The sequence below is a fragment of the Maribacter sp. MAR_2009_72 genome (genome assembly GCF_007827235.1).
Taxonomy (GTDB): Bacteria; Bacteroidota; Bacteroidia; order Flavobacteriales; family Flavobacteriaceae; genus Maribacter; species Maribacter sedimenticola.
Genome location: NZ_VISB01000001.1, coordinates 1,845,488 through 1,903,158, shown reverse-complemented (window position 1 = coordinate 1,903,158; position 57,671 = coordinate 1,845,488). Strand labels below are relative to the sequence as shown.

At 38.1% G+C, this 57,671-nt stretch carries 49 protein-coding genes and 1 riboswitch (2 of these 50 running past the window's edge); of the genes, 32 read left to right on the top strand and 17 right to left on the bottom strand.

Annotation, left to right across the window (positions count from 1 at the left end):
- The 9 genes from porV to JM81_RS07845 all read left to right on the top strand — a co-directional run.
- On the top strand, positions 1-15 hold the end of the coding sequence (gene porV / locus JM81_RS07885; RefSeq protein WP_089263294.1) for a type IX secretion system outer membrane channel protein PorV. The gene continues 1,134 nt to the left of window position 1, outside the view; the window shows 15 of its 1,149 coding nt (coding positions 1,135-1,149); its start codon lies beyond the left edge, outside the window; it ends in the stop codon at positions 13-15.
- A gap of 117 nt (positions 16-132) precedes the next feature.
- A complete protein-coding gene (cdd, locus tag JM81_RS07880; protein WP_144802047.1) occupies positions 133-618 on the top strand; it encodes a cytidine deaminase in 486 nt (161 codons plus the stop codon).
- 192 nt (positions 619-810) lie between these two features.
- The gene (gene pdhA, locus JM81_RS07875; RefSeq protein ID WP_089263298.1) at positions 811-1,809 is read left to right on the top strand and encodes a pyruvate dehydrogenase (acetyl-transferring) E1 component subunit alpha; all 999 of its coding nucleotides are present in this window, start codon (positions 811-813) and stop codon (positions 1,807-1,809) included.
- 4 nt (positions 1,810-1,813) lie between these two features.
- Positions 1,814-3,466, top strand: coding sequence for a pyruvate dehydrogenase complex dihydrolipoamide acetyltransferase (locus JM81_RS07870; protein WP_144802044.1), 1,653 nt, complete (start codon positions 1,814-1,816; stop codon positions 3,464-3,466).
- A gap of 81 nt (positions 3,467-3,547) precedes the next feature.
- Positions 3,548-4,591 carry a M28 family metallopeptidase gene (locus JM81_RS07865; protein WP_144802041.1) on the top strand — a complete coding sequence of 348 codons (1,044 nt, stop codon included), beginning with the start codon at positions 3,548-3,550 and terminating at the stop codon, positions 4,589-4,591.
- Positions 4,591-5,271: an SDR family NAD(P)-dependent oxidoreductase gene (locus JM81_RS07860; protein ID WP_144802038.1), complete on the top strand. Its 681-nt coding sequence runs from the start codon at positions 4,591-4,593 to the stop codon at positions 5,269-5,271. Before JM81_RS07865 ends, JM81_RS07860 begins: the two co-directional genes overlap by 1 nt.
- Positions 5,272-5,273: 2 nt before the next feature.
- The gene (locus JM81_RS07855) at positions 5,274-5,876 is read left to right on the top strand and encodes a SprT-like domain-containing protein (RefSeq protein ID WP_144802035.1); all 603 of its coding nucleotides are present in this window, start codon (positions 5,274-5,276) and stop codon (positions 5,874-5,876) included.
- A 1-nt stretch (position 5,877) separates the two neighbouring features.
- Complete coding sequence (locus JM81_RS07850; RefSeq protein ID WP_144802033.1) at positions 5,878-6,957, top strand: mannose-1-phosphate guanylyltransferase; 1,080 nt, start codon at positions 5,878-5,880, stop codon at positions 6,955-6,957.
- 2 nt (positions 6,958-6,959) lie between these two features.
- On the top strand, positions 6,960-8,429 hold the full coding sequence (locus tag JM81_RS07845; RefSeq protein ID WP_089263310.1) for a DUF389 domain-containing protein: 1,470 nt from the start codon (positions 6,960-6,962) through the stop codon (positions 8,427-8,429).
- On the opposite strand, the gene JM81_RS07840 is transcribed toward JM81_RS07845, so the two are convergent.
- Both JM81_RS07840 and JM81_RS07835 read right to left on the bottom strand, forming a co-directional pair.
- Positions 8,426-9,193 (bottom strand): ABC transporter ATP-binding protein, encoded by a 768-nt coding sequence (locus JM81_RS07840; protein ID WP_089263312.1) that lies wholly within the window; start codon positions 9,191-9,193, stop codon positions 8,426-8,428. The two genes, JM81_RS07845 and JM81_RS07840, sit on opposite strands and share 4 nt — an antisense overlap.
- Positions 9,193-9,930: an MlaE family ABC transporter permease gene (locus JM81_RS07835; RefSeq protein WP_089263314.1), complete on the bottom strand. Its 738-nt coding sequence runs from the start codon at positions 9,928-9,930 to the stop codon at positions 9,193-9,195. The genes JM81_RS07840 and JM81_RS07835 overlap by 1 nt, the downstream gene beginning before the upstream one ends.
- A gap of 111 nt (positions 9,931-10,041) precedes the next feature.
- Between JM81_RS07835 and pafA the strand changes: the two genes are divergently transcribed.
- Positions 10,042-11,715, top strand: a complete 1,674-nt coding sequence (pafA, locus tag JM81_RS07830) for an alkaline phosphatase PafA (RefSeq protein WP_144802030.1) — start codon at positions 10,042-10,044, stop codon at positions 11,713-11,715.
- Between the two features lies 1 nt (position 11,716).
- A complete protein-coding gene (gene murI, locus JM81_RS07825; protein ID WP_144802027.1) occupies positions 11,717-12,505 on the top strand; it encodes a glutamate racemase in 789 nt (262 codons plus the stop codon).
- Here murI and JM81_RS07820 read toward each other — a convergent pair.
- Both JM81_RS07820 and JM81_RS07815 read right to left on the bottom strand, forming a co-directional pair.
- On the bottom strand, positions 12,502-13,014 hold the full coding sequence (locus tag JM81_RS07820; RefSeq protein ID WP_089263320.1) for a dihydrofolate reductase: 513 nt from the start codon (positions 13,012-13,014) through the stop codon (positions 12,502-12,504). The genes murI and JM81_RS07820 overlap by 4 nt on opposite strands.
- A complete protein-coding gene (locus JM81_RS07815) occupies positions 13,011-13,397 on the bottom strand; it encodes a 2TM domain-containing protein (protein ID WP_144802024.1) in 387 nt (128 codons plus the stop codon). The genes JM81_RS07820 and JM81_RS07815 overlap by 4 nt, the downstream gene beginning before the upstream one ends.
- A gap of 55 nt (positions 13,398-13,452) precedes the next feature.
- Between JM81_RS07815 and JM81_RS07810 the strand changes: the two genes are divergently transcribed.
- Together JM81_RS07810 and JM81_RS07805 are read left to right on the top strand one after the other, a co-directional pair.
- On the top strand, positions 13,453-14,538 hold the full coding sequence (locus JM81_RS07810) for an aminotransferase class V-fold PLP-dependent enzyme (protein WP_144802021.1): 1,086 nt from the start codon (positions 13,453-13,455) through the stop codon (positions 14,536-14,538).
- Between the two features lie 149 nt (positions 14,539-14,687).
- The gene (locus JM81_RS07805) at positions 14,688-14,984 is read left to right on the top strand and encodes an isoamylase early set domain-containing protein (RefSeq protein ID WP_089263326.1); all 297 of its coding nucleotides are present in this window, start codon (positions 14,688-14,690) and stop codon (positions 14,982-14,984) included.
- A gap of 315 nt (positions 14,985-15,299) precedes the next feature.
- On the opposite strand, the gene JM81_RS07800 is transcribed toward JM81_RS07805, so the two are convergent.
- The 8 genes from JM81_RS07800 to JM81_RS07765 form a co-directional block, all read right to left on the bottom strand.
- Entirely contained in the window at positions 15,300-16,274 is a 975-nt protein-coding gene (locus JM81_RS07800; RefSeq protein WP_144802018.1) for an L-histidine N(alpha)-methyltransferase, read from the bottom strand.
- Positions 16,275-16,290: 16 nt separating this feature from the next.
- Positions 16,291-17,451 (bottom strand): ergothioneine biosynthesis protein EgtB, encoded by a 1,161-nt coding sequence (gene egtB / locus JM81_RS07795; protein ID WP_144802015.1) that lies wholly within the window; start codon positions 17,449-17,451, stop codon positions 16,291-16,293.
- 71 nt (positions 17,452-17,522) lie between these two features.
- Entirely contained in the window at positions 17,523-18,347 is an 825-nt protein-coding gene (locus tag JM81_RS07790) for a thymidylate synthase (RefSeq protein WP_144802012.1), read from the bottom strand.
- 119 nt (positions 18,348-18,466) lie between these two features.
- Positions 18,467-22,444, bottom strand: coding sequence for an alkaline phosphatase PhoX (locus JM81_RS07785; protein WP_144802009.1), 3,978 nt, complete (start codon positions 22,442-22,444; stop codon positions 18,467-18,469).
- Positions 22,445-22,629: 185 nt separating this feature from the next.
- The gene (locus JM81_RS07780) at positions 22,630-24,075 is read right to left on the bottom strand and encodes a nucleoside transporter C-terminal domain-containing protein (protein WP_144802006.1); all 1,446 of its coding nucleotides are present in this window, start codon (positions 24,073-24,075) and stop codon (positions 22,630-22,632) included.
- Between the two features lie 17 nt (positions 24,076-24,092).
- Positions 24,093-24,722 carry a bifunctional nuclease family protein gene (locus JM81_RS07775; RefSeq protein ID WP_089262471.1) on the bottom strand — a complete coding sequence of 210 codons (630 nt, stop codon included), beginning with the start codon at positions 24,720-24,722 and terminating at the stop codon, positions 24,093-24,095.
- 86 nt (positions 24,723-24,808) lie between these two features.
- Complete coding sequence (locus JM81_RS07770) at positions 24,809-25,777, bottom strand: electron transfer flavoprotein subunit alpha/FixB family protein (RefSeq protein WP_144802003.1); 969 nt, start codon at positions 25,775-25,777, stop codon at positions 24,809-24,811.
- A gap of 34 nt (positions 25,778-25,811) precedes the next feature.
- The gene (locus JM81_RS07765; protein WP_089262467.1) at positions 25,812-26,552 is read right to left on the bottom strand and encodes an electron transfer flavoprotein subunit beta/FixA family protein; all 741 of its coding nucleotides are present in this window, start codon (positions 26,550-26,552) and stop codon (positions 25,812-25,814) included.
- A 172-nt stretch (positions 26,553-26,724) separates the two neighbouring features.
- On the opposite strand from JM81_RS07765, the gene JM81_RS07760 reads away from it, so the two are divergent.
- From JM81_RS07760 to JM81_RS07745, 4 genes are all read left to right on the top strand, one after another.
- Positions 26,725-27,702 (top strand): pyruvate dehydrogenase complex E1 component subunit beta, encoded by a 978-nt coding sequence (locus JM81_RS07760; protein WP_089262465.1) that lies wholly within the window; start codon positions 26,725-26,727, stop codon positions 27,700-27,702.
- A 105-nt stretch (positions 27,703-27,807) separates the two neighbouring features.
- Positions 27,808-30,309 (top strand): DUF5686 family protein, encoded by a 2,502-nt coding sequence (locus JM81_RS07755; protein WP_144802000.1) that lies wholly within the window; start codon positions 27,808-27,810, stop codon positions 30,307-30,309.
- A gap of 71 nt (positions 30,310-30,380) precedes the next feature.
- A complete protein-coding gene (locus JM81_RS07750; protein ID WP_089262461.1) occupies positions 30,381-30,908 on the top strand; it encodes an inorganic diphosphatase in 528 nt (175 codons plus the stop codon).
- A 114-nt stretch (positions 30,909-31,022) separates the two neighbouring features.
- Entirely contained in the window at positions 31,023-33,446 is a 2,424-nt protein-coding gene (locus tag JM81_RS07745) for a sodium-translocating pyrophosphatase (RefSeq protein ID WP_144801997.1), read from the top strand.
- A 66-nt stretch (positions 33,447-33,512) separates the two neighbouring features.
- Here JM81_RS07745 and JM81_RS07740 read toward each other — a convergent pair whose 3' ends face one another.
- On the bottom strand, positions 33,513-34,223 hold the full coding sequence (locus JM81_RS07740) for an energy transducer TonB (RefSeq protein WP_144801994.1): 711 nt from the start codon (positions 34,221-34,223) through the stop codon (positions 33,513-33,515).
- A gap of 221 nt (positions 34,224-34,444) precedes the next feature.
- Between JM81_RS07740 and JM81_RS07735 the strand changes: the two genes are divergently transcribed.
- Entirely contained in the window at positions 34,445-35,446 is a 1,002-nt protein-coding gene (locus tag JM81_RS07735) for an App1 family protein (RefSeq protein WP_089262455.1), read from the top strand.
- Here the strand turns inward: JM81_RS07735 and JM81_RS07730 are convergent.
- From JM81_RS07730 to JM81_RS07720, 3 genes are read right to left on the bottom strand one after another with little or no spacing between them, the layout of a single operon-like run.
- The gene (locus JM81_RS07730; protein WP_144801991.1) at positions 35,439-36,044 is read right to left on the bottom strand and encodes an aminotransferase class IV; all 606 of its coding nucleotides are present in this window, start codon (positions 36,042-36,044) and stop codon (positions 35,439-35,441) included. The genes JM81_RS07735 and JM81_RS07730 overlap by 8 nt on opposite strands.
- Positions 36,028-37,002 carry an aminodeoxychorismate synthase component I gene (locus tag JM81_RS07725; RefSeq protein ID WP_144801988.1) on the bottom strand — a complete coding sequence of 325 codons (975 nt, stop codon included), beginning with the start codon at positions 37,000-37,002 and terminating at the stop codon, positions 36,028-36,030. The genes JM81_RS07730 and JM81_RS07725 overlap by 17 nt, the downstream gene beginning before the upstream one ends.
- A 24-nt stretch (positions 37,003-37,026) precedes the next feature.
- Complete coding sequence (locus JM81_RS07720; protein ID WP_089262448.1) at positions 37,027-37,641, bottom strand: deoxynucleoside kinase; 615 nt, start codon at positions 37,639-37,641, stop codon at positions 37,027-37,029.
- Positions 37,642-37,830: 189 nt separating this feature from the next.
- Between JM81_RS07720 and JM81_RS07715 the strand changes: the two genes are divergently transcribed.
- The 12 genes from JM81_RS07715 to JM81_RS07655 all read left to right on the top strand — a co-directional run bounded on the left by JM81_RS07715 (position 37,831) and on the right by JM81_RS07655 (position 56,341).
- Complete coding sequence (locus tag JM81_RS07715; RefSeq protein WP_144801986.1) at positions 37,831-38,688, top strand: GLPGLI family protein; 858 nt, start codon at positions 37,831-37,833, stop codon at positions 38,686-38,688.
- 37 nt (positions 38,689-38,725) lie between these two features.
- On the top strand, positions 38,726-41,404 hold the full coding sequence (locus tag JM81_RS07710; RefSeq protein ID WP_144801983.1) for a TonB-dependent receptor: 2,679 nt from the start codon (positions 38,726-38,728) through the stop codon (positions 41,402-41,404).
- Between the two features lie 239 nt (positions 41,405-41,643).
- Complete coding sequence (gene metK / locus JM81_RS07705) at positions 41,644-42,900, top strand: methionine adenosyltransferase (protein WP_144801981.1); 1,257 nt, start codon at positions 41,644-41,646, stop codon at positions 42,898-42,900.
- Positions 42,901-43,120: 220 nt separating this feature from the next.
- Positions 43,121-43,408: a hypothetical protein gene (locus tag JM81_RS07700; protein WP_144801978.1), complete on the top strand. Its 288-nt coding sequence runs from the start codon at positions 43,121-43,123 to the stop codon at positions 43,406-43,408.
- A 397-nt stretch (positions 43,409-43,805) separates the two neighbouring features.
- Positions 43,806-45,746 (top strand): CocE/NonD family hydrolase, encoded by a 1,941-nt coding sequence (locus tag JM81_RS07695; RefSeq protein WP_186435546.1) that lies wholly within the window; start codon positions 43,806-43,808, stop codon positions 45,744-45,746.
- Between the two features lie 10 nt (positions 45,747-45,756).
- On the top strand, positions 45,757-46,140 hold the full coding sequence (locus tag JM81_RS07690) for a DoxX-like family protein (RefSeq protein WP_261374996.1): 384 nt from the start codon (positions 45,757-45,759) through the stop codon (positions 46,138-46,140).
- A gap of 14 nt (positions 46,141-46,154) precedes the next feature.
- A complete protein-coding gene (locus tag JM81_RS07685; protein WP_144801975.1) occupies positions 46,155-46,889 on the top strand; it encodes a DUF2071 domain-containing protein in 735 nt (244 codons plus the stop codon).
- Positions 46,880-47,635, top strand: a complete 756-nt coding sequence (locus JM81_RS07680; RefSeq protein WP_144801972.1) for a class I SAM-dependent methyltransferase — start codon at positions 46,880-46,882, stop codon at positions 47,633-47,635. Before JM81_RS07685 ends, JM81_RS07680 begins: the two co-directional genes overlap by 10 nt.
- 461 nt (positions 47,636-48,096) lie before the next feature.
- Positions 48,097-49,719: a sulfatase gene (locus tag JM81_RS07670; protein WP_144801967.1), complete on the top strand. Its 1,623-nt coding sequence runs from the start codon at positions 48,097-48,099 to the stop codon at positions 49,717-49,719.
- Between the two features lie 314 nt (positions 49,720-50,033).
- Positions 50,034-50,137: riboswitch (SAM riboswitch) on the top strand.
- A 116-nt stretch (positions 50,138-50,253) separates the two neighbouring features.
- Positions 50,254-51,528, top strand: a complete 1,275-nt coding sequence (locus JM81_RS07665) for an O-acetylhomoserine aminocarboxypropyltransferase/cysteine synthase family protein (protein WP_144801964.1) — start codon at positions 50,254-50,256, stop codon at positions 51,526-51,528.
- A 185-nt stretch (positions 51,529-51,713) separates the two neighbouring features.
- On the top strand, positions 51,714-55,100 hold the full coding sequence (gene thrA, locus JM81_RS07660) for a bifunctional aspartate kinase/homoserine dehydrogenase I (protein ID WP_144801961.1): 3,387 nt from the start codon (positions 51,714-51,716) through the stop codon (positions 55,098-55,100).
- Between the two features lie 68 nt (positions 55,101-55,168).
- Positions 55,169-56,341 carry a trans-sulfuration enzyme family protein gene (locus JM81_RS07655; RefSeq protein WP_144801958.1) on the top strand — a complete coding sequence of 391 codons (1,173 nt, stop codon included), beginning with the start codon at positions 55,169-55,171 and terminating at the stop codon, positions 56,339-56,341.
- Positions 56,342-56,407: 66 nt separating this feature from the next.
- Here JM81_RS07655 and JM81_RS07650 read toward each other — a convergent pair whose 3' ends face one another.
- Positions 56,408-56,935 (bottom strand): hypothetical protein, encoded by a 528-nt coding sequence (locus JM81_RS07650; protein ID WP_144801954.1) that lies wholly within the window; start codon positions 56,933-56,935, stop codon positions 56,408-56,410.
- An 88-nt stretch (positions 56,936-57,023) separates the two neighbouring features.
- On the opposite strand from JM81_RS07650, the gene JM81_RS07645 reads away from it, so the two are divergent.
- Both JM81_RS07645 and JM81_RS07640 read left to right on the top strand, forming a co-directional pair.
- Complete coding sequence (locus JM81_RS07645; protein ID WP_089262428.1) at positions 57,024-57,434, top strand: RrF2 family transcriptional regulator; 411 nt, start codon at positions 57,024-57,026, stop codon at positions 57,432-57,434.
- Between the two features lie 195 nt (positions 57,435-57,629).
- Positions 57,630-57,671: the start of a DUF2061 domain-containing protein gene (locus tag JM81_RS07640; RefSeq protein WP_144801951.1), read on the top strand. It continues 222 nt past the right edge of the window; 42 of the gene's 264 nt are visible here — the first part of the coding sequence; it begins with the start codon at positions 57,630-57,632; its stop codon lies beyond the right edge, outside the window.

Sequence of the window (57,671 nt, the reverse complement as noted above, 5' to 3'; positions counted from 1 at the left end):
TTTTACAATGATTAAAATTTCAATTTTATAAAGTAAAAAAACCTGCCTTGTGCAGGTTTTTTTATTTGAGCCATTCGGGTTCAAAATATGTAAATTAGCCTATTGGTTACTAAATGACCCTAACAATTTAAGATGGCGGAACGTAAAAAAATAAATATCGAGGTAACGGTTCATGAAAATGTCGAGGAATTGAATGAATCGTTTAAGACCTTAATGTCCTCGGCTATAAATGCAAGAAAAAAGGCCTATGCACCTTATTCCAAATTTTCGGTAGGTGCTGCGGTATTAATGGAGAACAATGAAATTATTGAAGGGAACAATCAAGAAAATGCCTGCTATCCGGCCGGTTTATGTGCTGAGCGTGTAGCAATATTCTATGCTGGGGCCAAATATCCTGAAATGCGTATTAGGGCCATAGCAATATCTGCCGCGGCATTGGACCATGGTGTCAACGAGCCAGTTGCGCCTTGTGGTAGCTGCAGGCAGGCCATATCGGAATATGAGTTTAAACAATCGGAACCTATTAAACTGTTGTTTATGGGTGAGAAGGGCAAGGTCATTATGTGCAATTCCGTAGCGGACCTTTTGCCACTGGGGTTCAATAGTAGCTATCTATAATACGTGCTGTAAAACACCTTCCATAAAATAACCACGTTCTTTATTGTTTTTGTTAAGCATATAATTTCGTAATTCATTTGCTTCTATTATTTTTATCGATTCATTTATATGTGTATTTTTGCCCCTCTGCGAGACATTGGTCAAGCTTACCATATGAATCTCAGGGAATTTTAAAACCTTTAGTTAAAATTGATGAAAAAAATCACCAAGGAAACGTATTTGAAATGGTATGAGGACATGCTATTTTGGAGGAAATTTGAGGATAAATTGGCCGCTGTTTACATTCAGCAGAAGGTAAGAGGATTTCTTCATTTGTATAATGGTCAAGAAGCTGTTTTGGCTGGCGCCCTACATGCAATGGACCTTACCAAGGATCGTATGATCACTGCATATAGAAACCATGTGCAGCCAATTGGTATGGGTGTAGATCCCAAACGTGTAATGGCGGAATTATATGGTAAAGTAACAGGGACATCCAAAGGTATGGGTGGTTCTATGCACATATTTTCAAAAGAACATCGTTTTCACGGAGGGCATGGTATCGTAGGAGGTCAGATTCCTTTAGGTGCCGGTATGGCCTTTGGCGACAAGTATGCCGGTAGGGATAATGTTACCTTGTGTTATATGGGAGACGGCGCCGTAAGGCAAGGTTCTTTGCATGAAACGTTCAATTTAGCTATGTTATGGCAATTGCCAGTGGTATTCGTTTGTGAGAACAATGGTTATGCCATGGGTACATCAGTTGAACGTACATCGTTCTCTACGGAAATTTGGAAACTTGGTTTGGGCTATGAAATGCCTTGTGGCCCTGTGGATGGTATGAATCCTGTAACGGTTGCCCAAGAAATGAGCAAGGCAATAGAAAGAGCAAGAAGTGGTGGCGGTCCAACATTTTTGGAAATGAAGACTTACCGTTATAGAGGTCATTCCATGTCAGATGCCCAACATTATAGAACCAAGGATGAGGTTGCGGAATACAAGAAAATAGACCCAATAACCCAGGTATTGGATATTATAAAGGAAAACGAATACGCAACAGATAAGGAAATCAAGGAAATTGACAAAAGGGTCAAGGATTTGGTTAAGGAATGCGAAAAGTTTGCAGAAGAGTCAGATTATCCACCAGTAAACCAATTGTATGATATGGTTTACGAACAAGAGGATTTTCCATTTGTTCAACATAAAATATAATTAAATGGCTATAGTAGTAAATATGCCCCGTTTAAGCGATACCATGGAAGAGGGTACCGTAGCTAAATGGTTAAAGAGCGTAGGAGATAAAGTTGAAGAAGGCGATATATTGGCAGAAATCGAAACCGATAAGGCTACGATGGAGTTTGAATCCTTCAATGAAGGTACTTTGTTGCATATTGGGATTCCGGAAGGCGACACTGCACCTGTGGACAGTCTATTGGCCATCATAGGTGATGAAGGTGAGGATATTTCTTCTTTATTGAACGGTAGTGGCACATCTGCGCCGGCCTCTGAAACTACTGGTGATACTGCATCTGAAGATGAAGATCAAATGGAGGTTTCCGAAGATACGGAACAAGGCGGTGGTGAAATTCCGGAAGGAGTGGAAGTTGTAAAGATGCCCCGTTTAAGTGATACCATGGAGGAAGGTACCGTAGCAAGTTGGTTAAAGCAGGTAGGTGATGATGTAGAAGAAGGTGATATTCTTGCAGAGATAGAAACGGATAAAGCTACTATGGAGTTTGAGTCATTTTATAGTGGTAAGTTGTTATATATTGGTATTCAAGAAGGTGAATCTTCCCCTGTAGATGCTGTTTTGGCCATTATAGGTCCTGAAGGTACGGATGTTGATGCCGTTTTGAACAATAAGTCCGGTGTAGGGAAGAAAAGTGCCGCGACGAGTTCGGTTAAAGAAGAAAGTAAGCCGGCCCAAGCGGATACCAAAAAAGAGGATACAAAATCGGTTGCTGATGGGGAACGAATTTTTGCATCTCCCTTGGCAAAAAAGATTGCTGCCGATAAAGGTATAGATTTGGCCAAAGTTACCGGATCCGGTGATAATGGAAGGATTATTAAAAAAGATATAGAGAATTATACTCCAAGTACTGCTGCAGCACCTGAAGCGGCATCTGCTGGAAAAGCGGAAACCGCTGTTGCATCTCAACCAGTCTCCATGGCATTGCCGTCTGGGGAAGAAGGTACGGAAGAGGTCAAGAATTCTAATATGCGTAAGGCGATTGCCAAGGCCTTGGGTAATTCAAAGTTCAGTGCCCCACACTTTTACCTTACAATTGAGGTTGATATGGACAATGCCAAAGCGTCCAGGGCGCAGATCAATAGTCTGCCAGATACCAAGGTGTCTTTCAATGATATGGTTTTAAAGGCCTGTGCTATGGCGCTGAAGAAACATCCTCAAGTAAACACTACTTGGAACGGTGACACTACAACGTATAATAAGCATATTCATATGGGTGTAGCGGTTGCAGTGGATGAAGGCTTGGTAGTACCCGTGGTAAAACACTGTGATCTTTTGGGACTTACCCAAATTGGTGCGGCCGTTAAGGATTTGGCAGGAAAAGCACGTAGTAAGAAAATAGCTCCCGCAGAAATGCAGGGAAGTACGTTTACAGTATCTAACTTGGGAATGTTCGGTATCCTAGAATTTACAAGTATCATTAATCAACCTAACTCGGCAATATTGTCGGTAGGGGCAATTGTTGAAAAACCAGTAGTAAAAAATGGTGAGATTGTAGTGGGCAGTACCATGAAATTGACCCTTGCTTGTGATCATAGAACTGTTGATGGTGCTGTAGGGGCACAATTCCTTCAGACATTAAAGTCATATGTTGAGAATCCGGTGACAATGCTAGCCTAGGAATCTTCAATAAATAGAATTATGAAAGCATCCTTTTAACGGGATGCTTTTTTTTATCTTTAGAATCTAAATGATAGTAATATGAAATATATAATTATAGTACTTATTGGTTTAATGGTCTTAAGTTGTGGAAACGCCAAAATAGACCAGTCCACTGTACTAAATCCCACCAATCCTAAAGGGGTACAGGGATCCGTGTCTAAAGGTGCGGAGAATGTTCCTACTGCGGTAAATACTATACAATCCAAGGCCGGTGTCGCTACAAGTTCTCATGATATAGAAAAAACAATGGTTTTTTTAACTTCTGATGAATTACAGGGTAGGGATACCGGTAGCGAAGGTATAGGGAAAGCGGCCAGTTTTATTGAGGATATTTTTGAGGAGAACGATGTTGCACCATATTTTTCTACCTATAAGGATACTTTAAGCAATTATAGTGACGGTATAGCTTATAATATAGTTGGGGTTCTGCCAGGCATTGATCCTGCGCTCAAGAACGAATATGTAATTATAGGTGCACACTATGATCATATAGGTTTGATCAATGCCGTTGCTGACGACAATATCGCCAATGGGGCCAATGACAACGCATCAGGTACAACTGCAGTCATTGAGTTTGCTAAATATTTTGGTGGAATAAATAATAATAAAAGGAGTATACTATTTGCACTATTTTCTGCGGAAGAGAAAGGGTTGTTGGGTTCCAAGCATTTGGCACAAAAATTAAAGCAGGAAAATTTAAATGTATATGTAATGTTGAATTTTGAAATGATTGGGGTACCTATGCTCAATAAAGATCACGATTTATATCTTACGGGTTATGAGCAGTCCAATTTAGCGGAAATCAGCAATGTTCATGCCGGAAAGAATTTTGTAGGTTTTCTACCAAAGGCCAAAGAGTTTAATTTGTTTAGAAGGTCGGATAATGCACCGTTCCATGATGAGTTCAATGTGCCTTCACAAACGTATAGTTCATTTGACTTTACTAATTTTGGGGAATATCATAAAGTTGGGGATGAAGCACATTTAATGGATTTTGAACATATGTCATCGATAATCAATGATGCAAAACCTATGTTAGAGGGCATTATTAATGCACCTATAAAAGAAGTAAAATACGAGTAATGGACTACATTATTGTAACAGGTACCAGCAGGGGCATTGGCTATGAGTTATGCAAGTTATTGGCCGCTAAAGGTAATATGGTATTGGCCCTTTCAAGAAATGAAGGGCCAATTAAGGAACTTGGGAATAAGAATATAGAAACATTCCCTTTTGATGTATCCTCTGCAACGGACAGGGAGCATTTATGTTCCTTCTTAAAAGAAAGGAATGCCAATGTCATTGCCCTTGTCAATAATGCGGGAAAATTGGTCAATAAACCTTTTTTGGAAACTACGGAAGCAGAATTTAAATCGGTCTATGAGGTCAATGTCTTTGGAGTGGCGGAAATGATAAAGTTGGTCTTGCCCTTCATGGATAATAGAGGCCATGTGGTTACCATTAGTTCAATGGGCGGTATTCAAGGTAGTGCCAAGTTTGCAGGGTTGGCGGCATATAGTTCAAGTAAAGGTGCGGTTTTGACTTTGACGGAATTACTTGCGGAAGAATTTAAGGAAACGGGGCCTTCTTTCAATGCGCTGGCATTGGGAGCGGTGCAGACCGAGATGTTGGAAGAAGCTTTTCCAGGATATAAAGCACCGGTAACAGCGATAGAAATGGCCGAGTATGTTATGAATTTTACTTTGACTGGTCATAAACTTTATAATGGAAAAATTTTACAGGTAAGTAGTAGTACACCTTAAATATGCATCAAACTTTAGCCAAATATCTGCCGGAATCTGCAGTAATTCCATGTTTTGAACTTATAAAGGTAACGCACGTACATTTAAAGATCGTAAATGAACGGGTAACGCGGCATGGGGATTATAGAAGAAGGAAAGATGGGCATCATCAAATAACAGTAAACGCATCATTAAATAAATATAGGTTCTTAATAACGCTCATTCATGAAATTGCGCACTTGGTCGCATTTGAAAAATATGGTCGATCAATAAAGCCACATGGTGTGGAATGGAAAAAAACTTTTCAACATTTAATGTTGCCGTTTATAAGGCCCGAAGTGTTTCCTGCACAGGTGTTACCGTTGATTGCAAGACATTTTAAGAACCCAAAAGCAAGTAGTAGTACAGACGCCCGCTTGTCTATTGCATTAAAGCAATATGACGAGCAACAATCAGATAAAAATTACGTTTACGAATTACCAATAGGTAGCGTTTTTAGAATTTATAATGGAAAAATTTTTAAAAAGGGAAACAAACGTACCAAGCGCTATGAATGTATAGAAATGGCTTCTGGCAGAATGTTTTTATTTCAGCCCAATGCCGAAGTGGAATTAATAAAAAGTTAATATGAACAAAGATTATTATGCCGTATTGATGGCAGGTGGAGTGGGGTCAAGGTTTTGGCCAATAAGTACGAGTGATAACCCAAAACAATTTCATGATATGCTGGGTACGGGCAGTACCTTGATCCAGAAAACATTTCAACGTTTAAACAAGTTTGTACCTACGGAGAATATTTTAATTCTGACTAACGAGCGTTATAATGATTTGGTATTGGAGCAGTTGCCAATGGTAAAGCAAGACCAGGTAGTATTGGAGCCTGCAATGAGAAATACGGCCCCCTGTATTTTGTACGCGGCAATGAAAATCCAAAAAATGAATGAAAATGCGGTAATGATCGTAGCGCCAAGTGATCACTGGATAGAAGATGAAGAAGCATTTGCAAAAGATGTTACAGCATGTTTTGAAAAATGTAAGACAGAGAATGTATTATGTACATTAGGAATAAAACCATCTTTTCCTAATACAGGGTTTGGATATATTGAGTTTGATAAATCTGATCAGTCCCAAATTAAAAAAGTAAATCAGTTTAGGGAAAAACCGGACTATGAAACTGCAAAGGAATTTTTGGCCCAAGGAAACTTTTTATGGAATGCCGGGATATTTATGTGGAGTGTAAAGACTATAGTAGATGCTTTTCAGCACTACCAGCCCAAACAGCACCAATTGTTTCTCGATGGTTTTTCGGCATATAATACAAGTGGTGAGCGTGAATTTATTGCCAATACTTATCCAAGTGCCGAAAATATTTCCATTGACTACGCTATTTTGGAAAATTCAGATGCCATCTTCGTTTTGGAAGCCACATTTGATTGGAACGATTTAGGAACATGGGGTTCGTTATATGATAAGCTTGATAAGAACCAAGACAATAATGCTGTTGTCAACGCTAAAGTGTTGACGCAAAACGCCAATGGCAATATGATTAGGTCTAAAGCAGGAAAAGTGGTTGTGGTAGATGGACTAGATGATTATATTATAGTGGATAAGGATGAAGTTTTATTAATTTATCCAAAAGCCAAGGAACAGGATATTAAACAAGTGCTCAATAAGGTCAAGGAAACCTTTGGAGATGAATATGCTTAATTATGGAAAACAATCTTAATCAAGATAACATTACCCCAACAAGTAATGAAGGTAGTGGGGGTGAAGAGGTAAAAAAGGATTTTCAAGGGCTTTTAGGTAGCATCAAGAAATTTTTGTCCGAGTTGTTGGATATACGTACCAACACGGATCAGCAAGCGACCAAGGAAGCCATAATAGCGGATATTCCTTTTAAGGGCCATACCTCATGGATTTTGATTTGTTCCATTTTTATAGCCTCAATTGGTCTTAATGCCAATTCTACTGCAGTGGTCATAGGTGCAATGTTAATTTCGCCGCTAATGGGTCCAATTTTAGGAATTGGCATGTCCGTGGCGATCAATGATATAGACACGTTAAAAAGATCATTGAAAAATTTTGCCGTTATGGTGGTCTTGAGTGTCATTACGGCCTATTTGTTTTTCAGGTTCTTTCCGCTTAGGGATGAGTCTTCTGAGTTATTGGCAAGAACGGCACCGGATATTAGAGATGTATTAATTGCATTTTTTGGTGGTTTGGCTCTGGTAATTGCCCGTGCAAAAAAGGGAACCATAGCTAGTGTTATTTTTGGGGTTGCGATCGCAACTGCGTTGATGCCACCATTATGTACGGTTGGTTTTGGTTTGGCAATAGGAAATTGGTCCTACGCCACCGGTGCACTTTATCTTTTCACCATTAACACCATTTTTATAGCATTGGCAACGTTTTTGGTGATCAAGCTTTTGCGTTTTCCCATGGTACGCTATGTAAATTCGCAACGAAGAAGGTTGATCAGTAGGTTGGCTTCATTGCTAGCTATTCTTGTAATGATTCCGGCAGGAATTACCTTTTATAGCGTATTTCAAAAATCTCTGTTTATGCGAGACGCCGGAAGTTTTATCGATGAAAAAATAGTGCCTTATCAGTTTACGGGAGAAGGAAAATTCTTGAAGGATTTTAGCGAGATCGTATATAGTGATAAGGACAACTCCAAGATAGAGTTGGTTTTTATGGGCAATGAAACAATACCCGATAATGTAATTGCCACATGGGAAAATCAAATGCAAGAGTACCAACAGCTCAAGGGAATAGATTTGGTGGTCGTGCAGGGTTCAAAGAGTGATGAGGCCAATGAGCTCAAATATGTAAATGAGCTATATGAATCTCAAAAAAGTATTCTTTCCAATAAGGATGAGCGCATTAAGTTTCTTGAAACGGAATTGCTGAGGTTAAATCAAATCTCCTCCAATCAGATTCCATTTAATGAAATTAGCTTGGAGGCTAAAACCAATTATGAAAATCTGGAGCGCATGGGATATGCATATTTGATTTCGACGGATTTTAATAAGACTGATAGTATTCCATTATTTGAGGTTACCTGGAAGAAAGATGCCAACAGGTCTGAAACCGTTAAGGATATGACCAAGTTGCAAGAGTGGTTGCGCCTTAGATTGAATAACAAGAATATTCAGATTAAGGAAATGCCTAAAGATTAATTACGTTCTTCAATGTACATTTGACGTACTTTTTTAAATAAATCAGAGGAATAGACGAAGTTGGTAACGGCCTCATTATCTGTTTTAAAGATTTCATTCTTAGTGCCTTCCCATTCCTTGTACCCATCTTTAAGGAAAATGATTTTTTCCCCAATTTGCATTACCGAGTTCATGTCATGGGTATTGATTACGGTGGTGATATTATATTCTTCTGTAATTTCCTTGATCAAATTATCAATTAAGATAGCGGTTTTGGGGTCAAGTCCAGAATTTGGTTCATCGCAGAACAAATATTTGGGATTCATGACTATGGCCCTGGCTATGGCAACTCTTTTTTGCATACCCCCGGAAATTTCGGATGGAAACTTATGATGGGCATCAATAAGGTTTACCCTTTTCAGTACCGCATTGACACGGTCTTGCATTTCTGTTTTGGACTGTTTGGTAAACATTTCCAACGGAAACATTACATTGCCTTCTACGGTCATACTGTCAAAAAGAGCGCTTCCTTGAAAAACCATGCCCATTTCCTGTCGCAATTCTCGCTTTTCATTATCGGATAGGTCAGCGTATTTTTTACCATCGTAAACAATATTACCTTCTTCAGGGGAAAAAAGACCTAATAGACATTTAAGAAATACAGTTTTTCCAGATCCACTTTGTCCAATGATCAAGTTGGTTTTACCTTTTTCCAATTTGGTAGAAATACCTTTAAGGATATGGGCGTCGCCAAAAGATTTGTGTATGTCTTGTACGTCTATCATTATCCTAGTAAAAGCTGCGTTAAAATATAGTTCAAAATAATAATGACAACACTGGTCCAAACAAAAGCGGTCGTACTTGCCTTGCCAACTTCCAAAGCACCACCCTTCATATAAAAACCATGAAATGATGGAATAGTAGCTATAATGAAAGCGAATAGTAATGTTTTGATAAATGCATAGGCAATATGAAATGGCACAAAATCTGTCTGTAGTCCGGTTACGAAGTCGGTACTGGTTAAAAATCCACCAAGAACACCTGCCATCCATCCGCCAAAAATACCTACGTACATAGAAATGGCTATTGCAAACGGATAAAACAGCATAGCAATAATTTTAGGGAATACCAGGTAATTCAATGAATTTACGCCCATGACCTCTAAAGCATCTATTTGCTCTGTAACGCGCATTGTTCCAATGCTGGATGTAATATAGGATCCAACTTTTCCTGCCATAATAATGGAAACGAACGTTGGGGCAAATTCCAAGATAACAGATTGTCTAGTGGCAAATCCTATAAGATTTCTTGGTATGAGTGGGTTGGTAAGGTTCAATGCGGTTTGTATGGCAACCACAGCACCAATAAAGAAGGAAATAAAAATTATGATACCTAATGAACTAAAGATTAATTCGTCTATTTCCTTTAAAATCAGCGTTTTCATTATTCTCCATTTGGTAGGTTTTTTAAATACCTCACGGATCATAATTGCATAGCTTCCTACAGATGCCAAATAGTTCATTGAATAAAAATAGAATTCTTATTGTAAAAATAACAATAATGGACTTCATTTAACCTCGGTTTAATCTTTAAAGGTGTAATTTATTTACTTTTGTGCTACAATTGGATCAGTATGAAAATCAGAAGTTATTTTGTAGTCGCGTTTGTTTTGGGACTATTTTCCTTAAGCGCAAATGTCGCTGCACAAAACCGGGGTAAATCTACCACCGGGGAGGATATTATAAGAACCAAGCCAAAGTTAGTGGTAGGTATTGTGGTGGATCAAATGCGTTATGATTATTTAACACGCTTTTACGACCATTATGGTAAGGATGGTTTTAAGAGATTGGTGGAGCAAGGGTTTAACTGTAAGAACAATCATTACAATTATGCACCTACCAGCACAGGTCCTGGGCATACTTCTGTTTATACGGGAACTACTCCTTCCGTTCATGGGGTGATAGGTAATAATTGGTATGATAAGGAAATAGAACAAGATGTATATTGTGCGGGTGATGAAACATATTCATCAATAGGCACTGCATCCAATGCTGGTAAAATGTCTCCGCATAGAATGACCGTTACCACAGTTACCGATGAATTACGGCTTCATAACCAATTACGAAGTAAGACCATTGCCATAGCATTAAAGGATAGGGGCGCTGTATTGCCGGGCGGCCATACGGCCAATGCTGCATATTGGTTTCATGGAGAGGATGAAGGGAAATGGATAACAAGTTCATATTATATGGATGTGTTGCCAAAATGGGTGCAGGATTTTAATGCATCTGGAAAAGCACAATCGTACAAGAAAGCATGGAATACATTAAAGGATATTAAGGAGTATAAAGAAAGTGGTACTGACAATAACGCCTATGAAGGGCTTTTTAATGGTGAAAAAGCACCAACCTTTCCTCATAGTACTACATCTTTATTGAATAAGGACAAGGATTTTGACATTATCAAGGCAACACCTTTTGGTAATTCCCTGACAACGGACTTTGCTATAGAAGCTTTAAAACAGGAAGCATTGGGGCAAGATGACATAACGGATTTTTTAGCGGTAAGCTATAGCAGTACGGATTATGTTGGTCATAAGTACGGTGTAAATTCCAAGGAAGTTCAAGATACCTATTTGCGTTTAGATGAGGATTTGGCAAGATTGTTCAAAGCATTGGACAAAACCGTGGGCGAAGGTGAGTATACCTTGTTTCTTTCTGCGGACCATGCAGCAATTGAAGTGCCTGCATATTTAAGAGATCAAAAAATTCCATCAGGTTATGTTGATAATGCTACTAATTCCAAAAAATTAGCCGAGTTTTTAAGGTATACCTATGGTACAGAGGATATTGTGAAAAACTATTCTAATTATCAGCTGTTCCTGGACCATAAAATCATAAAAAATCTTGATTTGACCCTTGCTGAAGTCCAAGCGGAAATTGCACAGGAGTTTTTAAGTTATGATGCTGTTGATAGGGTGTACACTGCGGATCAAATGTGGAATAATGAGTATACCCATGGTATTCCTTACATTTTACAGAATGGATATAATCAAAAGCGCTCTGGTGATATTTTGGTGGTGCTAAAACCCGGTTTCATTTCTTATTCGGAAACGGGTTCAACCCATGGGTCTCCCCAAATTTACGATACCCATACACCATTACTTTTTTATGGTAAGGGAATTAAACCGGGAGCGACTTTTGAACGAACGGAAATTCCTGATATAGCGCCTACCATTTCCGCCCTTTTGGGTATTTCATTTCCTAATGGTACAACAGGTAAGCCAATAATACAGGTATTGGAATAATATGGATAACAGGCCAATAGGCATTTTTGACTCTGGTATAGGTGGCACTTCTATTTGGAGTGAAATTCAGGAATTGCTACCCAATGAGGATTGCATATACCTGGCAGATAGTAAAAATGCTCCATATGGGGAACAATCTAATGAGCGGATTATAGCGCTAAGTATTAAGAATGTTGAACATTTGTTGGCACAGGATTGTAAAATGGTGGTAGTGGCATGTAACACGGCGACCACAAATGCTATTGAGTATTTACGAGACCATTACTCCATACCTTTTATAGGAATAGAGCCTGCTATTAAACCGGCCGCATTACGATCGCAATCAAAAATTGTGGGTGTATTGGCTACAAAAGGAACTTTGTCCAGTAGTCTCTTTCATAGTACTTCTAAAAATCATGCTGCCGGTATAACCATATTGGAACAACAGGGAACCGGTTTGGTAGAGTTGATTGAAGCTGGGCAGTTGCAAAGTCCGGAATTGTTTGGACTTTTGGAAAGTTATATCACCCCAATGTTGGAGCAAGGAATGGATCATTTGGTACTGGGCTGTACCCACTATCCATACCTAATTCCCGTATTGCGGAAAATATTGCCGAAAAATGTAACGATAATAGATTCTGGGCGGGCTGTAGCAAAACAGACCAAGAATGTATTGGAGAAATTTAATTTGCTTGCAGACCTTAACAAAAAGGGTAAGCATCAATTTTATACAAACATTAATAAGAAGGTGCTAGCCGGTATTTTAACTCCTTTCAATATGGAATCAAATGTTAATTTTTTAGATTTTTAAACATTGAAAGAAGGATTTCTTCTGGTATAGGTAAGATAAGTGAATGCAAATTTATGGCGCTCGTCTGCGGGGTGAAATTCTTGTACGGATAGCATCCAAAGAGACTCATCTATTTCTGGGAAAAAGGTATCCGCTTCATCAAAATTTGCATGAACTCTTGTTAGTTCTATTTTATCTGCAAATTTTTCCGCCAATGCGTATATTTCGCCACCACCAATGATAAAGGCAATTTCGTTAGCTACCAAATCAATGGCCTGTTCTATCGTATGTACAATTATGCAATCTTTAAAATCCGTAGTGTAATTTTTATCTCTAGTTATAATAATATGGGTCCTGTTGGGTAAAGGTTTTGGAAAACTCTCAAAAGTTTTTCTTCCCATAATTATTTTATGGCCAGTTGTTAATCTTTTAAACCGCTTAAAGTCATCCGGCAAATGCCACAATAGGTCGTTATCCTTGCCCAATGCATCGTTCTCGGCTGCGGCGGCAATCATTATTAGGGTTTTCAATACAGTTTTTTTTTAGGTTCAATTTCTAAAGGTTGCTGGGTATCCAATTCTTTCTGCATTACATTAATTCGTTCCTGCTGTTTACGAATTAGTTTTTCCCGTTGGGAACGTTCCCATTCCTTGCCCATAAATCTATTGGTAATAAATACATTGAATATGTGCAGTGCAAATAAAAATGCCCAGAATGTTATGGCCCATATAAACCAATCATATTCTTGACCGTATTTTAAAATTTTGTTTATCAGGATTAGGAAAACACTACCTATCAAAAACACTACAAAGTGAGTGTATAGCTTTTTTTTCTGAGCTATTCTCTTTTGTGCGTTTTCTACGAGCTCATGTTGCTCTACATCTATTTTGGTGTTTTTTTTCTTGGAAAACATTGCTCTTCCTATCTTTAACTCAAAGATACAGGAAATGTATATTACCCAATAAAATATGGAAAAATTAAGAAAGGAATTTCCGGTACTACGAAATGGTATTTATGCCAATACTGCAGTTTATGGTCCAATGTATGAATCGTTATTGGACTGGCGTCAAGAACATGATCTTGATTTTTTGATACATGGAAGTGATATGCGTTCAAAGGCTCTACAAGTGATTTCCGAAACACGGGATACCGTAGGACGTTTTTTTAACTGTGATAGGGAGCGTGTTGCATTGGTGAACAATTTTTCCATTGCCCTAAATATGTTGCTTGAGGGGTTGAACCCTAAGAAAAAGGTGTTGTTGTTAAAAGGGGATTACCCTTCATTGAACTGGGCTTTTGAAAATAGGGATTTTGATATTGAATATGTGCAAATGACGTATGATTTGGAAGATGTTATCTATGATTTAATTGCAAAGAAAGGAATTGATGTTTTGGCGTTAAGTTTGGTGCAATGGGTAGATGGCTTTTCTATAGATCGCGCTTTTTTAAAAAGACTAAAAATAGATTTTCCCAATTTATTGATAGTTGCAGATGGCACGCAGTTTTGTGGAAGTGCAAGTTTTGATTTTGATGCTTCGGGCATTGATGTATTGGGAGCAAGTGCTTACAAATGGCTGTTGGCAGGATATGGAAATGGTTTTATGTTGTTTTCTGATGAGATAAGTAAAAACGTTAATTTACGAACTATTGGTTTCAATGCTGCAAATGGTGATTTTGAAAAGAAGAATAAAATTAGATTTGCCAAGTTATTTGAACCAGGACATTTATCTTCCTTAAATTTTGGTAGTTTAAAATTTTCAATGGATTATTTTGTCAAGATTGGGATGGATGCCATAACATTCCATAATCAACAATTGGCGGAAAAGGCAAAGGCGGCATTTCTACAATTAGGGCTGTTGGATGAAAAATTTAGTCGTAGAATAGGTCATAGCTCTATTTTTAATATTAAGGTAGACAACGAGGTTTACAGGAAACTGGAAAGTAATAGTGTCCATTGTGCCCAAAGGGGAGATGGAGTGCGTTTAAGTTTTCATTTTTATAATAATGAAAAGGATATAGATGACATTGTAAAAATCTTAAAGACAACGAGATAGCTATTCATTAAAGATAATTTTTGTAGGATAAAATTCTATTGGAGGGTTAAAAAGACTTTAATTTTTATCATATTCATAAAAATGGTCTTACGTATTGGTAATGAGTGTTTTATTATAGTAGTTTTGTCCTAAATTCTAAAATTAATATCATGGCAATTGCAAAGAAATATCTAAAATCCAAGCCGGTATGTAAAGTGACGTTTACCGTACCTGCAGAAGAGGCAAAAAGTGTAGCTGTAGTAGGAGACTTTAATAATTGGAGTCCAAAAGCTAGTACTTTAAAAAAATTGAAAAACGGTACATTTAAAGGAACTTTTGATCTTCCAAAAGAAAATTCTTTTGAGTTTAAATACTTGGTAGACGGAAATTATATCAATGAAACTGAAGCTGATCGTTACCAATGGAATGATTACGCTGGGTCTGAAAATGCAGTATTGGAACTATAAAAAGAAAAAAATAGTTTTATGAAAGGCATGGTGTACGCTATGCCTTTTTTTGTTGCTGTTTTTTTAGGATTTTTGTCAATCTGCGCCAAAAAGCAATTATGTTTTTATGACTTTGGGTAATTTGCGCGTTTTTGGATAATACCATGTCGCATCAGTTATTGTTTTCTCGTTAACTTATAAGGGAATGGCATTTACTGTCACTTTTATGAAATATTGTTTTTTATACAAGTATGGAAAAATAATGAATGTTCGTTATAACTATGGTAGTATTTCTTTCCACTATTAAGGTTTTGTTCCAAATTACATTTATGGTATTTAATAGGATTTTTTAAAGAGATAATTTTTGTAAAATTGTTTAGGGTCGCTATACTCATCTATAACGGTTAAATTGGATTGTTCCGCTAACCATTGAACAGTTCTATCATCATATTTTTGGGAAATCTCTGTATGTATGGTTTCCCAAGCCTTAAATGAAATATGTAGGTCTAAGGCTTGTATAAATACTTTTTGGGGAGATTTTGCTACCAAATAGCTTTTTGCCGTTCCAGTTTCCGGATCGTAAACTTCCCAATGTTTAAAGCAATCTATATTAAAATTGGCATCCAGTTCTTTATTAATTCTTACGAGCAGGTTTTTATTAAATTTAGCGGTTATTCCGGTCTCGTCATTGTAGGCATTCAGGATTGTTTCAGGATTTTTCTTCTGATCAAACCCAATGAACAACAAATCTTCTGGCTGCATATATTCTTGAATTTGTGATAAAAAATCTATTGCTTCTTCATGGCAAAGATTTCCAATGTTAGAGCCTAAAAACAAAATAACCTTTCGTTCTTCCGTATTAAAATTCAATTTACGCAACGTTTCAAAATAATTACCTTGCAAAGGTTCTGTCCTTAATCGTGGAATTTCTCTTTTTAAATTTATCTGAAGTTGATCTAATGCATTTTGACTGATATCTATGGGTCTAAATGTGAAATCTAAATTTTGTTGAGTAAAATGACGCAATAGAATTTTAGTTTTTTTACCGTCACCGGCTCCCATTTCTATTAAATGAAACGGTAGGTTACCACAACTGAACATGTGGGCTAGTTGAATCTTATGTTGCTCTATTATGGCATATTCCGTATTGGTCAAATAATATTCCGGCATATTCATAATATCTTGAAAGAGCTTGTCACCGGCTTTGTCATAAATATACTTGGAGGATAAAAACTTTGGGTATGAGGTTAAGCCTTCAAATACTTCTTGTTTAAAAGGGGTGTCTAGGGAGATGGCTAATTGTTTGTGCATATCTTTTTTGTCGTAATTATTTGGCCAGCCTTATACCGGTATATTGCCACCTTAAGTCGGTCTGAAAAAAGTTTCGGTACGTTGGTCTAGAATGGTTAACTGGGGTTGCAACAGAGCTTCCGCGCAATACTTTTTGGTTGACCATAAATTTACCATTGTATTCCCCTAAAGCACCATCTGGCTTTTTATAGTTGGGGTAGGGTAAATATGCACTTTCCGTCCATTCCCAGCGCTGTCCCCATTTAAATTGATGTTGTGCGGATTCCCATTCAAATTCAGTAGGTAAACGGCAATTTCTGTATTGGGCATATGCAAATGCTTCGTAATATGATATATGTGTTACGGGAGCGTCTAGTGCAATTTCTGTAAGTCCATTTAACGTGTAGTTATACCATTCGTCATCAACTTGATGCCAATATAAAGGTGATACAACATTATTTTGTTGCACCCAATCCCATCCTTGAGCGTGCCACAAATCAAAACGCTTATAACCGTCTGCTTTAATAAATTCTAGATATTCTGCATTGGTCACTAATCTATTTGAAATAGAATAATCGTGTAAATAAACTTTATGCCTGCCCAATTCATTGTCAAAACAAAAGTCATTAGAGTTGTGACCAATTTCATATATACCTTCGTTTATAGAAATCCAATGTAGAGGTTGATTTTCTGTCGTATATTCTTTAAAAACATCTGAATATTTTGGGAGTAATGGATTATTGCCTAGAATATATTTTATATCTGTAAGTAATAATTCTTGGTGCTGTTTTTCGTGATGAATACCAATTTCAAGAACTTCTAAAAGTGTTTTGTCGTTGTTATACTCAAGCAGGTTGGTCATTGCCTGAGTGACATAATCCCTGTATTCAAAAACTTTTTTTACGGACGGTCTAGATAGATTACCACGGTCCGCGCGCACAACTCGTTTTCCTACCGTTTCATAATAACTGTTGAATACAAATGAGAAATCATCGTCAAAAACTTGATAATTACTGTTATATGTTTTTAGGATGAATTCTTCAAAAAACCATGTGGTATGTCCTAAATGCCATTTAGGTGGAGAAACATCTATAATAGGTTGAACTACATAATCTTCTATTTCAAGAGGTTTACAAATAGCCTCTGTGTGCTTTCTGGTTTCAATAAAGAAATCTAAAAGCGTATCAGTACTTACCATGAAAACAATTTTATGGTAAGTTAGAGAAAAATGGTTTATTCGGTTTAGCCTAAAACATTAAGAAATTGATCCTAAACAGCTACCTTGCCTTTTATATGAGGGTGAGGGTTGTAGTCTACCAATGTAAAATCCTCAAATTTAAAGTCAAAAATGTTCTTTACCTCTTTATTGATAACCATTTTAGGCAAAGGTCTTGGTGTTCTACTTACTTGAAGTTCAACTTGCTCCATATGATTGTTGTAAATATGGGCATCTCCAAACGTATGAATGAAATCACCGGCTTCGTAACCGCAAACCTGTGCCATCATCATAGTGAACAAAGCATACGATGCTATATTGAAGGGTACGCCTAAAAATATATCTGCACTGCGTTGGTACAATTGGCAGGATAATTTGCCATCCGCAACATAAAATTGAAAAAATGCATGACATGGCGGTAGCGCAGCTTTACCATTGGCAACATTTTCCGAAAAGGATTTTGAGGTGTCAGGCAATACACTTGGGTTCCATGCGGAAACCAACATTCTTCTGCTATTGGGATTGGTCTTTAAAGAATGGATAACTTCTTTGATTTGGTCAATTTCATCATTATTCCAATTACGCCATTGATGTCCGTATACCGGTCCTAAATCTCCGTTCTCATCTGCCCATTCGTTCCAGATTCTAACACCGTTTTCCTGTAAATATTTAATATTGGTATCCCCGTTCAAAAACCAAAGTAATTCGTAGACAATTGATTTTAAGTGTAATTTTTTAGTGGTGACCATAGGAAAGCCTTCGCTTAGGTCAAAACGCATTTGATAGCCAAAAACACTCTTAGTACCGGTTCCTGTACGGTCACCCTTTTGGTTGCCTTCTTTGAGAACATGTTTTAAAAGGTCATGGTATTGTTTCATGATAAATAGTTTAAGTATGGTCCTGAATCAGGTTTTAAGACCGTTGCAAAAATACCATTAAGGGACAGGAATTATAAAAAGGGTTATTAGAATTTATTAACTAAAGTTTAAACGTGATTTTATAGTTTAATGATTTTATGAGTGCTTATGATTTGATTGTCATCATCAATTTCTACATAATAGATGCCAGATGCCAATGTGGAGATGTTTATAGAAATTACCTTTTGATTTTTGAAAGTTTTAAATAGAACGAGTTGTTTGGATGAATTTACCAACGTTAGTTTGGTAGTAGAAATAATTTTGCTAAGGTCGATATCAACTATATCTGTTGTTGGATTAGGGTATATAATTATATTATCTTGGATGGAATATGGAATAAGTGTATTGTACGTATAGCCTTTTCCTGGACTTATACAGGATGTTATCATTTCTTCATTGTCGGCTACGCCATCTTCATTGATGTCTAAGCGCCATACGGTCTCAGGATTAAGTTCTATATTTTCATCATTACAATCAATAAATGTTGAAGTTATTTGGGTAAAGCCTATTCCAGGACTGTTACAACTATCGATGCTTTCTAAAGTGGTATATCCATCTCCATCGGCATCAAGGTACCACGTGGAAACTTCATAAACGTTCGGGTCATTGTCGTCACAATCGGTCAGGGGAAGTACTGTTTGGGTATATCCTGTTCCGGGTGAATTACAGCTTTCAACAGTTGGAGCCACGGCATAATTATCACCATCTGCATCAAGGTACCACGTGGAAACTTCGAATACGTTCGGGTCATTGTCGTCACAATCGGTCAGTGGAAGTACGGTTTGCGTATATCCTGTTCCGGGAGAATTACAACTTTTCACTGTTGGAGCAACGGCGTAGTTGTCTCCATCGGCATCCAGGTACCAGGTGGAAACTTCGAATACGTTGGGGTCGTTATCATCACAATCGGTCAGGGGAAGTACGGTTTGGGTATATCCTGTTCCGGGTGAATTACAGCTTTCAACAGTTGGAGCCACAGCGTAATTATCCCCATCTGCATCCAGGTACCACGTGGAAACTTCAAATACGTTCGGGTCGTTGTCATCACAATCGGTCAGGGGAAGTATGGTTTGCGTATATCCTGTGCCTGGGGAGGTACAGCTTTCAACAGTTGGAGCCACCGCATAATTATCGCCATCGGCATCCAGGTACCAGGTGGAAACTTCGAATACGTTCGGGTCGCTGTCATCACAATCGGTCAGTGGAAGTATGGTTTGGGTATATCCTGTGCCTGGGGAGTTACAGCTTTCTACTGTAGGCTCAACGGCGTAGTTGTCACCATCGGCATCAAGGTACCACGTGGAAATTTCGAATACATTGGGGTCGGTATCGTCACAATCGGTAAGGGGAAGTACGCTTTTCGTATATCCTGTTCCGGGGGAGGTACAGCTTTCAACAGTTGGAGCAACGGCGTAATTATCGCCATCGGCATCAAGGTACCACGTGGAAACTTCGAATACGTTCGGGTCGCTATCATCACAATCGGTCAGGGGAAGTATGGTTTGGGTATATCCTGTTCCGGGAGAGGTACAGCTTTCCACTGTTGGAGCCACCGCATAATTATCACCATCTGCATCAAGGTACCACGTGGAAACTTCGAATACGTTGGGGTCGGTATCGTCACAATCGGTAAGGGGAAGTACGGTTTGCGTATATCCTGTGCCTGGGGAGTTGCAGCTTTCCACTGTTGGAGCAACGGCGTAGTTGTCTCCATCGGCATCAAGGTACCACGTGGAAACTTCGAATACGTTCGGGTCATTGTCGTCACAATCGGTCAGGGGAAGTACGGTTTGCGTATATCCTGTTCCGGGAGAAGTACAGCTTTCAACAGTTGGAGCAACGGCGTAATTATCTCCATCGACATCGAGGTACCAAGTAGAAACTTCAAATACGTTCGGGTCGCTGTCATCACAATCGGTCAGGGGAAGTACGGTTTGGGTATATCCTGTTCCGGGTGAATTACAGCTTTCAACAGTTGGAGCCACAGCGTAATTATCGCCATCGGCATCCAGGTACCAAGTGGAAACTTCGAACACGTTCGGGTCATTGTCGTCACAATCGGTCAGGGGAAGTACGGTTTGCGTATATCCTGTCCCGGGCGAGGTACAACTTTCCACTGTTGGAGCAACGGCGTAGTTGTCTCCATCGGCATCAAGGTACCAAGTAGAAACTTCGAATACGTTCGGGTCGCTGTCATCACAATCGGTCAGGGGAAGTACGGTTTGGGTATATCCTGTTCCGGGAGAAGTACAGCTTTCAACAGTTGGTGCCACCGCAAAATTATCGCCATCTGCATCAAGGTACCACGTGGAAACTTCGAATACGTTCGGGTCGTTGTCATCACAATCGGTCAGGGGAAGTACGGTTTGCGTATATCCTGTTCCGGGTGAGCTGCAACTTTCCACTGTTGGAGCAACGGCGTAGTTGTCATCATCGGCATCAAGGTACCAGGTGGAAACTTCGAATACGTTCGGGTCGCTGTCATCACAATCGGTCAGGGGAAGTACGGTTTGGGTATATCCTATTCCGGGTGAATTACAGCTTTCAACAGTTGGAGCCACCGCAAAATTATCACCATCTGCATCAAGGTACCACGTGGAAACTTCGAATACGTTCGGGTCGTTATCGTCACAGTCCGTTAAAGGAAGTACGTTTTGCGTGTAACTTGTGCCTGGGGAGTTCGTGCTTACAACAGTTGGCGGCACAGCGTATCCATCTGCATCTGCATCTAAATACCAAGTATATTCAGTTGTGCTTCCCAGATTTTCATTTAACGCAAGAACAAGGGATGTAGATTTATCAAAGCTAATTTCATTTCCGGCAGCATCAGTTTGTGTTGAAATATTGTTACTTGAACTAGGATGCATTACGGACATAAATAAAAATCGATTATCTGGCGAAAACGTAATTCCCGTAGGTTCAGCACCTAAGGGGACAATACCAAAAATTTCTACTTGCGGATTTGCTTGGGAATGTTCATTTTTTACAACCCATATATAGTTGTCATCGCCATCTTGTAAAACCCAAAGATTACCGTCATTGTCAAAAGCTAAATTGTCATTTCCATAACCCCAATTTACTGAAGATGTACCGCTGGCATGCGTAATATTGTACGTCATATTGCCAACAAACGTTTCCATATTGACAACAGTTGTGCCATTTATGGGGTCAGAATCTTGAAAACGATATACCTGGTCCTCGTTTTTTACGGCAAAATAAATATAGCCATCAGGTCCAATTTCAACATCTTCTATACCGTTAAATACCGTTGCTCCTACTGCCGTACTTTGGGCAACAGTAGTGTTGCGTTCTTCTTTTGTAGTATTATTTATTTGAATCCAATCTCCTGGTCCATTTTTTGAGCCCTTATAGACATATAATTTTCCACTGCTTAAATCTTGGGGAGCATCAGCAACAAATTTGTAAAGATACCCTACAGCGGCATCAGCACCTTGATACGCCGTTCTTTGATTGTTGTGAATGACTAAATTCTCATGTTTAAAATTGCCTAGTGCCCAGAGTTTATCGATTACTGTTTTGGTTACAGGATCAATTTCAACTGCCCATCCTAAATCGTCATATCCATCATTATTCTCATCCCTATTCGGATAATTATCCAATCGCTCTTGAGAGGTGTGCTCTTCACAGCTCACAATTGTATTCCATGGGGTTACAGTACCAGAGCAATTATAAATGGTCCGAACAAACGAACTGAAATCTACCCGTGCCGATAATGTGGTTGCCCATAATTTGGAAGTTGGGTTATAGTTGATATCCAAGATGGAGACACCACCTGGGTTGGTTTCGGCATTGATACTTAAATAGCCGTTATCACTACTACCGTTTATAGGTACATATCCAGTAAAATCTGTATTTCTAGGTAATGTTCCGCCTTCTGTTAAGGCATCACCTTCAGTTATGATAGTTTGAAATGTATGTGTAGCTGGAATGATGAAATCCGTATTCTGAGGCGCTGGATTAACCGAAATAAAATCTCCAATATTTTGTGCTTTGCCATTGAAAGCAATCAATACAAGTAATATAAAATAGTTTTTCATTCCAACTTTAAAGTTTATTCTTCAAATGGATTATTGAAGAATGTTAACAAGTCTACATTTAAAGGGGAAATGGAAGTTATTAAATAATATCGAAGTAAATTTTTTACTTCGATTAAGTACTCATAATGAATGCTTAAGGTGATATATCTATTTGAAAATCAATTGTATTTGTGGGTTGAGGGTGCTTATCCTAAAATCATACCTGCAATCGTTGCAGAAAGCAAGGATGCTAAAGAGCCGCCCAATACTGCCTTCATACCAAACTCAGACAAGGTTTTTCGTTGACTAGGGGCCAAGGAACCAATTCCGCCTATTTGTATACCAATTGATGCAAAATTGGCAAAACCGCAAAGCATATAAGTGGCCATGATCACAGATTTGTTAAATTGTAAATGGGGCTGTGTGGCAAAGTCCTTTAATTCTGCCAATTGTATGTACCCGACAAACTCACTTGCTACAAGTTTAATCCCCAATAGTTGCCCCATAAGCATTATATCTTCGTTGGCCACGCCTATCAACCACATTAAAGGAGCGAATATGGTTCCTAAAATAGCTTCCAAGGAAAATTTTGAATAAGAGGTGTTTTCGGCAATCCATGAATTAAAATTGGTCAAGTCTCCGGTCCATTCCAATATGCCATTGACCATGGCAATTATGGCTACAAACACCAACAACATCGCTCCAACGTTTACGGCCAATCGTAATCCTTCTGTAGTACCATTGGCAATGGCGTCCAAAATATTGGAACCTATTTTTTCTGAGGAAACGTGTATATCGGTATTTACCTGTTCTGTTTGTGGATATAACATCTTGGAAATAACTATAGCACCAGGCGCTGCCATTACCGATGCCGCTAATAAGTGTTTTGCAAATACCAGTTGAAGTGCCTCATCCTCACCGCCTAAAAAGCCAATATATGCGGCTAAAACGGCTCCTGCTACCGTTGCCATGCCTCCAATCATCACCAATAAGATTTCCGAACGGGTCATTTTTTCCAAATAGGCTTTTATAAGGAGTGGCGCTTCGGTCTGACCTAAAAATATATTTCCTGCTACACTAAGGCTTTCAGGTCCTGATATGCCTAAACTTTTGGATAAAAGCCATGCCAAGGTCTTTACTACTTTTTGAATAATCCCCAAATAAAAGAGTAGGGAGGTCAGGGCGGAGAAAAAGATAATCGTAGGTAATACTTGAAAAGCGAAGATATAACCAAAGGTACCCGTGTCTACCACTAATCCTTCAAATAAAAATTTACTACCTGCTCGGGTAAATTCCAAAATGCTGACAAATACTTTTCCAATTTGCTCAAAAACCAATTGGACGAAAGGAACTTTCAAAACACCAACGGCAATGACCAATTGCAGTGCCAGTCCTATGCCCACCGTTTTCCAATTGATTGCTTTTCTGTTTGAGCTGAACAAGAAGGCCAATAATAAAAGTACGGCCATTCCAAGAATTCCCCTGCCCAAGCTGTTAAGGGAAAAACCTTCAGTGGCAGTCATTTCCATAAGTTCATTAGCCGAAATGTTCTGTACGGTATCAGCTTGTGACTGTAGTACTTCATTATCTTGAGCAAATGTCATTGAGGTGAATATTAGTGCAAAAAATAGCAGCCATTTGCCCTTTTTCATAAATTGTAAATTTGTGTTTAGTTCCGTTTAGAGATTTCGTCTCTTAATTTTGCGGCTTTTTCGTAGTCTTCATTGCTGACCGCTTTTTTAAGCTCTGCATCCAATTCTTCTATGGTAAGTTCCGTATAGCCGTCAGATGCGCCGGATTCAATTTCAATGGTCTCCCCTTCCTGTAAAATTTCGTCTACCATAATGCTGTCGTCATTTTCTTTTTGCTCCTTTTCCTTTGATGAAAATTTCAAGAAAATACCAGCTTTGTCAAGAATGGTCTTGTAAGTGAATATAGGTGCTTGAAACCTTAGAGCCAAGGCAATGGCATCACTGGTTCTTGCGTCTATAATCTCTTCAATACCTTCTCTTTCGCAAATTATGCTCGAATAAAAGACGCCATCTACCAATTTATGGATAATGACCTGTTTGATAACGATATCAAAACGATCTGAAAAATTCTTGAACAAGTCGTGGGTCAATGGTCTTGGGGGCTTAATTTCTTTTTCCAAGGCAATTGCAATGGATTGTGCCTCAAAAGCTCCAATGACAATAGGAAGCTTACGGTCGCCCTCTACCTCGTTCAGAATAAGTGCATAGGCACCATTTTGAGTTTGACTGTATGAAATACCTTTTATTTTTAAACGTACTAGACTCATATTTTATTTACTAAAAAAGGCTGTTCAAAATACTTGGGGTTCCAACTACCTGAACAGCCCTTTAAGGGGCACAAAATAACAAAAAATTAGCCGTTTTGGGCCTTAAATTCCTTTAATTTTTCAATCAATTGTGGAACGACTTCAAAGGCATCGCCAACTATACCGTAATCTGCGGCCTTAAAGAAAGGTGCTTCAGGGTCATTATTAATGACCACTTTTGTTTTTGAGGCGCTAACCCCGGCCAAATGCTGTATTGCCCCGGAAATACCTATGGCAATATAAAGATTGCTGGCAACGGGCTTACCCGTTTGGCCCACATGCTCGCCATGGGGTCTCCATCCAAGGTCGGATACTGGTTTGGAACATGCGGTTGCAGCGCCAAGGACATCTGCAAGTTCTTCTACCATTCCCCAATTCTCAGGTCCTTTAAGTCCTCTACCGGCAGAAACAACAATATCCGCATCGGCTATGGTTGCCTTACCTACAACCTTGTCGATTTCTACGGACTTCGTTGCATTTGATATTCCATCCGTGGAAACACTGAATTCCTCTACCGATATATCGGTTTTATTTTCTTGGACGCCGTAGGCATTATTGGATACACCAATGATTTTAACGTCCGTTTCAAGTTGTGTATGGGCAAAACCCTTGTTACTGAACGCCGTTCTTTTAACGGTCAACGGAGAAACGCTTTCAGGTGCCGCCACTACATTTGGTACATAGCCAGCCGTTAAATTGCCCGCCAATAAGGGTGCTAAATATTTTGTATCCGTACTGGAGCTAAGGATGATTACCTTGGCATCTGCACTCTTAACGGCTTGCCCTAAGGCTGCGGCATAAGTACTGGCATTGAAGGTTGAAAGATCTTCATTGGCAATATGCATAACTTTGGATACGCCATAATCCGCAAGTAGTTCGTTTTCGGAGTTGTTAAAGGATACGGCGGTAACCGTGGTATCCATCATTTTTGCTACTGCCGCTGCGTAGGAAGCGACTTCAAAAGCATTTTTTTTAAATTTTCCTTTTTCAGATTCTGTATATACTAATACTGACATGTTATCATTTTTTAGATTTACCCTAACCGGGCTTTTATATCACTTTGGCCTCATTATGGAGCAAGTCTACCAACTCATCTACAGAAGTAGCAAGTTTAACCTGTCCTTTTGGTGCCGGCTTGTCAAATTTTTTGTCCACGGTAGTAGTTAGACCATCTACAGGTTCTAGAACGGTCAGGCTTTTCTTTCTTGCCATCATGATGCCGCGCATATTTGGAATACGAAGATCGCTCTCCGCTACCAAACCTTTTTGTCCTCCTACGACCAAAGGAAGCGTACTGCTTAATTTTTCCTTACCGCCATCTATTTCCCTAACTGCACTAACATTGTTGCCATCAACCTCTAAACTAATACATGTATTGATGAAGTTCATATTGGTCAAAGAGGCCAATATGCCCGGTACCATTCCGCCATTATAATCAATGCTTTCCCTTCCGCCAATTACCAAGTCGTAATTTCCGTTCTTGACAACCTCGGCCAATTGCTGGGCTACAAAAAAGCCGTCCGTTGGTTCTGCGTTCACCCTAAATGCCTCATCTGCGCCTATGGCCAAAGCCTTACGCATAGTAGGTTCTACAGTAGGTCCGCCAACGGTCGCTATATGTACCGTAGCACCTTGTTTTTCCTTGAACCACATAGCTCTGGTCAGTCCAAATTCATCATTGGGGTTGATGACGAACTGCACCCCATTGGTGTCAAATTTAGTATCACCGTCCGTAAAATTTATTTTCGAAGTGGTGTCAGGAACATTACTTATGCAAACTAATATTTTCATGTATATAAACTTTAAATCAATGACCACGAAGATAACCATTTAATTCCTAATTTACTATGCATGCATAGTAAATTTTATAACTTTTTTTGAATAGGGCATTCTATTAATTGACATTATATTTGCTATTTTTGCATGCTTTCTAGCATATAACAAAGAATAATATTTTCCATAGATGAAAACACTACAATTTAGAGAAGCGATAGCCGAGGCCATGTCCGAAGAAATGAGAAAGGATGAGTCTATCTATTTAATGGGTGAAGAGGTAGCGGAATATAACGGTGCATACAAGGCTTCCAAAGGTATGTTGGATGAATTTGGCCCTAAAAGGGTAATTGATACGCCAATATCTGAACTTGGTTTTGCCGGTATAGGTGTGGGTTCAACCATGACGGGCAATAGACCTATTATAGAATTTATGACCTTTAATTTTGCATTGGTAGGTATTGATCAGATCATCAACAATGCTGCTAAGATCAGGCAAATGTCCGGTGGTCAGTTTCCTTGTCCTATTGTATTTAGGGGTCCTACGGCTTCTGCTGGTCAATTGGCGGCAACGCACTCCCAGGCTTTTGAAAGTTGGTATGCCAACTGCCCGGGCCTAAAAGTAGTGGTGCCATCTAATCCTGCAGATGCCAAAGGGTTGTTGAAAGCGGCCATAAGGGATGATGATCCAGTAATTTTTATGGAGTCTGAGCAAATGTATGGTGACAAAGGTGAAGTGCCGGAAGGTGATTATACCATTCCGTTAGGAGTTGCGGATATTCGTCGAGAAGGAAAAGATGTTACCATAGTTTCTTTTGGTAAAATAATTAAGGAAGCTGATAAAGCAGCAGATGAATTGGCAAAAGATGGCATCAGCTGTGAAATTATAGATTTAAGAACCGTAAAGCCTTTGGATTACGAAGCGGTATTAAAATCTGTGAAGAAAACCAACCGTTTGGTAATTTTGGAAGAAGCTTGGCCATTTGGAAATGTTGCCACTGAAATCACCTATCATGTACAAGCACATGCGTTTGATTATTTGGACGCCCCGATCGTTAAGATAAATACTGCGGATACACCAGCACCTTACTCCCCTGTTTTATTGGAAGAATGGTTGCCAAATGCTACAGATGTAGTTAACGCCGTAAAAAAAGTTTTATACAAATAATATAAAGTTTTGTAAAGTACCTTAGCTTCTCCGACCAAGTCTGGAGAAGCTTTTTTTATTAATATGTTGTTTGTGGCCAAAATAAGCTGAGCTCAAGGAAAATTTATGAAAGATATATTCTTTGCAATTTTAGGCTTGCTGTGTTTTACGGTAAGCGCCCAGACCAAGGTGGGGGGCATTGTGGTAGATGAGCTAGGTGAGCCCGTATCTTTCGCAAATGTATTTTTTAAGAATTCTACGGAAGGTACCATTACAAATGATGATGGTAGGTTTTATTTAGAATCTGAAACCGATTACACTACCCTGGTCGTCTCATTTATAGGATATACCGAGTATGAGTTAGAATTGACCTCTAAGGTTATGTATGATTTGACGATTACTTTGGGCGAAGCGGCGGAACAGCTGAACGAGGTCGTTTTAATTGCGGGAAAACAATCCAAAAAGAATAATCCCGCCATAGATATTCTGCGTAAAATTTGGGCTAAAAAACGTCAAAACGGGGTAAGGCAATTCAATCAATATGCATTTGATAAATATGAAAAGGTAGAGTTTGACCTCAATACCATTGATAGTGCATTGATTAAAAGTAAAATATTTAAAGGGTTGGAATTTGTTTTTCAGGATTTGGATACCTCTAGAATTACGGGGAAAACCTATTTGCCCATTTTCCTGAACGAAACATTTTCCAAGGTATATGGTGATAATAAGTTAAAAGAGGAAAAAGAAGATGTACTGGGCAATAAGAATTCCGGGTTTGAAAATAACCAGGCCATTATAGCCTTCGTTAAGGATTTGTACCAAGAGTATGATGTCTATGATAATTACCTCAAGTTTTTTGACAAGAGCTTCACCAGTCCACTGTCAAGAACCGGTATAGATACCTATAACTATGCCTTGCGGGATAGTGCCTTTATAGATAATAAATGGTGCTATAATATTGTGTATTATCCACGGCGTAAAAACGAGTTGACCTTTAAGGGTGATTTTTGGGTAAACGATTCTACCTATGCAATCAAGAACATTAACCTACAGGTTACTAAGAGTGCCAATATAAATTGGGTAAAGGAGATTTATATTGAGCAGGATTTTGAAGTATTGAACGATTCTGTTTTTCTGCTAAAACGGGATTATATGTTAAGTGATTTTAGTTTTAACAAAAAAGAAGAATCCAGAGGATTGTATGGCAAACGAACAACGGTATACGACAACTATGAATTTAACGTGGTAAGACCACGGGAGGTATATAAAAAGGACCGTAATCCGTTGGACGTTAACCAAATCATTAAGGATGATGAATTTTGGGAAAAGAATAGGTTAGAATCATTGAATAAGGACGAAAAAGGGATATATACTTTGTTGGATACCCTCAAAACCGTTCCAAAATTTAAATCGTATTACAATATTGTCAGTATTCTAGGCTCTGGTTATGTAGAAGTGGATAAATGGAATTTGGATTTGGGTTCTGTATACGATTTTTTTGGATACAACAGTGCGGAGGGTCCTCGTGTACGTATTGGTGCCAGAACCTACTTTGGCCAAAATGACCCTTGGCGAATAGAAGGGTACACCGCTTATGGTTTTACAGACCATAAATTTAAGCACGGTCTTGCCGGAAAATTTCTGGTCGATAGAAACAGTAGGTTTATCATTTCTGGAGGAAACCGTAGGGATATTGAGCAACTAGGGGTAAGTTTAACGGCAACCAATGATGTACTCGGCAGAAGTATAGCCTCCTCATCTTTATTGACCGTAGGGGCCAATAATAGGTTGACCAACATTAATTTAAGCGCCCTTAATTTTGAAATAGAGCCCCTAAATAATTTTAAGGTTTCCATGGGTGGAACTTTTAGGACCTTAAGTTCCGCACTGCCCAATGATTTTAGTTTGGATTATGTGGATGCAGAATCGCCCACGGGGGTATCTTCGGAGATAAGGCAATTTGATTTTAATGCCTTGCTTTTATATACGCCTGGTAAGAAAACTATAGGTTATGGGGTAGAAAGAAGGGATGTTAATGATACATACAGTACATTGTTGTTGAATTTCACCAAAGGAACCAAAGGAGTATTGGGTAGTGATTTTGATTATAGCAAATTACAATTTTCCTATAGCCAACCATGGCAATTGGGTGGATTTGGTAGGTTGATGAGTACCGTGGAATTGGGTAAGACGTTTGGTGAAGTACCTTTGGGCCTTTTAAGTGTGGTACCGGGAAACCAAACATTTTTCTCTAATTATGGCTCTTTCCCCAACTTGGATTTTTATGAATTTGTAACGGATACTTATGCATCGGTACATTTGCAGCATAATTTCAATGGTCGCTTTTTCTCCAGAATACCCTTTTTAAGAAAAATGAACTTACGTGAAATTGTGGCTATAAGAGGTGTATGGGGAGACTTGTCAGATGCAAATAAGGCATTGAGTGCCCCGGCAACGATAAACACTCCGTTAAGGGCTCCTTCGGAAAAAATCTATTATGAATATTCTTTTGGTATAGGTAATATCTTTAAGGTATTTAGATTGGATTTCAATTTCAGGGGAAATTACCTGGATAATCCAGATGCACGTCCCTTTGGGGTCACCGGCACGTTTGGATTTGTCTTTTAATTCAATTAAATTTTACAATTATAACTAATAACTAACGTTTCATTCACAGCAACAAATAAATAATTAGAAATATGGCAGCAGGAAAAGGATTGACCTTTGATGTGTTAATAGAAATTCCAAAAGGAAGTAGAAATAAATACGAATACGATTTTGCATTGCATAAAATACGTTTTGACCGTATGTTGTTCTCTTCAATGATGTATCCGGGAGACTATGGTTTTATTCCAGAAACACTGGCGTTGGATAAGGATCCCTTAGATGTATTGGTGATGGGTACGGAGCCTACTTACCCAATGACCGTTATGGAGGTAAAGCCAATAGGTGTTTTTCATATGACCGATGAAAAAGGTCCCGATGAAAAGATAATCTGCGTGCCGGTTTCAGATCCGATCTGGAGCAATAATAATGATATCAGCGATTTAAATCCGCATAGATTAAAGGAAATAGAGCATTTCTTTCAAGTGTATAAAGATTTAGAGGAGAAAAAAGTTGATACTGGGGGATGGGGAGATTCCAAAGAAGCAATAGAAATTTATCACGAATGTGTTAAGCGATATAACGAAAGTGAACATAAAGCAAAACGCACTTTTGTGATTTAAGCAACGATTATAGTTTTTAAAGCCACTTTTTGTAATAAAAAGTGGCTTTTTTTATTCTATTCTAATTTACTACTTTAGCCGGGCTAATTTTATAACTAACTAACAGAAGATTAAATGGAGTCACTAATGATTTACATGCCAATTGCAATGGCAATTTTAGGCCTGGTTTACATGGGTATTAAGCGATCTTGGGTAATGAAACAAGATGCCGGAAATGGTAAAATGAAAGAAATTTCAGATTACATTTATGAAGGTGCCCTTGCATTTTTAAGTGCAGAATACAAACTTTTATCCGTTTTCGTAATTGTGGTAAGTGTTTTACTTGCCATAGTTTCCTTTATAGTGCCTACAACACATTGGTTAATTGTAGTCTCATTTATATTTGGGGCTATTTTTTCCGCTTTTGCAGGAAATATAGGAATGAAAATTGCCACCAAGACCAATGTTAGGACCACTCAGGCTGCACGAACAAGCTTGCCAAATGCATTGAAAATTTCTTTTGGCGGTGGCACGGTTATGGGACTTGGTGTAGCAGGGTTGGCCGTATTGGGACTTACCATATTTTTTATAGCATTTTTCCAATTTTTTATGGGAGGTATCTGGACCTCTACTATGGATATGACCATTGTCTTGGAAACATTGGCGGGTTTTTCCCTTGGTGCTGAATCCATTGCGTTATTTGCACGTGTAGGCGGAGGTATCTATACAAAGGCTGCCGATGTGGGAGCGGATTTGGTAGGTAAGGTAGAGGCAGGAATACCTGAGGATGACCCACGTAACCCGGCAACCATTGCGGATAATGTAGGTGATAACGTTGGTGATGTCGCCGGAATGGGGGCAGATTTGTTCGGTTCGTATGTAGCAACCGTTCTTGCCGCAATGGTATTGGGAAATTATGTTATCAAGGATATGGGCGGTAGTATTTCAGATGCCTTTGGGGGTATTGGTCCGATCTTACTACCAATGGCCATTGCAGGAGCGGGGATTATTATTTCTATTATAGGAACCATGCTGGTAAAGATAAAAAGTAATGATGCCAAAGAGGCCCAAGTTATGGGAGCTTTGAATGTAGGTAACTGGACATCTATAGTCCTAGTGGCCGTTTCTTGCTTTGGACTGGTAACTTGGATGTTGCCGGAAACCATGCAAATGGAATTTTTTGGGGAAGGAATACAGGAAATTTCCTCAATGCGTGTATTCTATGCTACATTGGTAGGTTTGGTAGTAGGTGCAGTAATTTCTTCGGTAACTGAGTATTATACTGGATTGGGAAAAGCTCCAATTTTAAAAATCGTTCAACAATCATCAACAGGTGCAGGAACAAACATTATCGCGGGTCTGGCAACAGGTATGATATCCACCTTCCCGTCAGTATTGTTATTTGCGGGTGCAATTTGGGCATCGTATGCTTTTGCAGGTTTTTATGGTGTGGCCTTGGCCGCTTCTGCAATGATGGCCACAACGGCAATGCAATTAGCTATAGACGCTTTTGGCCCAATCTCCGACAATGCGGGTGGTATTGCGGAAATGAGTGAACAAGAACCGATAGTAAGGGAAAGAACGGATATTTTGGATTCTGTTGGGAATACTACGGCAGCAACAGGTAAAGGATTTGCTATCGCATCCGCGGCATTGACTTCTTTGGCCTTGTTCGCGGCCTATGTAACTTTTACAGGAATAGATGGTATCAATATCTTTAAAGCTCCGGTATTGGCAATGCTATTCGTTGGTGGTATGGTACCTGTAGTATTTTCCGCATTGGCAATGAACGCTGTGGGTAAGGCGGCCATGGAAATGGTTCAGGAAGTAAGGCGTCAGTTTAGGGATATTCCGGGAATTATGGAAGGAACCGGCAAACCGGAATATGATAAATGTGTAGCTATTTCTACACAGGCATCGCTAAAAGAAATGATATTGCCAGGATTGTTGACCATTGGTTTTCCTTTGGTTATCGCATTTGCCCCGTTATTGTTCGGGATGAATAAATTGGCTATCGCGGAAATGCTAGGCGGTTATATGGCCGGTGTTACCGTATCCGGGGTATTATGGGCAATTTTTCAGAACAACGCAGGTGGAGCTTGGGACAATGCCAAGAAGTCGTTTGAGGCCGGAGTGGAAATTAACGGAGAAATGACCTATAAAGGTTCAGAGGCGCATAAAGCAGCCGTTACCGGTGATACCGTAGGAGATCCGTTTAAGGATACATCCGGTCCTTCTATGAACATTTTAATAAAATTGACCTGCTTGATCGGTTTGGTCATAGCACCTATTTTAGGTGGACATACGGAAGATGGCGTTACCATGCTAAAAGATACCAAGGAGGTGACTATTGAGATGAATGTGGAAAATGATGATTTGGCCCAGGCCATTGTCACCTATTCAACCATGGTTAACGGTAAATCTGTAACAGAGGAAAAAATATATACTGGTACAAAAGCTGAAGTAGAGGCACATCTAAAAAAGTTTGAAAATGCCAGTATTGAAAAAAAGGGGACAAGTACAGAGGTTACCATAGAAAAAGTAGAAATCAATAAGTAGTTAGGAAGGGTTACCCTAACTATTTAAAAACCATCAGTTTTATGCTGATGGTTTTTTTTATTCCTTTTATTGTAGTTTAAAGGTAATAGGAATTGAAAATGACACTTGGACCGCTCTGCCCCGTTGTTTGCCCGGACTCATTTTTGGTAGTTTAGAAAGAATACGGACAGCTTCTTTTTCCAATAATTCATGCGGGCCTCTTTTTTGTATATTGCTAATACTGCCATCATTGTTGATCACAAATTGAGTATTTACTCTTCCCTGTTGACCCATTTCCTGTGCTAGTTCTGGATATCTAAAGTTTTTCTTAATGTGTTTTTGCATCATTTCATTAAAGCAGGCTCGTTTATCCGTTTCTTTTTCGCACCCTGGGAAAATAGGAACTTCCTCAATAGTTTTCCAAATCACTTTAACCTCATCATCCTCATCAGGGTCAATGACATTAAATTCAGAGATGTCCACAACTTCCGTATTTGTGTTGACTTCAATGGCAATAACTTCCGTTTCCTCTACGGGATCATTGTCATCTACTATTTCAATTTCAACAGGGAGAACGGGTGGTTTTGGTGGCGGCGGAACCACTAATTGAAAAATTGGGGCGTCTTCTATAATATCCAGGTCAGGTTTGTTCATTCCTACTTCGTCATAAACGGATTGGTCAAACGTTTTCCATTCCAAGGCTACATATGCCATTGTTAAAACTATTAGTAGTCCAAAAACAAAGTAGGTGGCACTTTTTTTGTTGAGGTCTTGCTGTGGATTTTTTTTTGGTTTCATAATTAGGGTTTTAGACTTGTACTGTACAAGTATGATTATAGCGCTAAAACTATTTGTATTGAGCGCGATATACAACGGGTAATGAGCGTACGGTAGTTTTCAATGAGTGAATACACGCTCCAATGACCGTTTTGACCTCTTAAGGTTAGATTGTAACTTAATTGATGTAATTATTGCAATAAAAATTTTAAAGGTTGTTGAAAGACCGTAATTTTAACACCATGGGTATTTTTAAGAAAGATAAACTTCAGATCATCAATTTTCAGTCGTACGGTAGTGCAAACAGGCTTTACGTACGTGGCCGTGCCATTGAAGATGAGAATATAGATTTGGATCAAAAGGGAATCTTTAACTTAATGCAGAATACATGGAAAAGATTTGAGACCGATGAAATTAGGAACACGGCCATTAAGATAACCCTATCCAATGGAAAAAGCGTGCAAGGCACTACAGATGATGATGGCTATTATTTAATTGACGAGGATATTAACGGTCTACATGATCTAGCAAACGATGAAGGTTGGGTAAATTTTGAGCTATCTTTTACGGATACCAATCTAAAACGTGAAATCCTTTTAAAGAATAAGTTCCCTGGTGAAATGCTTATTCCTAGTGAACATGCCAAATTTGGGGTAATTAGTGATATTGATGACACCATATTGCATACGGGGGTGGTATCTTCATTAAAATGGAAGGTTATTATCAACACTATGTTCAAAAGGGCTACCAAGCGTAGGCAGTTAGATGGCGCTTCTGATTTCTATATGAAGTTGCACCATGGGAAAACAGGAGATGAAGCTAACCCTATTTTCTACGTAAGCCATAGTCCATGGAACCTTTACCGCTATCTACAACTTTTTTTAAAAACGAATAATTTTCCCAAGGGCCCTCTTTTACTGCGCAGTATGGCCAGTTTTAGAATGCGAAAGAAAAATGACGAAAAACCACAAAAACAAAGAGAGATAAGTAATCTTTTGAAGTCATACCCTGATCTTCCGTTTATTTTGATAGGCGATAGTGGAGAAAAGGATGGGGATATATATCAGGAAATTTCTACGCTTTTTCCAGGTAGGATCAAGGCAATATATTTAAGAAGCGTAAACGATGCCAAACGAATGGCGAGAATAGAAAATCTTTTTGTGGACTTTAAGGACATCCCTTTTCTTATGGTCAATAAAACCAAAGAGGCCATTGCCCATGCCAAGGACCATGGGTTTATTTAGGTTGATAAATGTTTTTAATAGGCATCCATCTAGACGCATCAAAATCATTTAAGGCGTTTATCAATTGAAAATGTCGGTAATCTTGTATATCTGCAGGAGTAATCAATTTGGTTTGTATGTTGTTCTCGGCCAGTAATCTTGCTCTACATGTACCTTTGAGCAATGGTGTGGAAGGGGTAAATATTGTAGATCCATCGGTAAACAATATATTGCAATATGAGGTATCCGTAATTTGGCCTTTACATATGATCAAGACATCATCGGCATTTTTTCTGTTTTGGTAAAGAGAATTCAGATGTTCACGATCGTTAAATTTATGGGGGTACGTAATGGTATCGTCATAAACCAATTGCAATGTAGAAGGAAGGGAATTTGTATAAGGTGTGATCTGCCATTTTTTATCTTTAAGACCGTATGCTATTCTTAATTTATAGTTGATGTCTAGGTCTAATTCTGGTAGGGAAATATTTTCGAACAAAGAATAGGCCGGTCTGTTATTAAAATAAGCGAAGTAAGAATTGGCAAACCTTTTTTCATGGTAGACGGCATTTTTTATTTGGCCATTGCGTATATGTACGGATTCAAATAATGGGTACATAAATTTTTTCTAATAGTTCTTGGTATTCTTCTTCTAACGTACTCAAATGCGTTATACCGCCACCACTTCTGTAAATTAATTGGCCGTCATTATTTTCTATAAAGCGAATACTTACGGCGCTGTCAATATCCTTGCCGTCAAAAATACCGAATACGCCTGTGTAAAAGCCTCTTGGCGTAGTCTCCGCATATTCTATGATCTCTATTGTTTTCTTCTTGGGCGCTCCGCTTATAGAACCCGCCGGCAATGTTTTCAAAAGTAGAGCGGCAAAATTATCCTTCCAGTCCTTAGGTAAATTACCCTGAATTTCTGTACTGGTCTGCAGTAATTCTTGGGTTCCTTTTTTAATTTTTTCAACATACCTAAATTTGTTGACCTTAACATTTTTTGCGATCATGGACAGATCGTTGCGTATAAGATCCACAATGGTATTGTGTTCGTATAATTCCTTTTTATTGGACAGCAATTGAGCCTCTGCATCTGGTACATCATTGTTGATCGTTCCTTTCATCGGATAGGAAAATATGGAATCGTCCTTAGTTTTGATGTAACACTCGGGTGAAAAAACAATAAACTTATCCTTGAACCATAATTTATATGGTGCGGATGCATTTTGATAAATTTGTTTTAGTGAGGCCTTGGTATGTAATGGTGTGGAAAAGGTTAGGTTCAATAAAAAACTATTGCCGTTTTTTAATTCATTCTGTACTGTATGGAACGCTTTTATATACGCATCTTTATTAAAAGGCTCGGGCCGTAGGTCAATAGATGTAGCGGTAGTTGTTAAAGGTTGTAATTGCCGGTCATTTCCATTGCCTTTAATGTTAAAATAAATGTCTTGGGCCGCGGCTTCTTGAAAAGAGTAGGCCAACTGTTCGGATTTTTGAAAATCTATGATAAAAATAAAGGGCTGGTCATTTTTAAGAAAGTGACGTACCTTTTTTTCAAAATCGTTCAAACGTGGTAAATATTTAATAACGTTTTAAAAAAGACCGTTGATTTCCGCGTCTATTTTATTTAAAATGGTACCAAGGTCCTCTGGGTTGTCCACAAAGTCTAAATCGTCAACATCAATGATCAGTAATTTTCCTTTTTGATAGCCGTGTATCCAAGCTTCATAGCGTTCGTTCAAACGGCTTAAATAGTCAATGGATATGGTATTCTCGTATTCACGCCCCCTTTTGTGAATCTGTTTTACCAAATTGGGTATGGAACTACGTAGGTAAATCAATAAATCTGGCGGGTCTACCAAGCTTTCCATAAGCTCGAACAGGCTAGAGTAGTTTTGGAAATCTCTATTGGTCATTAAGCCCATAGCGTGCAAGTTAGGCGCAAAGATGTGGGCATCCTCATAGATGGTGCGGTCTTGGATAACCTCCTTGCCACTTTCCTTTATCTGCAAAATTTGGCGGTATCTACTGTTTAAAAAGTAAATCTGTAGATTAAAGCTCCAGCGTTCCATCTGATTGTAAAAATCATCTAAATATGGATTTTCCACTACGTCTTCAAAATGGGCTTCCCACTTATAATGTTTTGCGAGTAATCTTGTTAAGGTCGTTTTTCCTGCACCGATATTTCCGGCAACTGCTATGTGCATAGAATAAAATGATTAATGGTTGTGTTGTTTTTTAAGCAATTCTTAGATGGTACAAGATACAAGATAACTACAGGATGTAAAAACATATTTGCCGTATGGCTTAAAAAAAATTGGGTTTTGTAATTATTAACATAGATACGTTAAACCAAAACCTAATTAAACAGTCCTATTGGCATTCTAATTATATAGATGATGAAATATACGTGGTTCATAGTAGTGTTCGTTACTTGCATGATCGTAGAGGTGCAGGCCCAGGATTTTCAAGGAAAAGCCGTTTACCAAAGTAAAACCCAGGTAAATTTTGATTTTGGAAATAGGAATATACCAGAAGATAGAAAGAAGGAAATGATGGAGCGTATGAAAAGGGCCAATGAAAAAACCTTTGTGCTCAATTTTAATAAAACAGCCTCTATCTACGAGGAAGAAAAAAAGTTGGAACAGCCAGGGGAACGAGGTGGCGGCCGTGGTCCACGTTTTGGGGCATTGACCGGTACAGATGGGGATCTTTATAAAAATATAAAGGACCAACGGTATCTGGTCAAGAATGAATTGTTGGGTAAAATTTTCCTGATCGATGATGAATTGCAAGCGTTGGACTGGAAGATGGAAAGTGAATCCAAAAAAATTGGTAATTATATGGCCTTTAAAGCAACAGCAGTAAAAACGGTTAAACGCCCCAATATGCGGGCAGTATTTAGAAGACCGGGTAGGGGTGATGAAGAAAAAAGTGAGGCGGAAAAGGAAGATGAATTTATAGTAAAGGAGGTGGAAATTGTTGCATGGTATACCCCAGAAATCCCAATAAATCAAGGTCCTGGGCTATATTGGGGGCTTCCGGGACTAATACTTGCCGTAAACGATGATGTTACTACAATTATATGTTCCGAGATTACTATGAATCCATCAGACAAGATTGAAATTAAAGCACCTAATAAAGGCAAAAAGGTGACGCAAGAGGAATATGATACCATTGCTCAGGAGAAAATGAAGGAAATGCGCGAAAATTTTAGAAATCGCGGTGGTCGCGGTGGTGGTAGGCCAAACTAACTGTATCCTCCAAAATCACTTTTATACATCCGTTTATATGAGAAATTCCTTCTTGCTTGTCCTTATGTTTTTGTGTGCAATCTTTGGTAATGCACAGGAAATATCCTTGTCCGGCATAGTAAAGGATAGTCTGGGTGCCGGTGTGGATATGGCCAATGTCATAGCCATTAATACGGCCACCCAAGGTTTGGAATCCTACGGGATAACAAATCATGCAGGGCTATTTAAATTGAAGTTGAAAACTGGTGAGCAATACACGATCAAAGTGAGTTATCTAGGGTTTAGACCAGAATCCTTTACGTTTACCGCAGCTGAGGATGATGCGGTTAAAGATATTGTTTTGTACGAGCAGGCCGCACAGTTAGATGAGGTGGATGTTACTTATGAAATGCCTGTTTCCGTTAAGGGCGATACTATTGTGTACGATACGGATTCCTTCGTTTCCGGGACAGAAAAAAAGTTGAAGGATGTACTGGAAAACCTTCCGGGCATTGAAATAAATGACGATGGCCAAATAGAAGTGGAAGGTAAGACGGTGAGCAAGGTTATGGTAGAAGGAAAGGATTTTTTTGACGGAGATAGCAAATTGGCCGTTGAGAATATCCCTGCCAATTCCTTGAGCAAAGTAGAGGTGTTGAGAAATTTCAATGAGGTCTCACAAATGAAAGGGCTTACCAATGATGATGATAATGTTGCATTGAACATTAAATTAAAAGAAGGAAAAAAGAATTTTTGGTTTGGTGAGATTACGGCAGGGTATGGCCCGGATGATAGGTATTTGGCCCATCCCAAATTGTTTTACTACAGTCCTAAGTACAGCGTAAATATAATTACGGATTTAAATAATATTGGTGAAGTACCTTTTACCCGAAACGACTACAGAAACTTTACGGGCGGATTTAGAAATTTAAACTCAAGAGTTGGAAGTACTATAGCTACGGGAGTAGATGCATTGGGCCTTTCCTCTGCGCAAAATAATAGGGCCAATGATATCGATACCAAGTTTGCGGCGGCAAATTTTAGCTATGCACCAACGGAAAGTCTTGATCTAAGTGGTTTTGGTATATATTCCTATACCGGCACACTTATGAAGTCCGAAGGTAGCACCTCTTATATTGCCAGCAATGATGTGGAGCGTACAACTAGCAATACCGATCAGACCATTCAATTAGGATTGGCAAAGTTAAGTGCCAGGTATAAGCCAAATGAAGATTTTCAATTGGACTATGATGCCCTCCTAAAACAATCAGATGATACCGAGGAGGTCAACATACTTTCCGTTTCTTCCATTACAGATGAAATAATGGAAGTAAAAGAACAAAAACCTTTGGCACTGAACCAAAACCTGAATTTGTACTATACACTTGATGAGAAAAATATTTTTGCGGTAGAGGCCCAGCATTTATACCAGGACGAAGATCCATTTTATGAGGCCATACGAAATGAGTTTGCATTTGTAGATATATTTCCGGTTGATGAAAACCAGGAGATGTATAATATAAACCAGGCTAAAACTGTAGTAACGAACAAGGTAGATGCCAAAGTAGATTATTACAGGGTTCTTGGAAGCAAGAGTAACATCAATTTAACCTTGGGCACTACACAGAGCAATCAGAATTTTAATTCTGGCATTTTTCAAATTTTTGATAATGGGGAGGTATTGAACATGAACGGTGAGGAATTTGGCAATGATGTTAATTTTCATGTGTCTGATGTATACGCAGGGTTACATTATAAGGTGATTTCAGGCATATTTACTTTTAACCCAGGGTTAACCTTGCATAGGTTTAATGTACGTAATGAACAATTGGGTACTGTGGTCAATGACGATCTAACGTCGTTGTTACCAGATGTGTATATCAATGCACAATTAAAAAAATCCGAAAATATTCGTTTCAATTATCAGGTTACTCGTTCGTTTACGGATGTAAGTAATTTTGCGCAAGGATATGTGCTGAACAACTACAATTCCCTGTATAGTGGAAATAGGGATTTGGAAAGTGCGTTAAACCATAATGTTTCCCTTAATTTTTTCAGTTTCAATATGTTTAATTTCACTAACATATTTGCAAATTTGGCATATACCAAAAGAATTGATGCTCTCAAGAACGGTGTAAATATTGTGGGTATCAATAGGGTGGGCAGTACGATCAATTCCAATTTTGCTGATGAATCGTTTAGCGCAAACGGCAAATACGAGCGCACATTTGGCAAGATCAAAGCTTCGGTTCAAGGAAATTTGGGTTGGTCCACGACCAATAACTTGGTAGATAATGTACAGCGTACCTCAAATTCCTTGACACAGAATTATTCCACTGCCTTGTCTACCAATTTTAAAAATGCACCCAATTTGGAATTAGGTTACCGCTATGCCATAAATAATTATGAAAACGGAGGTCTGGAGACCACATTTTACACCAAAAGACCCTATGCACGTTTTGATGCCAGCTTTTTAAAGAACTTTATTTTTAATCTAGATTATGATTATTATAAATATAATGATAAGGAAGATACCATAACCAATACCTATAGTTTTATGGGGGCAGACCTTACCTACCAAAAAAAGAACAGCCATTGGGAGTATGGTATACAGGGAACAAACCTCTTAAATACGACCACGTTAAATAGGGACAGTACCAACGAACTTTATTTCAGTACACAGGCATATTTTGTTCAGCCCCGTTATGTACTGTTATCTATCAAATATAATTTGTAATGGACATTTTATTGAATAGAGTCAATAAATAACATGGTATTAAGATAGGGAACAGAACATTTTTTCTATTTTTGCATCTCATTAAAATAAAGAGGAGGGATTTGACTGATTGCAACCTCTGTTTTTGCCTGCGGGTCTAGACAAAAAAATGCTAAAGCAGTTGATGCTGATACCATATCACATCATACTTCTTTTTCGGCATAAGTTCAAATCCTTTATTAAGAATAAAAAAGTTTGTTATGCCATATTTATTTACATCAGAATCTGTTAGTGAAGGACACCCGGATAAAGTTGCGGATCAAATCAGTGATGCCTTGTTGGATCATTTTTTGGCCTTTGACCCAGAAAGTAAGGTTGCTTGTGAGACCTTGGTAACTACTGGCCAAGTGGTTTTGGCAGGAGAAGTACGCAGCAATACCTATTTAGATGTACAGAACATTGCGCGTGAAGTAATCAATAAAATAGGATATACCAAAGGAGAATACCAATTTAGTGGGGATTCTTGTGGCGTAATATCGTTGATACACGAACAAAGTCAGGATATTAACCAAGGTGTTGATCGCGGTGCCAAAGAAGAGCAAGGTGCCGGTGATCAAGGAATGATGTTCGGTTATGCTACCAGTGAGACCGAAAATTATATGCCTTTGGCCTTGGATATATCACACAAGATTTTACATACTTTGGCAGTACTGCGTAGAGAGGGTAAAGAGATTTCATATTTAAGGCCAGATGCCAAAGCACAGGTTACGTTAGAGTATTCAGATACCAATGAGCCTCAACGTATAGATACTATTGTGGTATCCACACAACATGATGCCTTTGATGCCAACGATGAAAAAATGTTGGAAAAAATTAAATCTGATATCATTTCTATTTTAATTCCCAGGGTTAAGGCACAATTGCCAAGTGAGACTCAAAAATTGTTTGACGATAAGATAAAATATCACATTAATCCTACAGGAAAATTTGTCATTGGTGGACCTCACGGAGATACCGGATTAACCGGAAGAAAGATAATTGTAGATACCTACGGCGGTAAAGGCGCCCATGGTGGCGGTGCTTTTAGTGGTAAGGATCCTAGCAAGGTAGACCGTAGTGCGGCATATGCTGCTCGTCATATTGCCAAAAATTTGGTGGCCGCTGGGGTTGCGGAAGAAATTTTGGTACAGGTAAGCTATGCTATTGGGGTAGTGGAACCAACCTCTATTTATGTAGATACTTACGGTACTTCCAAGGTAGGGCTAAGTGATGGTGATATTGCCAAAAAAGTAGCCCAGTTGTTTGATATGAGGCCTTTTGCAATTGAGGAACGATTAAAGCTGAGAAACCCTATTTATCTGGAAACAGCTGCTTATGGTCATATGGGTAAAGAACCGGTAACTATCACTAAAGTTTTTGAATCACCTTATAACGGCCGTATTGAAAAAGAAGTGGAATTATTTACTTGGGAAAAACTGGATATGGTTTCAGAAATTAAAGCTGCTTTTAGTATGTAAGATTTATAGGATACTATGTTAAAAAAAAGAGCGACCATTTGGTCGCTCTTTTTTTGTGTATTCAAAGAATATAAGGTGGTAAAATAATGGTCAATGAGCGTTCACAACAAATTAACGGACTTTCACCACAAAAATTAATATGTAAGAAAAGTACTACATATATTTGAAAAAGTATTTAACGAATCCCAAATCGTTATCCATAAACTTAACCTTTTTGACTATGACCACTTTTGTGAAATATTTTCAGATGTCCTTGCTTTTTTTGATGTGTTCATGTGCCGGTTCTTGTGCAAAGGATACGGACTTAATTTCAGGGTATATCATAAATACCCCAACACATAAAAAAGATGTCTCAATGGTGTTTGACCAAAAAGTATCTGTACAAGTTCCTGATGTTGATGTAAAAATTCATGTTTTCAGTACTGATGATTATCCAAAATGGGATAAGGTCGGTATAAGGGAAAATTCCCATCAAAATGATAAAATAGCAATTCTCAAATTTGAATAAGAATGCCCATTAAATAAGTTTCCCCAAATAAATCTTAACCTAAAACAGTCCCAAATGAAAACCACAATTAACCAAAATCAGGACATTAGGGTTTTTCGGAATGAATTTTTTTCCGGAATGCTTCTCTTGGCAAAGAAGATATTAATGTTTTGAAGAATTTTTACCTAAAAAAAAAGCGACTCACCTACAGTCGCTTTTTTTATGCCTGAACCTTAGCGGATTTTGAATGCAATGCCATAATTTGTGAGGAGCATTTGCCTATACATGAGGTTGCTTTATACTATAAATGACATATAGAAAGGCTAATGGGTAGGTTGAACTAAGTTTAAATTCATTTCTTTTTTTGTTCCGTACAGCAGTAAACTTTCTTAGCTTTAAGACTTTAAATTTTTAAGACATGCCAAAGTTTACCATCAAAAAAATTTTAACCCTTTTAGTACTGGCCTCAATTATCATTTCCTGCAGAAAGACACCCAAAGTTGCAGATGCAGAAATCTCCGATACCTACGTGGCAGAAAATTACACCAAGCAAGAAGTGGATATTGCCATGCGTGACGGTGTTACGTTACATACCACTATTTATTCGCCAAAGGACACTTCAAAAGAGTATCCAATTATAATGCAGAGAACCCCGTATAGTTCTCAACCTTACGGAGCGGGTAATTATAAAACAAAGATCGCCCCTAATATTCATATGATGCAAGACGGCTATATAGTGGTCTATCAAGATGTGCGCGGTCGTTGGTTAAGTGAAGGGCATTATGAAAATATGCGCGCCTATAATCCCAACAAAAAAACGGACCAGGATATCGATGAAAGTTCAGATACTTATGATACTATTGAGTGGTTGGTCAATAATGTAGAAAACAATAACGGTAATGTAGGTATATGGGGAATTTCGTATCCTGGCTTTTATTCTACCTATGCCGTGGTAGATGCTCATCCGGCTTTAAAGGCTGCATCTCCACAGGCAAGTATTGCCGATTTCTTTTTTGATGATTTCCACCATAATGGAGCATATTTATTAAGTTACTTTAGGGCTACTTCATTGTTTGGTACACCAAGACCAGATGGTGATAAGCCTATAGATACGGCATGGTATACATTGCCGGATTTGCCTACCGAAGATCAGTATCAATTCTTTTTAGATGAAGGACCGTTAAAGAACTTAGATCGATTTTTTGAATACGAAACAGCAGATACCCCACGTATGGCAAAAGAGGGCGTAACCGATGATTATTTCTGGAACGAACTTAAAGAGCATCCAAATTATGATGAAATGTGGCAGAGCAAGGGCTTGATCCAGCATTTAAAAGATGTAAAGCCAACAGTGGCCACAATGGTAGTTGCGGGCGAGTTTGATGCGGAAGATTTGTACGGACCGTTAGAAACCTATAAGAATATAGAAAAGTATAATGCCGATAATTACAATACCTTGGTTTTTGGACCATGGGATCACGGCGGATGGGCACGTAGAAAAGGTCAGAATACTGTGGGCAACTATTATTTTGGCGATGGAATTTCTGAATTTTTCCAAGAACATATAGAAACCAAATTCTTTGATCATTTCTTAAAAGGTGATGGCGATAAGAATAGCGGTTTGCCGGAAGCCTACGTTTTTGATACCGGTAGAAAAGATTGGAAAACCTATGATACATGGCCACCGGCAGGTGTAGTGAAAAAGGATATGTATTTATCTCCAGATCAAGAACTGACTTTTGAGCCAAAAGAAGTGGAAGAAGTAAAGTTTATCAGTGATATTAAAAAACCGGTTCCGTATTCAGAAGATATTAAAACGGTATTTACACCAAGAAAATATATGACCGATGATCAGCGTTTTGCAGCTCGCCGTGGTGATGTCCTGGTGTTTGAAACTGATGTAATGCAAGAAGATTTGACCTTGGCGGGTGATATTTTGGCGAAGCTAAAAGTTGCTACTACGGGTACCGCTGCAGATTGGATCGTGAAAATCATTGACGTACACCCAGCGGATGAACCTGCTTATGAAGGCATGCAAGACCATTTGAAAATGAGCAATTATCATTTAATGGTGCGTAGTGAAGTATTGCGCGGTCGTTTTAGAAATAGTTTTGCCAACCCAGAACCGTTTGTGCCAAATGAAAAAACAGATGTAACCATTAAGTTGCAAGATGTATTCCATACCATTAAAAAAGGGCACAAATTACAGGTACAAGTACAGAGCACTTGGTTTCCGTTAATAGATTTAAATCCGCAGACCTATGTAGATAATATTTTTGAAGCTGATGAGTCGGACTTTAAAACCCAAACACATACCGTGTTTACGGATTCAAGTATAGAGTTTTCTGTGTTGGAGTAGACTATCTAAATTGAAAACTATAAAAAATAAATTACACTTAATTTTAAATTATTTAATAGCCATAGTTTGGTTATTAAATGGATTAATTTGTAAGATTTTTAATTTGGTTCCGAGACATCAAGAAATTGTAGGTCGAATTTTAGGTGAGAATTTTTCTAGACCAATAACAGTTTTAATAGGAATTTCAGAAATTATAATGGCCGTTTGGATTGTTTCCAAATATAATTCAAGAATTAATGCATTGCTGCAAATTAGTATTGTGTTGCTCATGAACTTTCTAGAGTATTTTTTAGTTCCAGACCTATTGTTATGGGGTAAAATGAATAGTGTTTTTGCGTTATTGTTCGTTGGTGTTGTTTATTACAATGAATTTATCTTAAAAAAACAATTGTAATTTGAAAATTTGATATGAGCTTCTTACAGAATCATCCTTTTGCCGTAGAAGCATTTTTTGAAAGCTCGGTTGTATTGACATTTGCAGTGCCAAAGCAAGAATTGAAACCACTTATTCCAGACTTATTGGAATTAGATTGCTTTGAAGATAAATGGGCATTTATAGCTGTTGCAATGGTGCAGACATCTGAACTTCGTCCAAAAGGTTTTCCTAAATTTATGGGGAATAGTTTCTTCTTAACCGGTTATCGAATTTTTGTTCGCTACAGAAATAAGGCGGGTAAAAACTTGCGCGGTCTTTATATTATTAAGTCGGAGACCAATAAGGTTAAAATGGAGTTGCTAGGTAATATCTTCACCAATTATAAGTACACAACCACAGATATCTTATATGACCTAAAAGACGATGTAAAAACCATTTATTCTAAGAAATCTGAATTTAGGGTGGTCATTAATATTTCTAAAGAAGATGTTATAATTCCAATTAATTCACCTTTTAAAAATTGGAAAGATGCTCGAAAATTTGCTGGACCATTACCTCATACATTTACCTTTAATAAAAGAACAAATTCTATGCTAGTTATTCAGGGTGTTCGTCAAAATTGGAAACCAAAGCCAATTATAATTGCGGATTATCATTTTGAATTTTTGAATAATTTTCAGTTTACAAAAGTGATTTTGGCCAGTGCTTTTGAAATTACTAATATTCCATATTATTGGAAAAGAGGCAAAATTGAATCATGGGACTAAAACGAGCGCCTTTTCAAGGGGTAATAAATATTCTTCGCTTTAATTGGCATTTTTATGTCATAGCTGCAGTGCTTTTGCTTTTTGCGCTTGGTTTGCAAATAATTGCCCCTTTTTATCTGCAAAGCATTTTGTTTTGGTTAGCTTTATTAGGAATAACCACTGTAATATTTACGTTATTGGTTTCTTATTATATCTATGATTATTCTTCTTTATATCAATTAGGTTGGTTGCCTAATTTAAATGACAAAAAAGTATTAAATATAAATGCAGGTTTTGATGAAACAAGTGAAATTATAAGAGACGATTTTCCTAATATAGATTTAACAATATGTGATTTTTATGATAGTGAAAAGCATACGGAAGTATCTATTGAAAGAGCTAGATTGCTATATCCGCCTAGTAGCAATACAGTAAAGGTCAATGCACAAAACTTACCATTTAAGGATAATACTTTTTCGGTAGTAATAGCAATGTTTTCTGCTCACGAAATAAGAAATACAGAAGAAAGAGAACTTTTTTTTAAAGAGCTTAAAAGGGTTATGAAAGAAGATGGTCAAATATTTGTTACGGAGCATCTTAGAGATTCATTTAATTTTATAGCATATACCATTGGTTTTTTTCATTTTTATTCTAGATCTAATTGGTTAAAAATTTTTAAAAATGCTGGTTTAAGACTGGTTAAAGAGGGGAAAACAACACCTTTTGTTTCAACTTTTATATTGCATAAAAATGGAGCTACAAATTAAGATAATTGGAGGTGTATTAATTCTCTTGGCCTTAATACATATAATATTCCCAAGGTATTTTAATTGGAAAGAAGAGTTAAATAAATTAAGTCTTGTTAATAAACAAATAATGACGGTTCATACCATTTTTATAGCATTGACAGTGTTGTTAATGGGTTTGTTATGCCTCACTTCTACTAAAGAATTAATAGAAACTAATTTAGGTAAGACCATTTCATTCGGGTTTGCAATTTTTTGGACTATACGCTTGTTTATTCAATTTTTTGGCTATTCTACTTCATTGTGGAATGGGAAAACCTTTGAAACTATTATACATGTCATATTTTCTGTTCTATGGTTCTATTTGAGTGGTGTTTTTTGGTTGATTTATTTTAAATGAATTCAATCAATTTTAATTTGATGTGTTTCTATAATGTGTCGTTAAATTTTACCTATTTTTAATAACCATCAAACCGCAATCAATGAAGAACCTATTCCTTATCACAACAGGGTTATTATTTCTGCTACCAATAACTTTACAAGCACAGAAAAACAATGCTAAAAAGCCCAATATCATTTTCATCATGTCAGATGATCATGCATATCAGGCCATAAGCGCATATGATGATAAATTACTGCAAACACCCAATATTGATCGTTTGGCAAAAGAGGGCATGCTTTTTACCAATGCGAGTGTTACCAACTCTATTTGTGCACCTTCGCGGGCAACAATATTAACAGGCAAGCACACTCATATCAATGGGAAAGTGGATAATTATTTTCCGTTCGATACCACGCAGGTGACGTTTCCACAAATCTTTCAAAAGAATGGGTATAAAACGGCTATGTTCGGCAAGCTTCACTTTGGCAATAATCCAAAAGGGGTAGATGAGTTTATGATTTTGCCGGGTCAGGGGCACTATATTAATCCAGATTTTATAGTCACCAATGGTGATACCATAACCAAACAAGGCTATGTTACCGATATCATAACAGATGTATCATTAGATTGGTTGAAGGAAGAAGCGTCCAATGACGAGCCTTTTATGATGATGTACTTGCACAAAGCACCGCACAGACCGTGGTGGCCAAGACCGGATAAGTTCAAGGAGTTCACGAAAAAAACCTTCCCAGAGCCTGAAACTTTATTTGATGATTACAGCAATAGAGGATCGGCGGCAAAGACGGCAGAAATGAATTTGTTGACACACATGATGTACAGTCATGATAGTAAAATTAGACCGGAAACCTTAGCCAAAATGGAAGGGAAGGTTTTACCGGTAGTGGAGGAATTTCCCAACAGTTTTTATGGTCCGTATAATCGTGCCACGGCAGAACAAAAGGCATTGTATGATCCGGTGTTAGATTCGATCAACGATTTTTTCTATAAGAATTGGCCAAAAATGAACGATACCGAGAAAATGAAATGGAAGTACCAGCGCTATATGCAAGATTATTTGGGTAGTATTTCTTCGGTAGATGATAATGTAGGTCGCTTATTGGACTATTTGGACGAAAGCGGATTGGCAGAAAATACTATTGTAATTTACACCTCTGACCAAGGATTTTACTTAGGGGAACACGGTTGGTTCGATAAACGATTCATATATGACGAATCATTCAAAACTCCGTTATTGGTACGTTGGCCAAATGTGGTAGCACCTGGTTCTGTAGAAAATGAAATGGTGCAGAATTTAGACTTTGCACAAACCATGTTAGAAGCGGTAGGCATCACGCCGCCAAGTGATATGCAAGGCGAAAGTTTAATGCCCTTGTTGAAAGGCGAAAAAGAAAAATGGACTAGAGATGCCGTGTATTATCAATACTATGAATATCCATCTGTTCATATGGTAAAGCGTCACTATGGTATTGTGAATAAAGAATTTAAATTGGTGCATTTCTACTATGATGTTGATGAGTGGGAGTTGTATGATAGATTGAAGGACCCAAAGGAAATGAACAATGTCTACAATGACCCTGCCTACGCAGATACCGTTAAAAAATTAAAGAAAGATTTAATTACACTTCGTAAAAAATATAAAGATTCCCCGGAGCAAGATCAGATGTATATAGATAAATATAAGAGCGCAGGGATGATTGAGTAGTTTTTCATTGTTCGTTGTTCGTTGTTCGTTGTTCGGTGATAGTAAAATGTCAGTTCGAGTGCTCTTAAACTAATTTTTCTTTAGGTTAGGAGTGTATCGAGAACAGGTTTGGAACACGTGTGTCTCTTTTTTTTACTTTAAAAAAACACATCTATGTTGACATTGTAGCATATTTTGAACCACGCATGTTTTAATTTTAAAGACCTTCAGAAAACTAACAACAAGACCAAGAATTATTTTTTTTTCATAAAATACTAGGTTTTTAAATTTTTCTGCCTTTATATTTGTAGCTCAAAGTTCACACACGTATTGAATAGTTATCAAGAAAGGTGGAGGGATTAGACCCTTTGAAACCTTAGCAACCCTTTGTTTCATACAAAGAAGGTGCTACATTCTACCCTTAGGGGAAGGATAACAGTAATCGATTTTCTCGATATTACTTTCTTATAACTTTTTGATTTTACTTACTCACATTTTTATGTGTTTAAGTTGGGCTTTTTAATTATTAAAATAATTTTTAAAAACAACAAAATCATGAGTAATCACAAATTAGCAACAAACGCATTACACGCAGGTCACGACACCACTACAAATGGAGGTACAAGGGCAGTGCCTATTTATCAAACATCATCGTATGTATTTAATGATACCGATCATGCGGCAAACTTATTTTCACTTAAAGAACTAGGGTTTATTTACACACGGTTAAACAACCCTACCAATCAAATTTTACAAGATAGATTAGCTGCTGTTGAAGGTGGTGTTGGGGCTGTGGTCTTTGCATCTGGTACTGCTGCTATTTCTACAGGTTTATTGACCTTGTTAAAAGCGGGCGATCATATTGTAGCATCCAGCAGTTTATACGGTGGTACCTTTAATTTATTGAATGTTACCCTACCAAGATTCGGTATTACGACCACCTTTGTAGATGCATCTGATCCTGAAAATTTTGGAAAAGCGGTACAGGATAATACAAGGGCTTTCTTTGTGGAATCTTTAGGGAATCCGAAATTGGATGTGTTAGATCTAAAAGGGATCTCAAAGGAGTCTAAAGCGGCTGGAGTACCATTTATAGTAGATAACACTGTGGCTACACCTTCATTGTTAAATCCTATTGAGCACGGTGCCAACTTGGTCATTCATTCATTGACGAAGTATATTGGCGGTCAAGGAACGTCTTTAGGTGGCGCAATTATAGATGCCGGTACGTTCGATTGGACCAACGGAAAATTCCCTGAATTCACGGAACCATCTGCAGGTTACCACGGTTTGGTATATAGTGAGGCATTAGGTGCGGCAGCATTTACCTTTAAATTGATACTGGAAGGTTTACGTGATTTTGGTGGGGCATTGAGTCCGTATAACGCCTTCCAAATTATACAAGGTTTAGAGACTTTGCCGGTACGTATAAAGCAACACAGTGCAAATGCATTGGAATTGGCTACTTGGTTAGAAGGAAGGGAAGAAGTGGCTTGGGTAAATTACCCAGGATTAAAGAGCAATAAGTACTATGACTTGGCACAAGAATACTTGCCAAAAGGTCAAAGCGGATTGGTTACCTTTGGTATCAAGGGCGGTTTTGAAGCGGCTAAAAAGGTTACCGATGCCACTAAGATTTTTTCATTACTTGCCAATATTGGTGACACCAAATCATTGATTATTCACCCGGCAAGTACTACTCACCAGCAATTAACTGCAGAGCAGCAAGAAGGTGCAGGTGTAGGGCAAGATTTAATTCGTTTGTCCGTAGGTCTTGAAGATATAGAAGATTTAAAAGCAGATTTAGAGCAGGCATTTGCAAGTCTTTAAATTAGATAAGGTAAAAGCTGAAACCACCGGTCACTGAGCGAAGCCGAAGTGATCGGTGGTTTAAGAAAAAAGAATATTGGTGGCGGCTGAGCCTAGCCGAAGTCATTGAATGTTCAAGAATATATTATTTTACATGTGGTGGCTGAGCGAAGTCGAAGCTCAGCCACAAATTGATTTTGAAATAGATGTTACATCAACTACAGATTAAAAAATACAAGACCCTAAGCGGTAGTGCTCAAGATATTCAATTATCGTATCAGGTATTTGGAAAAAAATTACATACTGCACCCATTATATTGGTGAATCATGCATTAACGGGCAATTCTAATGTTACCGGTGAAAATGGTTGGTGGTCTGCCTTGATCGGAGAAGAGAAGTGTATAGATACCAACAAGTACACTATTTTGGCATTCAACATTCCGGGTAATGGTCATGATAAGTTTGTAATAGAGAACTATAAGGATTTTGTAGCCGGTGATGTAGCTAGATTATTTTTATTGGGCCTACAGCAGTTAAAAGTAGAACGTTTGTTTGCATTGATCGGTGGATCTTTAGGTGGCGGTATCGCTTGGGAAATGGCAGCATTGCACCCAACGCTGACAGAACATTTGATTCCTGTGGCATCTGACTGGAAATCGACCGATTGGTTAATAGCCAATTGCCAAATACAGGAACAGTTTTTAGTGAATTCTAAACAACCTGTGCATGATGCCCGTATGCATGCCATGTTATGTTATAGGACACCTGCTTCCTTTAAAGAGCGATTTAAACGAAGTACCAATGAGGAGCTTAAGGTGTTTAATGTAGAAAGTTGGTTAATGCACCATGGCGATAAGCTACAAGAGCGTTTTCAATTGTCTGCGTATAAGTTGATGAATCAATTGTTAAAGACCATTGATATAACTAGGGATGGTGATGAGAATTTTATTAAGCTACAAAATAGCGATACCAATATTCATATTATCGGGGTAGATTCCGATATGTTCTTTACTGCCCAAGAAAACAAAGATACCTTTAAGCAATTGGCGCAGGCAAAGAGTAATGTAACCTATGGCGAAGTACAATCGTTACATGGGCATGATGCCTTTTTGATCGAGTTTGATCAGATGGAAAAATTGCTGACCGGTATTTTTAATACCAACGGTAATATCAAGAAAATCAAAATCTTAAAATTTGGCGGTAAATCGTTAAGCAATGGCGAAGGACTTGAGCGTGTATTGGATATCGTTACACAAAAGGTCAAGAACAATGAGAATGTAGCTATGGTGGTTTCCGCAAGGGAAAAGGCTACGGATCAGCTAGAGGATATGCTGGAGAAAGCAGCCAAGGGAAAAGATTATAGGTCGGATTTTGAATCGCTTGAGAAGTATCAAAAACATACCTATTCCAATGTAAATCTATCTGTGGAATTCAAGGGCTTGGCAAAGCTGTATGAAGGAGTTTCCCTGTTGGGAGATTATAGTGCCAAAATAAAAGATGAGGTGTTGGCGTATGGCGAGTTGATTTCTGCCAAACTGGTAACCAAACTATTGATCGGTAAAGGGATCAATGCCAAACTTGTAGATACTCGTGAAGTTATTAAGACCGATGATACCTTTGGTGACGCCAAGGTGCTTGAAAATGAATCCAAAGAATTGGTGCTTTTAAAATTCGCTGAAATTCCGAGTGATACGGTAGCGGTAGTAACCGGTTTCATAGCTTCTACAGTGGAGAACGAGACAACTACTTTAGGTAGGAATGGTAGTAACTATTCCGCCGCATTATTGGCTAATTTTTTAGATGCCGAAGAATTACAGAATTATACCCATGTTGATGGTATTTATACGGCAAATCCTGATTATGTGCCGGAGGCGAAAAGACTGGCGAACCTATCTTATGAAGAAGCAAATGAGCTTGCCAATTTTGGAGCTACTATTTTACATGCCAAAACTATAATTCCCTTAATTGAGAAGAACATTCCGTTACGTATTTTAAATACCTATAATGATGATAATGAGGGTACTTTAATAAGCGCCAAATCTAGTAAAGAAGGTATAAAGTCGCTCTCGGTTATAGAAGATGTTGCTATGATAAATATAGAAGGTCGTGGCTTGTTAGGGAAAGTAGGGGTAGATGCCCGTATTTTTAAAGCCTTACAATCTAGCAATATTAGTGTGAGCATTATTTCCCAAGGATCATCCGAAAGGGGAATAGGTCTTGTGGTGAAAAAGGATAAGGCTAAAAGAGCAAAGCTGGCACTGGAAAATGAGTTTAGCAACGATTTTGAATCAAAGGATGTAAATATGATTACAGTGATGGATGATGTGTCTATCATATCTATCGTAGGTCAAGATTTAAGTACTTTTCACAATCCGTTCAATGCATTGATCAAAAACCAGATCGTACCGTTATTGTTCAATAATACGGTATCTGGCAAGAACGTAAGTTTGGTAGTAAAGAAATCAGATTTGCATAAGGCGGTCAATGTTATGCACGGTCAGGTGTTCGGCATCAGCAAGAAAATTAATATTTTGATCTTCGGTCATGGTAATGTAGGCGGTACGTTGATAGAACAGATTTTAAAATCGGCAAAGTCCATAAAAGAGCGTAAGAAATTAGACCTAAGGGTTTTTGGAATTGCAAACTCTAAAAAGATATTGTTGAATGAAAAAGGCATTGCCAAAAACTGGAAGACACAACTAGAGCAGAAAGGAAAACCGTATAAGGTTGATGACGTCTTTGAATTTGCAAAGCGGCATCATTTAGAGAACCTTATAGTAATAGATAATACGGCAAGTAAAGATTTCGTAGCCAACTATTTTGAATTTGTAGAGCATGGTTTTGATATTGTGTCATCGAACAAAATTGCCAATACCTTGCGTTACGATTTTTATCAGTTATTGAGGGAAGAATTGCAAAAAAATCAAAAGCAATATCTGTACGAAACCAATGTAGGAGCAGGATTGCCATTGATTGATACCATTAAGTTGTTACATTTATCCGGAGAGAATATAACAAGGATAAAAGGCGTGTTCTCAGGTTCTTTAAGTTATATTTTCAATACATTCTCAGAAGTGGATGTACCTTTTTCATCGATTTTGAAAGATGCAATGCAAAAAGGATTTACAGAGCCTGATCCACGTGAAGATCTTTCTGGAAATGATGTTGGGCGTAAATTATTGATTTTAGCACGTGAACTGGATTTGCATAATGAGTTTGCAGATATCAATATTGAAAACCTGATACCTAAAAAACTACAAGATGGTGAGGTAGATTTCTTCTTGCAGCATTTAGAAGTGTTGGATACCAAGTTCAATGAAATTAAGAAGAACCAAAAACCAGACCATGTATTGCGTTATGTAGGTGATCTGCATGGCAATCTTCAGAAAGAGAAAGGAGTATTAGATGTTAAATTGGTCTCCGTACCCAAAGAAAGTGCCCTGGGGCAAGTAAAAGGGTCGGATTCCATAATAGAGATCTATACGGAATCTTACGGTGAAAATCCGTTAGTAATACAAGGCGCAGGTGCAGGCGCAGCAGTAACAGCAAGAGGTGTCTTTGGGGATATATTGCGAATAGCGGAGAAAGGGTAATGGATAGTACGAAGTACAAAGTACAAAGTATAGGAAAGTAGAAATAGGAATAGAGAAGAATTAGTGTAATGAAAAAAAACAATAATAAATTTGAAACGAACGCAATACGTACACAATTAAAACGAAGCGAAAATTTGGAGCATTCCGTTCCATTGTATTTGACCTCTAGTTTTGTATTTGAAGATGCGGAAGATATGCGCGCATCGTTTGCTGAGGAAAAAGATCGTAATATATACTCAAGATATTCTAATCCTAATTCATCGGAGTTTATAGAAAAAGTGTGCCAGATGGAAGGAGCGGAGAGCGGATTTGCTTTTGCATCGGGGATGGCAGCTGTATTTTCTACATTGGCAGCGTTGCTAGATAGTGGAGATCATGTGCTATCGGCAAGAAGTATTTTTGGTTCTACGCATTCGTTGTTTACCAACTTTTTTCCTAAGTGGAATATTGATCATACATACTTTAAAATAGATGAGTTAGAAAAAATTGAAGGTCTAATTACACCAAAGACAAAAATCATCTATGCGGAAACGCCTACCAATCCAGGTGTTGATGTGTTGGATTTGGAGGAATTGGGTAAAATTGCCAAAAAGAATAATCTAATTTTAATCATAGATAATTGTTTTGCATCACCTTACTTACAACAGCCCATTAAATTTGGGGCGGACTTGGTCATACATTCCGGTACCAAACTAATGGATGGTCAAGGTAGGGTTTTGGCAGGTATTACCGTTGGTAGTGCAGATTTGATAGATAAGGTGTATCGTTTCTCACGAATTACCGGTCCGGCACTTTCACCTTTCAATGCCTGGGTCCTTTCTAAAAGTTTAGAAACACTGGCAATAAGAGTCGATAGACATTGTGATAATGCTTTAAAGTTAGCCGAATATTTAGAAGCCAACAATAAGGTTAACTGGGTAAAATATCCATTTTTAAAATCGCACCCTAAATATGAAATTGCAAAAAAGCAGATGAAAGCGGGTGGTTGTGTAGTAGCCTTTGAAGTTAAAGGTGGATTAGAGGCGGGTAGGGAGTTTTTCGATTCCATTAAACTATTATCCCTTTCTGCCAATTTAGGAGATTCAAGAACTATCGTTACGCATCCGGCATCTACAACGCATAGTAAATTAAGTGTAGAGGAACGTGCTGCGGTGGGCATATCAGATGGTACGGTCAGAATTTCTGTAGGCCTGGAACATATAGACGATATCATAGCGGATATTGCTCAGGCCTTAGGCTAAAAGATATAGTGATTAAAACAAAAAAAGCCCGGCACGTACCGGGCTTTTTTTGTTATATAAGCTGAGTTATTTTGTCAATGTCATATTATAAGTTGCGCTAACACTTGTTGTAGCACCGAAGAAATCTACAGTTTCGTCAATTGTATAGCGTAGGGACATTTTATTATCCGTAAGTTCTGTAATGGTAAAGCCTACTTCCTCATCACCAGTGCCAAAATATAGGGTACTGCCATCTAGTCTCCATGCATCACTTTCAAAAAAGTCTTCACCGGTTTCTTCTTCGGTCGATGTTTCTCCCATAACCGTAGTGGTAATTACAGTGGTATAAGAACCTTCACTAGTTACTATGTTAGGGTCTTCTGAAAAAGTAACCACAATATTAAAATCCTTACCAACCGCGGTGAAAGTTGTAGGTATAGATGTGCCGTCAAAATTAGTATCTGATCTACCATCTTTTGTTTCAAGTGCGGTCAAGTTCCATGTACCTGTAATTTCAGATTCACTGGCGTTTAAGGTTTCGCCCTCATCGTTAGAACAGGATAAGTTTATCAAAGTGAACGTAACCAAAAGGGTCAAAACGAATATTTTTCTCATAAGGGAATAGCTTGTTAGCGTATATAAAACGTTAAATTGAACCTTCAAGTATTTTATCAATATTTTTTTATTTGGCTATCTTAGCGTTATGCTCTCTAAAAAGACAAAATACGGATTAAAGGCCCTATCATATTTAGCCTTACAGGTTGATAAAAAGCCTGTACAGATATCAGAAATTGCCGAAAAGGAAAATATCTCACAAAAGTTCTTGGAAAGTATTTTATTGAGCTTGCGAAAAACAGGGTTTTTAGGTTCTAAAAAAGGAAAGGGCGGCGGATATTATTTATTGAAATCTCCAGAAGAAATATCCATGACAGATGTAATGAGAGTACTGGAGGGTCCTATTTCTATGGTACCTTGTGTAAGCTTAAACTTTTATGAAACCTGTGATGATTGTCCGGATGAACAAACTTGTTCCGTTCATAAATTAATGCTGCAGGTGCGTGATAGTACTTTGGAGGTTTACAGAAAAAATACTTTAAAGGATTTAATTTCTTAATTACAGCCCATATAAATTCTCGATATTAGGTGTTTCCGTGTTGAGGAATCTCAAATTTTAATGCCCTTTTGTTATTAATCTACTAAATCTATAGGGTAATAGAAATTTATCTCAATTTTTGACGACTACTTTGAAAATATATACTATTTTTGAAAACTCTATTAAATTAGTAGGGTAATAAAAATTAAAGTAAAGATGATTGCAGATCAACTTATAATAAATAAAAAAGAGTCTAAG

What these genes read in the sequence shown, in the direction of transcription:
- cdd (WP_144802047.1), top strand. Translation starts at nt 133, where the DNA reads ATGGCGGAACGTAAAAAAATAAATATCGAGGTAACGGTTCATGAAAAT.
- pdhA (WP_089263298.1), top strand. Translation starts at nt 811, where the DNA reads ATGAAAAAAATCACCAAGGAAACGTATTTGAAATGGTATGAGGACATG.
- JM81_RS07870 (WP_144802044.1), top strand. Translation starts at nt 1,814, where the DNA reads ATGGCTATAGTAGTAAATATGCCCCGTTTAAGCGATACCATGGAAGAG.
- JM81_RS07865 (WP_144802041.1), top strand. Translation starts at nt 3,548, where the DNA reads ATGAAATATATAATTATAGTACTTATTGGTTTAATGGTCTTAAGTTGT.
- JM81_RS07860 (WP_144802038.1), top strand. Translation starts at nt 4,591, where the DNA reads ATGGACTACATTATTGTAACAGGTACCAGCAGGGGCATTGGCTATGAG.
- JM81_RS07855 (WP_144802035.1), top strand. Translation starts at nt 5,274, where the DNA reads ATGCATCAAACTTTAGCCAAATATCTGCCGGAATCTGCAGTAATTCCA.
- JM81_RS07850 (WP_144802033.1), top strand. Translation starts at nt 5,878, where the DNA reads ATGAACAAAGATTATTATGCCGTATTGATGGCAGGTGGAGTGGGGTCA.
- JM81_RS07845 (WP_089263310.1), top strand. Translation starts at nt 6,960, where the DNA reads ATGGAAAACAATCTTAATCAAGATAACATTACCCCAACAAGTAATGAA.
- JM81_RS07840 (WP_089263312.1), bottom strand. Translation starts at nt 9,193, where the DNA reads ATGATAGACGTACAAGACATACACAAATCTTTTGGCGACGCCCATATC.
- JM81_RS07835 (WP_089263314.1), bottom strand. Translation starts at nt 9,930, where the DNA reads ATGAACTATTTGGCATCTGTAGGAAGCTATGCAATTATGATCCGTGAG.
- pafA (WP_144802030.1), top strand. Translation starts at nt 10,042, where the DNA reads ATGAAAATCAGAAGTTATTTTGTAGTCGCGTTTGTTTTGGGACTATTT.
- murI (WP_144802027.1), top strand. Translation starts at nt 11,717, where the DNA reads ATGGATAACAGGCCAATAGGCATTTTTGACTCTGGTATAGGTGGCACT.
- JM81_RS07815 (WP_144802024.1), bottom strand. Translation starts at nt 13,397, where the DNA reads ATGTTTTCCAAGAAAAAAAACACCAAAATAGATGTAGAGCAACATGAG.
- JM81_RS07810 (WP_144802021.1), top strand. Translation starts at nt 13,453, where the DNA reads ATGGAAAAATTAAGAAAGGAATTTCCGGTACTACGAAATGGTATTTAT.
- JM81_RS07805 (WP_089263326.1), top strand. Translation starts at nt 14,688, where the DNA reads ATGGCAATTGCAAAGAAATATCTAAAATCCAAGCCGGTATGTAAAGTG.
- JM81_RS07800 (WP_144802018.1), bottom strand. Translation starts at nt 16,274, where the DNA reads ATGCACAAACAATTAGCCATCTCCCTAGACACCCCTTTTAAACAAGAA.
- egtB (WP_144802015.1), bottom strand. Translation starts at nt 17,451, where the DNA reads ATGGTAAGTACTGATACGCTTTTAGATTTCTTTATTGAAACCAGAAAG.
- JM81_RS07790 (WP_144802012.1), bottom strand. Translation starts at nt 18,347, where the DNA reads ATGAAACAATACCATGACCTTTTAAAACATGTTCTCAAAGAAGGCAAC.
- JM81_RS07785 (WP_144802009.1), bottom strand. Translation starts at nt 22,444, where the DNA reads ATGAAAAACTATTTTATATTACTTGTATTGATTGCTTTCAATGGCAAA.
- JM81_RS07780 (WP_144802006.1), bottom strand. Translation starts at nt 24,075, where the DNA reads ATGAAAAAGGGCAAATGGCTGCTATTTTTTGCACTAATATTCACCTCA.
- JM81_RS07775 (WP_089262471.1), bottom strand. Translation starts at nt 24,722, where the DNA reads ATGAGTCTAGTACGTTTAAAAATAAAAGGTATTTCATACAGTCAAACT.
- JM81_RS07770 (WP_144802003.1), bottom strand. Translation starts at nt 25,777, where the DNA reads ATGTCAGTATTAGTATATACAGAATCTGAAAAAGGAAAATTTAAAAAA.
- JM81_RS07765 (WP_089262467.1), bottom strand. Translation starts at nt 26,552, where the DNA reads ATGAAAATATTAGTTTGCATAAGTAATGTTCCTGACACCACTTCGAAA.
- JM81_RS07760 (WP_089262465.1), top strand. Translation starts at nt 26,725, where the DNA reads ATGAAAACACTACAATTTAGAGAAGCGATAGCCGAGGCCATGTCCGAA.
- JM81_RS07755 (WP_144802000.1), top strand. Translation starts at nt 27,808, where the DNA reads ATGAAAGATATATTCTTTGCAATTTTAGGCTTGCTGTGTTTTACGGTA.
- JM81_RS07750 (WP_089262461.1), top strand. Translation starts at nt 30,381, where the DNA reads ATGGCAGCAGGAAAAGGATTGACCTTTGATGTGTTAATAGAAATTCCA.
- JM81_RS07745 (WP_144801997.1), top strand. Translation starts at nt 31,023, where the DNA reads ATGGAGTCACTAATGATTTACATGCCAATTGCAATGGCAATTTTAGGC.
- JM81_RS07740 (WP_144801994.1), bottom strand. Translation starts at nt 34,223, where the DNA reads ATGAAACCAAAAAAAAATCCACAGCAAGACCTCAACAAAAAAAGTGCC.
- JM81_RS07735 (WP_089262455.1), top strand. Translation starts at nt 34,445, where the DNA reads ATGGGTATTTTTAAGAAAGATAAACTTCAGATCATCAATTTTCAGTCG.
- JM81_RS07730 (WP_144801991.1), bottom strand. Translation starts at nt 36,044, where the DNA reads ATGTACCCATTATTTGAATCCGTACATATACGCAATGGCCAAATAAAA.
- JM81_RS07720 (WP_089262448.1), bottom strand. Translation starts at nt 37,641, where the DNA reads ATGCACATAGCAGTTGCCGGAAATATCGGTGCAGGAAAAACGACCTTA.
- JM81_RS07715 (WP_144801986.1), top strand. Translation starts at nt 37,831, where the DNA reads ATGATGAAATATACGTGGTTCATAGTAGTGTTCGTTACTTGCATGATC.
- JM81_RS07710 (WP_144801983.1), top strand. Translation starts at nt 38,726, where the DNA reads ATGAGAAATTCCTTCTTGCTTGTCCTTATGTTTTTGTGTGCAATCTTT.
- metK (WP_144801981.1), top strand. Translation starts at nt 41,644, where the DNA reads ATGCCATATTTATTTACATCAGAATCTGTTAGTGAAGGACACCCGGAT.
- JM81_RS07700 (WP_144801978.1), top strand. Translation starts at nt 43,121, where the DNA reads ATGACCACTTTTGTGAAATATTTTCAGATGTCCTTGCTTTTTTTGATG.
- JM81_RS07695 (WP_186435546.1), top strand. Translation starts at nt 43,806, where the DNA reads ATGCCAAAGTTTACCATCAAAAAAATTTTAACCCTTTTAGTACTGGCC.
- JM81_RS07685 (WP_144801975.1), top strand. Translation starts at nt 46,155, where the DNA reads ATGAGCTTCTTACAGAATCATCCTTTTGCCGTAGAAGCATTTTTTGAA.
- JM81_RS07680 (WP_144801972.1), top strand. Translation starts at nt 46,880, where the DNA reads ATGGGACTAAAACGAGCGCCTTTTCAAGGGGTAATAAATATTCTTCGC.
- JM81_RS07670 (WP_144801967.1), top strand. Translation starts at nt 48,097, where the DNA reads ATGAAGAACCTATTCCTTATCACAACAGGGTTATTATTTCTGCTACCA.
- JM81_RS07665 (WP_144801964.1), top strand. Translation starts at nt 50,254, where the DNA reads ATGAGTAATCACAAATTAGCAACAAACGCATTACACGCAGGTCACGAC.
- thrA (WP_144801961.1), top strand. Translation starts at nt 51,714, where the DNA reads ATGTTACATCAACTACAGATTAAAAAATACAAGACCCTAAGCGGTAGT.
- JM81_RS07655 (WP_144801958.1), top strand. Translation starts at nt 55,169, where the DNA reads ATGAAAAAAAACAATAATAAATTTGAAACGAACGCAATACGTACACAA.
- JM81_RS07650 (WP_144801954.1), bottom strand. Translation starts at nt 56,935, where the DNA reads ATGAGAAAAATATTCGTTTTGACCCTTTTGGTTACGTTCACTTTGATA.
- JM81_RS07645 (WP_089262428.1), top strand. Translation starts at nt 57,024, where the DNA reads ATGCTCTCTAAAAAGACAAAATACGGATTAAAGGCCCTATCATATTTA.